This is a genomic window from Roseovarius sp. MMSF_3359, from assembly GCF_030733385.1.
Classification (GTDB): Bacteria; Pseudomonadota; Alphaproteobacteria; order Rhodobacterales; family Rhodobacteraceae; genus Roseovarius.
Genome location: NZ_JASHJC010000012.1, coordinates 54,003 through 110,295, shown reverse-complemented (window position 1 = coordinate 110,295; position 56,293 = coordinate 54,003). Strand labels below are relative to the sequence as shown.

Below are 56,293 nucleotides of genomic sequence, written 5' to 3'. Positions count from 1 at the left end.
CGCAACAGCAAGGCAATGGCTGGGCTCACGCTCCTGCGCCATGACGCTGGCGGGCATGAGCAGTAGAAGACATACAAGAGCAGCGCGGATCACAAGACACCTCCTCGCGGGAAGATAGCACGATCGCGTCTAATTGCGATGCAGCCTTAGATCGCGATTGTCTGGACAGCGGACGAATCTGCCGTTGAGCCGGTAGGTGTGAGTGTCCGGTTTGGTCGCTACGCTATCCCAACCGTGCCACCAGAAACTCCATCAACGCTCTTACGCGCCGTGGCTGGACCGCACCTGCCGGATAGACCATTTGAAGCGCGTTCGGTTCTGGTGAAAACGACTCCAGTACCTCGACAAGATCACTAGTTGCCAGATCGGCGCGGATGTCCCATTCGGACTTCCGTGCAATTCCCTGACCACCCAGGCACCACCGCCGAATGAGGCCGCCATCATTGGCAATGCGGTTCCCCAAAACCCGCTGCGTTTTCATCTGACCATCGATCACAAACGACCAGTCCTGATCTGTATTGGCTCCAAAGCGCATGATCAGGCAATTATGGTGGCTGAGATCATCGGGATGCATGGGTGTCCCGTTGCGCTTAAGGTAGTCCGGTGCGGCGCAGACAATCCGACGGTTTGTTCCGAGCCTACGCGACTTCATCGTGCTGTCGGACAATTCGCCAAAGCGCAGGGCAAGGTCGATGCCTTGCCCGACCAAATCAATATTGCCATCGCCGAGCGTTAGGTCGATTGCGATTTCCGGATGCTCTCCCATGAACTGGTCCAGCAGCGGAGCAAGCTGCGTACGGCCCAGGTCACTGGGTGCACTCATGTGGATCGTGCCGGAAATCTTTTCCACCCCCAGCTTGATCCTTGCTTCTGTTTCCTCTGTCTCTGCCAATATGCGCCGCGCGCCTGTGACCAGCTCGCGGCCCTCGTCTGTCAAACTGATTGAGCGTGTCGTTCGTGTCAACAGGCGCGCACCGTAGTGGGCTTCAAGCGCAGCAAGCCGTCCTGTGACGGTAGCGGGCGACAATCCAACCTCGCGCCCCGCAGCCGCAAGCCCTCCCTTTTCCACGATCAGCAGGAAGAGTTTGAGATTTTCGATCAGCATTGATGCCTCATTATTCGCCGATTCCGAATTATCTTTTGGGAAATTAGCCAATTATTTGGCCCAAGGATAGGCGGTAGATGATGATCAACGAAAGGAGATCATCATGCATCTCGACCACATCACCATCCGAACACGCGATTTGCCCGGGACACGGGCATTCTTGCTCAAGGTCTTTGATGAGTTGGAAGAGCATGCCCGGCCCAGGGCGATCCACCGCATTCCGGGCCACTGGCTCTACGCCGGTGACAAGCCGATCATCCATCTGATCGGGGCGCGTGGCTACGGCACGGATACCGCTGCTGAAGCCTACGACCATGTGGGCATCCATCTTGATGGCTACAGGGACTTCCGCGCCAAGCTCGAAGCTCTGGACATCCGCTATTCAACGATGGACCTCGAAGAGCTGGACGAGCGGCGGCTGTTTTTCCGCACGCCGTCCGGTCCACTCATCGAAGCCGTTTTCCATGAACCAATGCCTCAAAGAGAGGAGACGCTTCAATGACCTTTACCAAAGAAACCAAAACCATTGTGATCGGCGGCACATCTGGGATCGGAAAAGCCGTCGCAACAGCGCTGGCAAACCGCGACGGGACCGTTGAAGTGGCAAGCCGGTCCACTGGCCTCGATGTGAAAGATGAGGCCGCGATTGCAGCCTACTTTGACGCGCAAGGTCCGGTCGATCATGTCATTTTCACCGCAGGGTCGTCAGCGCCTGGTGGTGCGGTGACAGAAGTGCCGTTTGATGCCGCGAAGCAAGCCTTTGACACCAAATTCTGGGGCGCGGTCGCGGTTGCCAAAGCAGCCGCGCGTCAAATCAAACCCGGCGGCACGATCACGCTGACCTCCGGGTTTCTCGCCCGGCGCACCGTGCCCGGAACCTATGTCAAGACGGCAATGAACGCGGCTTTGGAGGCCGTGGCCAAAATTCTGGCCAAGGAACTGGCCCCAGTCCGTGTCAACATCGTCAGCCCCGGCCTGACCGATACCGAAGCCTATGCCGGTATGACGAGCGAGGCGCGTTCGGCAATGCTCAACAACACCGCGAAGTCGCTACCTGCGGGCAAGGTCGGCTCCGCCGATGATCTGGCAGCTGGCTACCTCTTCGTCATCGATAACCCCTTCGTCACCGGTGCCGTCATCGACATCGACGGTGGCGCCTTGATCAACTGAAGGAGGACCACATCATGTCCCTCAAATCGAAAATGCCGCTGCAGGTCTGGATATTGACGCTCGCAGCATTCGCCATCGGCACAGCAGAATTTGTCATTGCCGGTATTCTGACCCAAGTGTCCGAAAGCTTGAATATCTCTGAAGGTCAGGCGGGCCACCTCATCACCGCCTACGCGATGGCCATCGTCATTGGCGGGCCGATCCTGACACTCTGGCTGGCCCGCTACCGCAAGCGCGTTGTGCTGATCGGTCTGATGGCGCTCTTCGTCGTCTCGAACCTGATCACGGCCTTTGCCACCGATTACACAACACTGATGATCAGCCGGGTCATGGCTGGTCTGACACAGGGGCCATTCTACGGCATCGGAGCCGTTGTTGCGACGCGGCTGGTTGCCAAGGACATGGAAGGCCAGGCGGTCGGCCAGATGTTTGCGGGCCTGACGCTGGCCAACGTCCTGGGTGTTCCCGGTGGCGCATGGATCGGCAATATGTTCGGCTGGAACACGACCTTCATCGTCGTCGCGATGCTTGGTGCAATGGCTGCCGCTGCCATTGCTGTTGCTATCCCGCCGCAAGGTGCTGAGGAGCCGAAATCCATCCGATCGCAGATCGGCGCATTCCGCAATCCGCAGTTGCTGGCCAGTTTGTTCATCACAACGCTTGGCTGGGTCGGCTTCATGACCTTCTACGGCTACATCGCGCCTATCGCAGAACAGGTCGCAGGCTTTGAACGGTCGTCCCTGACATGGATTCTGGTGATCATCGGGCTGGGTCTCGTCTTTGGCAACACGCTGGGTGGCAAGACTGCCGACAAGAACCTCAGTGCGTCCCTGATCGGCTGGCCTGCCGCAATGATCGCCTCCCTGATCGTGGTCGGTATGGTGGCCTCGCAACCCTACCTGTTCGTTGCTGCGGCCTTCATCTTTGGCGTCGTCTCTTTCGCCAACGTCCCGCCGATGCAGATGCGCGTCATGAAGCATGGCGGTAAAGCGCCCGAGCTTGCAGCAACCGCCAATATCTCGGCCTTCAACATCGCCAACGCCCTGGGCGGCATCATCGGTGGCGCGGTTGTCGATAGCACGCTGGGGGCAGCTTACATCCCCTTCGCTGCGATCATCGTGCCCGCAATCGGTCTCGCCTTCATCATCTGGCAGGAGCGGAAACCCGCTCCCGCCGCCACCCACGCCTGAAATCGAAAGGAACCTGACATGACACTTTTCAACCCCGTAACCATCGGCAACATCGACCTGCCTAACAGGGTGGTCATGGCCCCGATGACCCGCTCACGGTCAACCCAACCAGGCGATGTGCCGAACGCCATGATGGCAGAGTATTACGCGCAACGTGCCAGCGCAGGCATGATCATCACAGAAGCCACACAGATCACACCGGAAGGCAAGGGTTACTCCTTCACGCCGGGCATCAATTCCAAGGCACAGGTTGCCGGATGGAAACTGGTGACAGAAGCGGTTCATGCCAAGGAAGGACGCATCGTCTTGCAGCTCTGGCATGTGGGCAGAATGAGCCACCCGATGTTCCACGCAGATGGCAAGCCTGTTGCGCCGTCTGCTATTGCCCCGGATGCGACCGTCTGGATCGTGGACCCCGAGACCGGCGAGGGCGGCATGGTGGAATGCCCTGTTCCGCGCGCGCTTGAAACAGATGAAATCGCCCGCGTTGTCGAGGACTACCGCCTTGCGGCCCGTAACGCCAAAGCCGCCGGATTTGATGGCGTCGAGATTCACGCAGCCAATGGATACCTCATTGACGAGTTCCTGCGCAGCACATCCAACCATCGTGATGACGCCTATGGAGGTTCTGTGGAAAACCGTATCCGTTTTGCGGTGGAAGTTGCCGAAGCGGTGACATCCGAGATGGGTGCAAACCGGACTGGCATTCGTTTCTCGCCCTTTATCACGCAACGCGGTATGGATGACGCGGACGCGCCACAGACCATCCTGACCCTGGCAAAGGAGCTGGACCGGATCGGATTGGCCTACATCCATCTGGCCGAAGCCGATTGGGACGATGCGCCGGAAACGCCGGAATGGTTCCGCAAGGAATTGCGCAAGGCCTATTCGGGGTCGGTCATCGTCGCAGGTGGCTACACACCGGACAAGGCCAACGCAGTTATCGAGAACGGTTACGTCGATGCTGTGGCCTTTGGACGCCCATTCATCGCCAACCCTGATCTGCCACGTCGATTTGCGGAGGACTTGTCGCTGTCCGGCTTCGATGGTGACACGCTGTTCGGTGGCGATGCGGCAGGCTATACGACCTATGAGGCTGCAGCATGACCGCCCCGCTGACAGATCGCGAGATCACTGAAGGTCGGGCAAATGACCGGATCGGCACTGCGCTTGTCGCTGAGACAGACGGAATGCGTATCTGGCACCTCCGGGTGCCGCCCGGCGAAACCCATCCACCCCATCGTCATGACCGCCCCTACTTCTGGACAGTTCTGACCGATGGCACGGCCCGATCCCGCTTCGATGACGGTCGTGTGGTCGATGTGACCTACACCAACGGCCAGACGCAGCATTTCCCCGATCTGTCGCCTGACGATGCCTTTGTCCACGACCTGACCAACACCGGCGAGACGGAGCTCGTTTTCGTCACCGTCGAATTTTCACAGGGCGACCCGTCTGCCGAATGACGGCCGAGGTAAGCCCACTACGCGAAAGGGAAAATACTATGAAAGCCGTTGGATTTACTCACTACCTCACAGTCGAGGACGTCGATGCGTTTCTCGATCTGGAGATAGAAAAACCCAAACCTGAAGGCCGTGACATACTTGTCAACGTCAAGGCAGTTGCCGTGAACCCGGTCGATGTGAAAGTGCGCGCACCCAAAGACAAGGTGGAAGAGACACCGCGCATTATCGGCTATGACGCATCCGGCGTGGTCGAAGCTGTCGGTCCGGACGTGACCCTCTTCATGCCGGGCGATGAGGTGTACTATGCGGGCGACATCACCCGCTCGGGCACCAATGCCGAGTTCCATCTTGTCGATGAGCGGATCGTCGGTCGTAAGCCTGCATCTCTGTCGCACGCCGAAGCCGCCGCCCTCCCTCTAACGACAATCACAGCTTACGAGGCGTTTTTTGATCGTCTGGGCATAGATCGCGACGGAGCGGATGCCGGACAATCAATCCTTATCATCGGTGCAGGTGGTGGTGTCGGCTCCATCGGTATCCAGCTTGCCAAGCTGGCCGGTTTGACGGTGATTGCCACCGCATCCCGCTCCGAGACTTCGGATTGGGTGAAATCGCTTGGCGCGGATCATGTCGTCAACCACCGCGAAGATATGGTTGCGCAGGTGCACGCTATTGGCATCAAGCACGTCGATTATATCGCGATCTTCAACGACATGCGCCACTGGAACACGGCGGTTGAACTGATCCGCCCGCAAGGCGGCATTGTCAGTATCGACGACACCGATCTGCCCATGCCAATGGGCGGAATGAAGACCAAGGCCGCGAGCTTTCATTGGGAATTCATGTTTGCCCGCTCAATGCACCAGACGCCGGACATGATCGAGCAGCACCGCCTGCTGTCTTACGTGGCCGATCAAATTGATGCGGGAAACATCAAGACGACCGTCTCCGAGGTTCTATCTCCGATCAGTGCCGCCAAGATGCGTGAAGCGCACAGGCTGGTCGAGACTGGTCAAGCCAAGGGTAAGATCGTCGTTGAAGAATTTTAACCATTGTCACGGAGCGGCGTCAGACCGTTCCGTACAACCAGATTTTAGTAAGCAGCCCTTCATGCATCTTGCAGCATCGGTAGGTTCGGGCTCTAGCCAGACATTGGACGTCGCTGGTCGGTTGTGTCAGGTTGTCGATCGACAGTTCCAACAAAGGTTCGAAGGGATGAAGAACTTGCTCATAGTTTCTTTAGTGAGTTGTATTGCCTGGTTCGGTTCGGCCATCATTAGATTGGAAAATGAGCATTATGCCCTCTCAATTGGCATGTGCCAAACCGACAAGGGCGTCGCCGATCCAGTTTGTTTGGCTGATGTTGAAACCAGGACCAGTTTTCTCTGGCATCTAGCTTATGGGTTACGTGTGCTTTGATCCAAGATTCCTTTAAAAAAGGTGCAGATTGATGAAAACCCCAATTGCATTAACCATATTTCTAACTGGCATGCATCCTGCATTCTCTCAAACTGATGAATATACAGCTGATCTTTCTCAGTTATCGAACGATCTACAAAGCAATCAGTTAACTCAGTTTGGGTACTGGGTTGAGCAGAAAAATGTGATGGGCGAATGGGAAAAGATGATTTTCATTTTCGGGTTTGCCGATCCCGGCGATGAGGCGGCGTGTCTTCGATTAGTTGAATTGGCTGTAAGCGATAGCCCAGCAGTCGAATGGCGCTGTAAACCAATAGATTGATACTTCCAAGAATGGTGCAAACGGCGGCTGAGTGGGACTCTTCAGAAATTGAGCGTCGGGCGCTACCCCGCGGCGCGATGCGCACTGCTTCCGGGCAAGAGTGCGTGACCGCTTCGGGCTCAAGGCGGTCATTCCGCCTTGCAGCACCGGCGCCCTACCCCGCGTCGGTCTTGCCACGGCGGTCCATGCGCAAAGCGGCGTAGAGCACATGAGTGCGCCACCGGCCGTTGATCTGCAGATAGCTCTGCGCCACACCTTCATATTTGAACCCGCATTTTTCGAGCAGCGCGCGCGAAGGTTTGTTCTCGGGCAGGCATGCCGCCTCGACACGGCTCAGGTCCAGCCGTTCGAAGGCGTAATGCACGACGCTTTTGATCGCTTCCTGCATGTAGCCCTGCCGCGCATAAGGCTCCCCGATCCAATAGCCCAACGTCCCGGCCTGCGCCGGACCGCGGCGGATATTGTCGAGGGTGATCGCGCCCAGGAGGTTCTGATCCTCGCGACGGATCAGGAAGAGCGGCACCGCCGAGCCGTTGCCGATCGACCGCTGCGCCCAGTAGACCCGGTTTGTGAACCCCTTGCGTGCCAGGTGATCCGACGCCCAGATCGGCTCCCACGGGATCAGGAAATCGGCGGATTGGCCCCGAAGGCTGCTCCACGCACGGAAATCGCTCAGAATCGGTTGGCGCAGTGTCATGCGCTCGGTCTCGATCTTGAGCTTCCGGCGTGGCAGGAACATCAGGCGGCGCGCCTTTCCTGCAACGCATCCAGTGTTGGCGCCCCCTCTACCGGCCCGTAAAGCGCCATGGCGGCGGGGGCGCGGCTGGCCAGGTGTTCCGCAAGCGTACGGACATCGGCGAGGGTCACCGCGTCGATATTGGCCACGACCTCGTCAAGGCCCGGCACCCGGCCCCAGATCTGCAACATCCGGCTCAGGCGTTCCGCGCGGTTCGACGGGCTCTCCAGCCCCATCAGCAGCCCCGCCTTCATCTGCGCGCGGGCACGGTCCACTTCGACCGCGGTCATGTCATCCGCCGCGCGTTTCATCTCATCGACAGTGATCTGCGCCAGATCAGCCATCTGCCCGGCAGAGGTACCCGCATAGATCGTCGTCATGCCCGTATCGGCATAGGCCCCGGCCTGCGCATAGATCGTATAGCACAGCCCGCGTTTTTCGCGCACTTCCTGAAACAGGCGCGAGGACATCGACCCGCCCAGGGCACTGGCATAGATCTGCGCGGTATAGATCGCCGGATCGGTGTAGTTCGGGCTCTCGAAAGCCAGCGCGAAATGCGCCTGTTCAAGCTGCTTGAGGGTGCGGCTTTCGCCCCCGGCAAACCGCGCCTCGGCGGCGTGAATGGTGGGGGTCGCGGCCATATCGCCAAAAAGCGCCTCGGCGGATTTGACCAGGGCCGCGTGATCCACCGCGCCCGCGGCCGACAGGATCATCTGACCGGGCCGGTAATATTGCCCCACAAACCGTTGCAGGTCGGACCGGGAAAACGCCCGCACCCGCTCTTCGGGGCCAAGGATGGTGCGGCCCAGCGGATGATCGGGATAGGCCTTCTCCTGCAGCCAGTCGAAGATGATGTCGTCGGGCGTATCAAGCGCCTGTCCAATTTCCTGCAGGATCACACCGCGCTCGATCTCGATCTCACCCTCGTCAAAGACCGGGTTGCGCAGGATATCGGCAACCACGTCCAGCGCCAGTGGCACATCATCCTGCAACACGCGTGCGTAATAGGCCGTCACCTCGCGCGAGGTGTAGGCGTTGATATAGCCGCCCACATCCTCGATGGCCTCGGCGATCTGCAACGCGGAACGCCGCTCCGTCCCCTTGAAGGCCATATGTTCGAGGAAATGCGCGATGCCGTTCTGACTGGCCTCTTCGTGGCGCGCACCGGCCAGAACCCAAATGCCGATCGAGGCCGATTGCAGCCCCGGCATATGTTCGGTGACGATGCGAAATCCGTTTGAAAGCGTCGTGAGGTTTACGGTCAATTCCCGGTCCGGTCCCTTATGAGTGTCTCGATGGCCCCCAGGTCATTCGCGACCCGGGTGATCCGTTCTGACCGCTCATACAGGTCCGACATGGCGGGGGGCAAGGGGGGATGCACACCGCTCGCCCCTTCCACCGCGTCCGGAAACTTGGCCGGATGGGCCGTGGCCAGCGTGATCATCGGCGTCCCGGCCACGCGATGTTCATCGGCAACCTTGACCCCGATCGCGCCATGCGGACAGAGCAATTCGCCGGTGGTCGCATGGGCCGCGCGGATCGTGGCGCGGGTTTCATCCTCGCTGCACCGGTCACTGTCGAAACTTTCGCGCAACGCTTGCAACGCGCCTTGCGAGACGCTGAATGCGCCCTCTTTCAACTCCTCCATCAACTGGCTGATGGCCGCGCCATCGCGCCCATAGGCCTCGAAGAGTGCGCGTTCGAAATTGGAGCTGACCTGGATATCCATCGACGGGCTGATCGAGGGGATCACGCCATCGGGTTTGTATTCAGACGTGCTCAGGCAGCGATGCAAGATGTCGTTCTGGTTCGTCGCCACCACCAGCCGGTCGATGGGCAGACCCATCCGTTTGGCGATGTAGCCCGCGAAGATATCACCGAAATTGCCGGTGGGGACGGTGAAGCTGACCTTGCGCTGCGGCGCGCCGAGGCTGACCGCGGAAGTGAAGTAATAGACCACCTGCGCCAGCACCCGCGCCCAGTTGATCGAGTTGACGCCCGCCAGGCCAACGGCATCGCGGAACTCGAAATCGTTGAACATGTCTTTGACCTTGGCCTGGCAATCGTCGAAATGCCCGTCCAATGCGATGGCATGCACATTGTCCTCGGAGGGTGTCGACATCTGCCGCCGCTGTACCTCGGAGACGCGGCCATGGGGGTAGAGGATGAACACATCCACCGCTTCAAGCCCGCGAAACGCTTCGATCGCCGCCGAGCCGGTATCGCCACTTGTTGCGCCGACGATGCAGACCCGTTTGCCGGAACGTTTGAGCGACGCCTCGAAGAGCTGCCCGATAAGCTGCATCGCGAAGTCCTTGAACGCGAGCGTCGGCCCGTGGAAGAGCTCCAGCAGGAAGTGGCCGCTATCCAATTGCACCAGCGGTGCGCGGGCGGCATGGCCGAACCCCTCATAGGCCCGCGCGATGATGCCGCGAAACTCGTCATCGGTGAACGTGTCGCCGATGTAAGGCTTCATGATCCGAAACGCCGCCTCTTCGTAGGACACGCCTTCGAGTGCCGCGATCTCATCATGAGACAGTGTCGGGATCGTTTCCGGCAGATAGAGCCCGCCATCGCGCGCCAGCCCGGTCAGCATCGCCTCTTCGAAACTCAGGACCGGGGCCTGACCCCTTGTCGATACATATCTCACGTCTCGTCGCCTTTCGGTTTTCTGGTCGTGCGCCAGAGGAAATATCCGGTCATCACCAGCCAGATCGCGGCCAGGGAAAACCATGTGATTGCGTAGCTCAAGTGATCGTTGGGAATGGCGGTCGTGTCCACGGGCAACGGCGTCACCGGAAGGTCCGTTTTCGACGTTTCGCGCACAACAAGCAGCAAAGGCTCGGCCCCGAGCATCCCGGCCATCTCGTCAATGTCCCGCGCAAACCAGGTGTTGCCGGTCACATCATTCTCCGGGGTGGAGCTGTTGCGGTCATCCGGCCAGTTCAGATTGCCCGTCAGGGTGACCGTCTCATTGGTAAAGGCGGGGATGGTTTCATCGACCTTGATGAAACCAAGATCAACGAGGATCGTGCGCGCATCGGTGCTCAGCGTCGTGATGAGGCGATAGCCCGCGCCGATCTGCTTGCGGCTCACGAGAACGCGCAAAGGCGGTTGGCCCAGCATGCCGGTGACAGTCACCGGCAGGTATTGATCGGCGGCAGGGTCCGGAGACGCGGGCAATGCCACCGGCTCCGCGGCGATGCGCGCTTCGATATCCGCAAGCACCCCCTCTTTCCACGCAAGCCGCTGCACCTGCCAGATGCCAAGCGAGATGAGGATGGCCGCGCCGGTCAGCCCAAAGATCAGAGGTATCAGAATGCGGCGCATCATGTGGTCCCGAAGAATGCTCTGCGTCACCTATATCAAGCGGAGGCGGGGGGGCAAGGCAGGGTGCCTCAGGTATCGGTGCGCATCTCGTCCCAGCCGAGGCCAGCATAGCCGATCAGCCAGTTGAGCGCGTAGTGCCGCTCGTAGACAATCCCCGGATGGATACCCGCCGGGACCGGTTCGCCATTTACCCGCGCCTCGACCGCCGCCCAGTTCATCCGGTAGACCAAATCGGTCATATCAAGCACCGCCGCCTGTGGCCGCAGTTGCGCCTTGCGCCGCAACCCGTCCGGCCCAAGGTCGCGCAGGAGTGTGCCCATTTCGTAGACATCGACGATCTGATCCGGCGGCATCAGGGCATCGTAGAAGCCCAGCGCCCAGAGAAGCGTGTGAACCCCCTCATAGCGCCAGCTCATCTCAACGCGCATCTGTTCGGACGGGTTGGGGTCGTTGATGAAAGCGCGCTCCGCCAGGGTAAAAAGAGCGCCCGCATCATATTGGTCGATCAGTGTGTCGATCAGGGCCTGATCCCCGGTTTCCCCTTTGACCGCCGCAATCATCAGGGCAAGCGCCCGCTCCGCCACCTCCTTTTTGGTGCGTCGCAGGCTGCGGTCTTCGTCCACGATCACAGGCAGGCTGTCCAGCACGGGGATGCCCTTCGCCCGCAAGAGCTCGACAGAGCGTGCCTTGCGCGCCAATTGTTCCGCATTCGGGCTGCGGTCCAATTCTTCGATCAGCGCCTTTCGGTCGAGATCATCCGCACTCTGCGCGGCGGCAGGAACAGCAAGCAGCCCCATCAGAACCCCCAGCAAAAGCTGTCTCATCCAGAAACCTCTCCAAAGAAAAAAGCGCGCAGGGCATCCCGCGCGCTTTTCAATATACTTAAATCTTTCGGCGACTGATCCGTCCTCAGGCGCCCCAGATGTAGATCGCGGCGAAGAGGAAGAGCCAGACAACGTCAACGAAGTGCCAGTACCAGGCTGCCGCCTCGAACCCGATATGCTTTTCGGGGGTGAAGTGGCCGCGATAGACGCGCATCAGGCAGACGAACAAGAACACGGTGCCGATGATGACATGCGCGCCGTGGAAACCGGTCGCCATGAAGAAGGACGCACCATAGATGTTGCCCGAGAAGCCGAACGCCGCGTGGCTGTATTCGTAGGCCTGGAACACGGTGAAGAGCGCGCCAAGGGCGATCGCAATGATAAGGCCCCATTTCATGTCGTCGCGGTTATTCTCATGCACCAGCGCGTGGTGTGCCCATGTGGCGGCACAGCCCGAGCACAGAAGGATCAGCGTATTGATGAGCGGCAGGTGCCAGGGGTCAAACGTCTCGATCCCCGCAGGTGGCCACTGACCATCCTTGATGGGGCTTTCAGGTCCCATCGGGTACATCGCATGTTTGAAGAAGGTCCAGAACCAGGCCGAGAAAAACATGACCTCGGACATGATGAACATGATGAAGCCATAACGCAGACCGATCCGCACGACAGGGGTGTGATCGCCCACCTTGCTTTCGGTCACCACATCGGCCCACCAGCCATACATCACGTAGAGCACGCCAACGAGCCCCATCAGGAAAACCCAGGGCTGGTTGTTGTCGATCCGCGGCGACATCCACAGCACCGCGCCGAAGAGCATCACAAACCCGAAAAACGCACCCAGGAAGGGCCAGAGTGAGGGGTTCAGAATGTGATAGTCGTGATTTTTTTCATGTGCCATCTTGGGTTCCCTCGCAGGCGGTCTTAGTTCTTGTTTTTATCGGTTTCAGCGTCCTGCGCAAGGGCGGCGTGCTCTTCGGGCAGGTCGATTTCATAGAAAGTATAGGACAGCGTGATCGTGTGGGTGTACTTCGCGTCCCGGTCGGTGACGATCTCGGGATCGACATAGAAGGTCACGGGCATCTCGACCCGCTCACCCGGCTGCAAGACCTGCTCCTGGAAGCAGAAGCAATCGATCTTGACGAAAAAGCCACCCGCCTCATAGGGCGTGACGTTATAGCTCGATTGCCCGGCAATGGGTTTGTCGGTCGGGTTATAGGCCTCGTAGAAGGCCAACCCGGTCTCCCCGATCCGAATCTCCATCTCGCGCGCCATGGGCTTGAACTCCCACGGCATGTCGCGTTCCTTGCTGGCGTCAAAGCGGATCTTGATGGTCTTGTCGAGGACGTCGTCGGACCCCGCGGTCGCAACGCCCGGTGTCCCGCCAAAGCCGGTCACACGGCAGAACCAGTCATAGAACGGCACCGAGGCCCAGGCCAGCGCGCCCATGGTCACGGCCACCGCCACCAGCCGTGTCACCGTCTTGGTTTTGGGATCCATCGCCATCAGCTCCCCGCCTCTTCGGTTGGAACGGCGAATTCGTCGTCGGACACCTTGGCAATGGTCAGGCCAAAGACCAGCGCCACGAACCCCGCCAGCACGAGGCCCAGACCCATGTTGCGGCTAAACCGGCGCTTGTGCATCTCATGCTGTTTCGAAAGGCTCATCTTACCAGCCTCCCAGCCCGTAGCTGCCCAGCGTCGCCTGCAGCAGGATCGCGGTGAAATGGCCAAAGAGGTAGTAGAGCGAGAGTTTGAAGACCCGTTTCTCGGTCCGGTATTGATCGGCCTCGGCCATCGCCTCGTCGCGTTTCCAGATGTCGATCGCACCTTTCACGAAAAGCGCGTTCAGGATCACCGCGACACTCAGATAGACCGGCCCGCCAATGCTGGTGAACCCAGCGCCAATGGCAATCGGGGCCAGCAAGAGCGTGTAGACCAGGATATGTTTGCGCGTCGATTTGCGGCCATGGGTGACCGTCAGCATCGGCACACCGGCATCCTCGTAATCGGACTTCATGAAGAGGCACAGCGCCCAGAAATGCGGCGGCGTCCACATGAAGATCAGGGTGAACATCAGCACACTCTCAACGCTGATCCCGCCCGTTGCCACGGCCCAGCCGATCATCGGGGGGAAGGCCCCCGCGGCGCCACCGATGACGATATTCTGCGGCGTCCAGCGTTTGAGCCACATCGAGTAGATCACGACATAGAAGAAGATGGTGAAGGCCAGAAGCCCCGCCGCCACGAAATTCGACGCCAGCGCCAGCATCACGATCGACATCACCGAAAGGGTCATGCCAAAGGCAAATGCCTCGCCCTCGGTCACCTTGCCCGCCGGGATCGGTCGCCCGCGCGTGCGCTTCATCACGCGATCAATATCGGCGTCCCACCACATGTTGAGCGCGCCGGACGCACCGCCGCCCACGGCGATGAAGAGGATCGCCGCAAGACCCACGACCGGATGCACGCCGACAGGCGCGGCCAGAAGGCCCACCAATGCCGTGAACACGACAAGCGACATGACACGCGGCTTGAGCAGCGCGAAGAAATCACCGAAACCGGCATCGCCGGTCTGTGCCGTGGTGCTATTGATGCTTGCGTCGCTCATCGTCACTCCGGTGGGTAGATCCCTGCCCCGCGTCGTCTCGCAAGGCAGGTGTCAGCCTGCGTTCGGTCGGTTACTCGGCGGATGCCACGTCATAGTCCAGCGGGGTGCCGGCATATTCCTCGATCGCGCCTTCGAGCCATGCGTCATAGGCCTCCTGGCTCACGACCTTGACGGTGATCGGCATGTAGGCGTGGTCCTTGCCGCAAAGCTCGGAGCATTGGCCGAAGTAAACGCCCTCTTTCTCGGCTTTGAACCAGAGCTGCGCCAGGCGGCCCGGTACGGCGTCCTGTTTCACGCCAAACGCGGGGATGGTCCAGCTATGGATCACGTCGGCGCCTGTCACGGTCATGACAACGGTTTTGTTGATCGGCACGACAACGGCCGTATCCGTGGCCAGGAGGAATTCATCACGGGTGTAACCCGCCGCCTCAAGCTCCGCGATCACCTCATCGTTCAGAACCTTGCCTTCGCCGATCAGGAAACTTTCAAAGCCGAACTCGTGATCGGTATATTCATAGCCCCAGTACCACTGGTAGCCGGTCACCTTGATGTTGATGTCACCCTCGGGAATCTCCTGCTGCTTGAACAGCACCGGCAGGGAGAAGGCGCCAATGAAGACTAGGATCACGATCGGGATGATCGTCCAGGCGACTTCGATGGGCGAGTTGTGCGTAAAGCTCGCCGGTGTCGGGTTGGCGCGGCGGTTGAAGCGAACAATCGCATAGATCAACAGGGCCGTCACAAAGAGCGAAATCGCCGTAATGATGATAAGTACCATGTGATCCAGCCACACGATATCGCGCATCAGTTCGGTCACGGCCGGCTGAAATCCGAGGCCGCCGGTTTCCGGCTTGCCAATGATTTCAAGGTTTTCCTGCGCCGCGGCGGGAAGGGCTGTAAAGGCGGCCAGTGCGGCCAGCAGCTTTGTTGAAAATCGCATATTGCACCCTGATCGGTTGAAGCGGTTCCCGGGGGCCTGTACGGATAAATCCGACCAGTCAACGGAATCCCTTTGTTTCGTCGCCGTTAGAAACCATATTCTACGCCAACAGACAAGAATGACCATTGCGGCAAACGGACGCTTTTTTTGATTTAGATCAAAAAACTTGCCTCCGGCCCGCGCAGAAGAGGCCCCTATGAGCGAAAAAACCTTCCGCCCTTTCGAGACCGCCATTGATCGCGACGCTGCATTGGCGCAGCTTCGGACTGCGACACACGGGGCCGATGACGGGGAGCTTTTCATCGAACGGCGCCGTGCCGAGGCGCTGCATTTCGACGATGGCCGGGTTAAGACGGCCAGCTATGACGCTTCCGAAGGCTTCGGGTTGCGGGCGGTGCTGGGCGAGGTCACCGGCTATGCCCATGCCTCCGAGATTTCCGAACCAGCCCTGGCTCGCGCGGTCGCAACAGCCCGCCTGGCCGTAGGTCAGGGAGGCGGCACGCTGGCCGACGCCCCTGCCCGCACCAACAAGAGCCTCTATACCGACGCCGACCCGATCAGCGGGGCGGAATTCCCGGTCAAGCTTGATACTTTGCGGCAGATTGATGCCTTCGCCCGTGATCTTGACCCCCGCGTCGTCCAAGTCTCGGCCACCATTGCCGCGGCGCATCAGGAAGTCACCGTCCTGCGCCCCGATGGTTCCGAGGTTTCCGACACGCGCCCAATGACGCGGGTCAACGTGTCGGTCATCGTCGAGCAGGATGGCCGCCGCGAGACGGGCACCGCGGGCGGCGGGGGCCGCGTAGGCCTCGATGGGCTTCTGGACCCCACCGACTGGCAGGCCAAGGCGCGCGAGGCGCTGCGGATCGCCACCGTCAATCTCGATGCGGTCCCTGCGCCGGCGGGTGTCATGGATGTGGTGCTCGGCCCCGGCTGGCCCGGGATCCTGCTGCACGAGGCCATCGGTCACGGGCTTGAAGGTGATTTCAACCGCAAGGGCTCCAGCGCATTTGCGGGCCTCATGGGGCAAAGGATCGCGGCCAAAGGCGTGACCGTGCTGGACGATGGTACGATCCCCGACCGGCGCGGCAGCATCACCGTCGATGACGAAGGGACGCCCTCAGGCAAGAACACCTTGATCGAAGACGGCATATTGGTCGGCTACATGCAGGACCGGCAGAACGCCCGCCTGATGGGCGTCGCGCCCACCGGCAATGGCCGCCGCGAAAGCTATGCCCACGCGCCGATGCCACGGATGACCAACACCTACATGCTGGGCGGTGATGCCAATCCGGCGGACCTGGTGGCCGATCTCAAGGACGGGATCTACGCCGTGGGCTTCGGTGGCGGGCAGGTCGATATCACCAATGGCAAGTTCGTCTTCTCCTGCACCGAAGCCTATCGCGTCGAAAACGGCAAAGTCGGCGCACCGGTCAAGGGTGCCACGCTGATTGGCGATGGCGCCACCGCACTCAAGCAGATCCGGGGCCTCGGCAATGACATGGCGCTCGACCCCGGCATGGGAAATTGCGGCAAGCAGGGTCAATGGGTGCCGGTGGGCGTCGGACAACCAACGGTCATGATCGGCGGGCTTACGGTGGGCGGCTCGGCCGCATGAGTGCGGCGGCGCTGAGCGGATCATGCCACTGCGGCGCTGTGACCTTTCGCCTTGCCACCCGCCCCGCGCAGATCGTGAAATGCAATTGCTCAGCCTGCCGCCGCTATCGTGCCCTCTGGGCGCACATGCCACCGGATCAGGTCGACGTGACCGGGCAAACCGCGACCTATTCACATGGCGACAAACAGCTCGCTTTTCACTTTTGCCGCAGGTGCGGCGCCACAACCCATTGGACGCCGATCAAGCCGCAGCCAGGAGCGCCTTGGATGGCGGTCAATCTGGCCATGGCAGTGCCGGATCAGATCGCGGACATTCCCGTGCGTCATTTCGACGGGGCGGAAACCTGGCGCTTTCTGGACTGAAGCGCCCCCGGGGATAGCTGGCCCTTCGCGAGAGCAGAGAATCACCCGGGGTGATCTCTGCTCGGGACTTGTGGGTAAATCATGAATCGACAGGGCGCAGATGCGCATTCCGCCTCCCCATTAATGGCGAGGCCATGGATAACTTGGCAGTTTTCGAAATCGGCACCTTTCAAAAATGGAAGTTTTTTAGTTATATATTTCAATATTTTGGGATGAAAAATGCAGTTTCCGATCTACCCCATCACATTGATTTACTCCCCATTAACCACCCTGAATCTAAAACTGGTGTTGCAAGCAGGCGGAGTCACGATGACCGAGGATTTAGAACATCCTTCCACTCACCCCCCACTCCCACCCACCACGGAAGATGATCGGATATCGTGGCTCCGTCTATTGCGTTCCCGCCGCGTCGGGCCTTCCACATTCTACAGGCTACTCAACGAGCACGTAACGGCGCAGGCCGCGCTTGAGGCATTGCCTGATGTCGCCGCCGCGGCCGGTGTCAAAGACTATCAAACATGTCCCGAAGGCGTGGTCCTGGCCGAGATACGTGCCGCCAAGGCCGCAGGCGCGCAGATGATCTGCGCTGGCACGCCCGACTACCCCCGGGACCTCATGCAGATCTCCGATGCGCCGCCCTTCTTCTGGGCGATCGGGGATGTCTCCGTCCTTTCCCGCCCCATGGTCGCCCTTGTTGGTGCCCGCAACGCCTCGTCACTGGGGCTGCGCATGGCCCGCGCACTGGCCAGTGATCTGGGTGACAAGGGTTATGTAATTGTCTCCGGCATGGCGCGCGGCATCGACACCGCGGCGCATCAGGCTGCACTTAGCTCCGGCACCGTTGCCGTTCTGGGGGGCGGTGTCGACGTGATGTACCCCGCCGAAAACACCAACCTCGCCCATGAAATCGCCGAAAGCGGAGTGCGCCTTTCGGAACAACCGATGGGCCTCACCCCGCAGGCTCGCCATTTCCCCCGCCGAAACCGGATCATCAGCGGCATCTCCCGTGCGACCATCGTCGTGGAGGCCGCCGCCAAGTCTGGCAGCCTCATCACCGCGCGCAATGCGCTCGACCAGGGCCGCGAGGTTCTGGCGGTGCCTGGCCATCCGTTCGATGCACGGGCTGCGGGATGCAATCTTCTGATCCGTGACGGCGCGCGGCTGGTGCGGAACGCCGATGATGTGATCGAAGCCCTGCCGCAGACCGAAACCGCACCCGTACAGATCGACATGCCTCTGGAACACTCCACCGAGCCGCCCCCGCCCCGGCATTCACCGGCCCAGACCGCGAACCTCCACACCATGATCCTGGAACGCCTCGGTCCCTCCCCGATTGCCGAGGATCAGTTGATCCGCGATCTTGCCGCGCCCGCTCATAACGTGTCGCCCGTGCTGGTCGATCTAGAACTCGAAGGCAGGATCAAGCGCCAGGCCGGAGGGCTGCTTGCCCTGGCGGAGTGACAACCCGCCCCGCCCCACGCTATCGCCGCCCTCGCCATCCCGGACCAACCTGCAAATTGCCACGCCCTTGCACGGGGTGCATTGACAATACCTCTTGCCACCCCACATGTTCCGCCGCCATAAGCCTCGTCCCGAGTCGAAAGGAGTTTCCATGCCCGTTGTCGTTGTCGAATCCCCGGCCAAGGCCAAGACAATCAACAAATACCTGGGCTCGGACTACACCGTTCTGGCGTCCTACGGGCATGTGCGCGACCTGCCGCCCAAGGATGGTTCAGTCGATACCGAGAACGATTTCGACATGAAATGGGAGGTCGGCTACGACAGCCGCAAGCATGTCAAGGCCATCGCCGACGCGCTGAAGGACGACAACGCGCTTATCCTCGCCACCGACCCCGACCGTGAGGGTGAGGCGATCAGCTGGCACCTCGAAGAGGCCCTACGCAAACGCAAGGCGATCAAGAAGGACACACCGGTCAGCCGCGTGGTGTTCAACGCGATCACCAAATCCGCCGTGACCGAGGCGATGGAAAACCCCCGCCAGGTCGATGAGCCGCTGGTGCAGGCCTACCTGGCGCGGCGCGCTCTGGATTACCTTGTGGGCTTCAACCTCTCACCGGTGCTCTGGCGCAAGCTGCCCGGCGCGAAATCCGCGGGCCGGGTGCAGTCGGTCTGCCTGCGCCTCATCGTCGAGCGCGAGATGGAGATTGAAGCCTTCAACCCGCAGGAATACTGGTCGGTCAAGGCGATCCTCGGCACGCCCCGCGGGCAGGAATACGAGGCGCGCCTCACGATCCTTGCGGGCAAGAAGCTCGACAAGTTCGACATCGCCAACGCGACGCAGGCCGAACTGGCGGTGCAGGCGATCGAAAGCCGTGACCTCACGATCACCTCGGTCGAGGCCAAGCCCGCGAGCCGCAACCCCTCGGCCCCGTTCATGACCTCGACCCTGCAACAGGAGGCCAGCCGCAAGTTCGGCATGGGCGCGCGGCAGACCATGTCGGCGGCGCAACGGCTCTACGAGGCGGGCTACATTACTTATATGCGGACCGATGGCATCGACATGGCCCCCGAGGCAGTGATGGCCGCGCGCGATGCGATCAAGGACCGCTATGGCGAGGAATACGTGTCCAAATCGCCGCGCATGTACAAGAACAAGGCCAAGAACGCCCAGGAAGCGCATGAATGTATCCGCCCGACGGACATGACACGCGATGCAAACGGGATCAAAACCACCGATGCGGATCAGCGCAAGCTCTATGATCTGATCTGGAAGCGCACCCTCGCGTGCCAGATGGCCTCGGCCCGGATGGAGCGCACGACGGTCGATATCGGCAGCGCCGATGGGCAGGTGGGCCTGCGCGCCACCGGTCAGGTGGTCCTCTTTGAAGGGTTCATGAAGGTCTATGAGGAAGGTCGCGACGATGCGGTTGTCGATGATGACGACAAACGCCTGCCGCAGGTCATGGAAGGCGAGGCCGCCGACAAGCGCCGCGTCACGCCCGAGCAGCATTTCACACAGCCGCCGCCGCGCTATACCGAGGCCACATTGGTCAAGCGCATGGAAGAGCTGGGGATTGGCCGCCCCTCGACCTATGCCAGCATCGTCACCACGATCCAGGACCGCGAATATGTCCGCAAGGACAAGAACCGCCTGATCCCCGAGGATAAGGGGCGGATCGTCACGATCTTCCTGCTGAACTTCTTCCGGAAATATGTGGGATATGAGTTCACCGCCAATCTCGAAGAAGAGCTAGATGTGATCAGCGCGGGCGACGGCGACTATAAAGAGACGCTGGCCAAGTTCTGGCGCGACTTCTCCGCGGCGATTGCCGAAACGTCTGAGCTGCGCATCACCGAAGTGCTGGATGTGCTGGACGACGCCTTGGCACCCACGCTCTACCCCCCGCGCGAGGATGGCAGCGATCCGCGGATCTGCCCGCTTTGCGGCAATGGGCAGTTGCACCTCAAGACCTCCAAGTCCGGCGGCTTTGTCGGCTGCGGTAATTACCCGGAATGCCGGTATACCCGCCCCATCGGCGGCGATGCGGCCGAAGGCGGCGACCGGGTGCTGGGCGAGGATGCAGGCGATGAGATCAGCCTCCGCTCGGGCCGGTTCGGGCCATACGTGCAGCGTGGCGAGGCGACCGAAGAGAACAAGAAGCCGCCACGCGCCAGCCTGCCCAAAGGATGGTCACAGGACGATATGGACCTCGAAAAGGCGCTAACGCTCCTGAGCCTGCCACGCGAAGTTGGTCCCCACCCCGAGGATGGCGAGATGATCGAGGCCGGGATCGGACGCTACGGGCCTTTTGTGAAACACGGGCGGCTTTATGCCAATCTCAAGGAGGTCGACGAGGTCTTCACCATCGGCATGAACCGCGCCGTCGAGGAACTGGCCAAGAAGGCCGCCAGCCGTGGGGCGGGCCGTGCGGCGGCCAAGCCGCTCAAGGAGTTGGGCGAGCATCCCGAGGATGGCGGAGCGGTCAACGTGATGGATGGCCGCTACGGGCCCTATGTCAAATGGGAGAAGGTCAACGCAACCATCCCCAAAGGCGTGGAGCCAGCGGATGTGACCATGGAAATGGCCGTGGAACTCATCGCCGAGAAGGCCGCGAAGAAAGGCAAGGGCCGCAAGAAGGCCCCCGCCAAGAAAGCGACCAAGAAGAAGGCCGCCGCCAGCAAGTAGGCAGAGCCTTTACGTAGTAACACCTAAAGGGGGCGCATTCCGCCCCCTTTGAGTTGACTCTCCCCCGCCCCGAACCTCATATCCGGGGCAAAAGGGCTGGAAGAGGTTTCTGCGATGAAAAAAGTATACGGGAGCGCATCCGAGGCGCTCGACGGGCTGCTGCATGACGGCATGCTGATTGCCGCCGGGGGGTTTGGCCTCTGCGGTATTCCGGAATTGCTGATCGACGCGATCGTCGAGAGTGGTGTCAAGGACCTGACCGTGGCGTCCAATAACGCGGGTGTGGACGGGTTCGGGCTGGGCAAGCTGCTTGATACCCGGCAGATCAAGAAGATGATGTCGTCCTACGTGGGTGAGAATGCCGAATTCATGCGGCAATACCTCTCGGGTGAGCTCGAGCTGGAATTCAACCCGCAAGGCACCCTGGCGGAACGTATGCGCTCGGGCGGCTGCGGTATTCCCGGCTTTTACACCAAGACCGGCGTCGGCACCGTGATCGCCGAGGGCAAGGAACACAAGGAATTCGACGGCGAGACCTATATCCTCGAACGCGGCATCTTTGCGGATGTCAGCATCGTCAAGGCGTGGAAGGCCGACACCACCGGCAACGCGATCTTCCGCAAGACCGCCCGCAACTTCAACCCGCCCGCGGCGATGTGCGGCAAGGTCTGCATCATGGAAGTCGAAGAGATCGTGGAGCCGGGCGAACTGGACGGTGATCACATCCACCTGCCCGGCATCTATGTACATCGCCTGATCCAGGGCGAGCATGAGAAACGTATCGAACAGCGCACCGTGCGCACACGGGAGGAAGCGTAATGCCCTGGGACCGTAATCAGATGGCCGAACGGGCCGCGCAGGAACTCGAAGACGGCATGTATGTGAACCTCGGCATCGGCATTCCGACTCTGGTGGCGAACTATGTGGGTGACAAGGACATCACGCTTCAGTCCGAAAATGGCATGCTGGGCATGGGCCCCTTCCCTTTCGAGGGCGAGGAAGACCCGGACCTTATCAATGCCGGCAAGCAGACGATCACCGAGTTGCGCCGCACGTCTTACTTCGACAGCGCACAAAGTTTCGGCATGATCCGGGGCGGCAAAATCGCGGCGGCGATCCTGGGCGCGATGGAGGTCAGCGAAAAAGGCGACTTGGCCAACTGGATGATCCCCGGCAAGCTGGTCAAGGGCATGGGCGGTGCGATGGACCTAGTGGCGGGTGTCGGCCGTGTGATCGTCATCATGGACCACACCAACAAGCATGGCGACAGTAAGCTCTTGAAGGAATGCACCCTGCCGCTGACCGGCAAGGGCGTGGTTGACCGGATCATCACCAACCTCGGTGTGCTGGACGTGACCGACGGCGGGTTGAAGGTGGTCGAACTGGCCCCAGGCGTCTCGCAAGAGGATCTGGTCGCCGCGACGGAGGCCATGATCGTCTGAAGACAGACCCGTAAGAGGCAAGACCCGTACGGGCGGTGCACAGGCGCCGCCCGTTTCGGTTGGGCGTGCCATGCTTCTGATATAGAGGACAGGTTCGTTGGCGTGGAGCGGACCTTGGTCGCATTAGAGCGAAGCCGCGCATCGCCGGACCGCGGGTTGGCGATCCGACACAAGTTATGGGCACTTTATCGTAGCCAAATACCTGCACCGTCGGTTTAGGGCCCTCACATGACCAATCGCCGGCCCTCGCGGGCCGTCCGGCGATGCGCGGCGGCCTGAGGCCTTGACTCCGCGCTTTGCGTACCTGCCCGACCTCAGCGCCACCTGAGGCAAATCGTTCAGGCAAGCCTCACGTCAATTCGCCGCCAGGGTCAGCGCACAGCCATCGCTGACCAGTTCGGGCCGGGTCTTGCATAGCCCCTTGGCCACCTCGAAGGCCGCCAGCACCTTGGGCACGTAATCTCGTGTCTCGGCATAGGGCGGCACGCCCGCGTGTTTCTTCACGGCGTTTTCCCCGGCATTATATCCGGCAATCGCCATGATCGCGTCCCCATCGAACTCCCCCAGCAACCAATCGAGATAGGTAACGCCGCCCTTAATGTTCTCGGCTGACGAAAGACTGTCGGTGACGCCAAAGCGTTTCGCGGTATCGGGCATCAGTTGCATCAGCCCCTGCGCGCCCTTGCCGCTGACCGCATCAATGCGCCCGCCTGACTCCACCGAGATGATCGCCAGCACCAGGGCAGGCGACACCTTCGTGCCGATCGTTGCGGTCAGGATATTTGCGCCCTGGGCCTGAGCGATGCTCTGGATGCTTTGCAACCGCGGACCGGTCACGCCGGTACCGCCCGGCCCGTCGGATAGGCTGCTGACGGCTTTCTGAAACCGCTCCGAGGCGTCGGCGGCCACATCGGGCGACACCTTTTGCCAGAACCAGCTATAGTAACCGACGCTGTCCGGTGCCGCCTCCTCGACGGGTTCTTTCTGCGGCTTGGGCTTGGCGGCCAGGATTGCCTGCTGCTCCTCCGGGTCGATCTGAACCGTGATCCGCTTGCCAGCGCCGACCTTCGGCGGCTTGCTCATCTTGAAGGTAAAATCCGGATAAGGCGGCGGATCGCCAGCCTGCGCCGCGCCCGCAAGGGATAAAACCGCCAGAATCGACGCGAGTCGTGAGATGCCCATGGTTTTTTGCTGCTCAGCTTGTTCTTGTTGGGCCGAGTATCGCAAAAGTCCGGATTTTCCGCCAGTATTGTCTGTTTTTGGGAAACCAGAAAATGCGCGGACCACGCCGATTCTCCCTTCGATCTCAGGCGGCAAAGCAATTTCTCGTTTTTTTATTACTTTATTTTCAATAGGATAGAATACTTTCACGCAAAAAAGCGAGGCGGTGCAAAAAAGGAACTATTGCCGCCCAATTCCTGCCTGATTTGGCTGGCTATATCTGCTCATACCGCAACGGCAGCGGGCTAACGAGAGATGGCCCACCGAGTTGTTCAAGCGGTTGCGAACCTAACTAGTGATCCTTTGGAGGGACCAAACAATGATTAAGTTTTTCAAGAACTTCAACAAAGACGAAGACGGCGCCGTAACAGTTGACTGGGTTGTTCTGACAGCCGCAGTTGTTGGCCTGGGCGTTGCCGGTGTGACCACAGTTAAGAGCGGCGTTAGCACTCTGGCTGGCACCATTTCGACCGACGTTGGTGCAACCACAACCGGTACTCCGTAAGCTAAACTATAGCTTAACGACGACAAGAACATCTGGCCGCAATTGCCAAGATTGCGGCCATTTGTGTACCCAGCTTTTTGCATTGCGATTAACTTAAACGTCGCCGCCTTGAACTCTGAATTGATGCTTCATCGCGTTTGTAAAGTTGCCGAAAAGAAGATCGGATGAGTTCATGAAACCAATATATGAGAAAATCGCGAATTTCGCCCTGGGCGAAGAGGGTGCTGTCACAGTCGACTGGGTGGTTTTGACAGCAGCAGTGATCGGCCTTGCTTTGGCCGGATACCTCTCTGTGCTTGACGGTGTCGATACGCTTGCCACGACCATCGATACCGATATGGGTGCGACAACAACCGGCACGCCGTAAGGTTTGCCCGTTTTCGCCAGGAAACTAACGCATTAACCGCAATTCCTGTAATTGCGGTTTTTTGCTGGGCGGATTTTCGGGAATTTGGATCGCGGCAAACACCCACACCGATCTTGTGGCGTATTGAGAATTCACCGTTCGCTGTCGCGAAACAATCACCACGCCACCAAGTTTTCGCCACATTCGAAAGCAATATGTAACCATTGTATGCGTACCTGTCGGGTAGCGCAGAGAATAGTAACCGTGAAAGGACTTAGCCATGCGAATGGTTTTCGGACTTGTACTGATTGTGGGGCTCGGGCTGGCTGGATTTGCCGTATACATGGCCAAGAACTATATTCAGGGCTATCAGACGCAGCTTGCCAATGAACGTGCACAACGTGCGCCCAACATCGAAACAGTCGAAGTATATGTTGCCGACAAGCCGCTGAAATACGGCGAGGTTCTGCGCAAGGACAGTGTGCGCCTGACGAAATTCCCGAAGAATTCACTGCCCGAAGGCACCTACGAGACCTATGAGGCACTCTTTCCGGAAGGCGAAGACGAGCCCCGGACAGTTTTGCGCTCGATGGAAAAGAACGAGGCGGTTCTCAAGATCAAGGTGACCGGACCCGGCGAAGATGCCGGCATCACCTCGCAGCTGGAGCGCGGGATGCGCGCCTTTGCGATCAAGGTCGACGTATCAAGTGGCGTTTCGGGCTTTCTGCGCCCAGGCGACCGCGTGGATGTCTATTGGACTGGCAGCATCGGGGATCGTGGTGCCCGGACCGAAGGCAATTCAACCGGCGATGTCACCAAGCTGATCGAAACCGGTGTCCGGCTGATCGCGATTGACCAGGTGGCCGATGTCGACACGACCGAGGCGATCATCGCAAGGACCGTTACCGTCTCGGTGAAGCCGCAGCAGGTTGCGGCGCTTGCACAGGCGCAGACGACTGGTCGCCTGTCGCTGTCGCTGGTCGGTGCCGAAGATGATACAGTCGCCGATGCGATCGAAGTGGATCAGCGCAGCCTTCTGGGTCTTGCAGAAGCACCGCGCCAGGTTGTCGAGGTCGAAGAGGAAGTCTGCACGATCAAGACCCGCCGTGGCGCCGAAACTGTTGTGTCGCAGATCCCCTGCACCAACTAACAGTTCAAAAAATTCTCACGTATTGGGGCGTTGCATCAGCAGCGCCCCGTTGCATTTTGGAAACTATTGCAGGCAAGCCACAATAAAGGTGGCCCGAAACCCTTTGATTCTTGAAAAAATTTTCGAATTGCAGCACAGTGGCGGCAATCAAGGGCGTTAAGACCCGAAATCGAGGCGTGATCGGAAAGGCAGGTCACATGAAAATTCATGACTTCTTCAAAGCTGCCCTTTTGGGGCTGGCGGTGGCGTTTGGGCCATTTGCCATCACCGCAGAGGCAGAAAACATCAAGGTCGTTCGCAAAGGCGCGGCACGGGACTTGAACATCGCAATGAACAGGGCGGTTGTGGTCGAAAGCGACACGCCCTTCGCGGAACTCAGCATCGCGAACCCGTCGATTGCTGATTTTTCGACCCTATCGGATCGCACGATCTATGTGCTCGGCAAAACACCAGGGCGGACCACGCTGACACTTCTGGACGCGACAGGCCAGCTCATCACCAACGTGGACGTACATGTCACACCGGATGTGTCCGAGTTCAAGGAGCGGCTGCGTCAGATCATCCCGAACGAGAAGATCGAAGTCCGCTCGGCCAATGACGGTATCGTTCTGTCCGGCAGCGTCTCCAGCATGGCGCGCATGACCCGCGCGCTTGAACTGGCGGAACGCTATGCACCGGAGCGGGTGTCGAACCTGATGGTCGTATCTGGCCAACAGCAGGTGATGCTCAAGGTGCGGTTCGCTGAGATGCAGCGCAGCGTATCGAAGTCGCTGAGCTCCTCGATCGCCCTGCAATCGCTCGGCAACGACCTCAGCATCGGCACCGAAACAGGCACCTTCCTGGATCCGGGCAACAGCCTGGGCAACCCGTCGGTTACCGTTCCTTCGGGCACAGAAGGCTTCCTGTCGGTTGGCCTCGATATTGGCTCCACACAGCTTGCTGTTGTTCTTGAAGCCCTTGAAAATAAAGGGGTTGTTCGCACCTTGGCAGAACCGAACCTGACCGCGCTTTCCGGCCAGGAAGCCAAGTTCCTCGCCGGTGGCGAATTCCCGATCCCGGTAAGCCAGGACAACGACACGATCACCATCGAGTTCAAAGCCTTTGGTGTTGAGTTGAACTTCGTACCCCGAGTGGTCGATGACGGCGTCATCAACCTGGAAATGGCCGCGGCGGTGTCGTCGATTGACACGACCAACAGTATCGTCATCGACGGTCTGCAACTCCCGGCCTTCCGCCGCCGCGACGCATCGACAACCGTATCTATGCGTGACGGCCAGAGCTTTGCGATTGCCGGCCTGTTGCAGGATGACTTCCGCGATAACAATGCGCAGGTCCCGTGGCTGGGTGATGTTCCGGTCCTGGGCGCCCTGTTCCGCAGCGCGGATTACCAGCGGTCGCAAACAGAACTGGTCATCATCGTCACCTCCCACCTGGTGTCCCCGACGCGCGGCGAGGCATTTGCCCTGCCCACCGATCGGGTCAAACTGCCGACCGAGAAAGACCTCTTTCTTAACGGCCGTGTGGCCAAGGACGTCAGAAAAGGCACGCCCGCCGGCGAAGTCGCCAAGCAGGACTTCAGCGGCTCCTACGGCTACGTGATGGAATAATGGAAAGGCAGGGGCACATGAAACATCTTCTTCTCGCAACTGCAGGACTCCTGGCATTGGGCGCCTGTTCACAACAGGGGCAGGTCTACCGGTCCTACATCTCCGAGGCCGGATCGGTCGTGGATGGCGGCAACTTCGGCAACGCCTACATGCAGAACCATCTGGTGATGACAGGGCAGCAAAGCTACGTGGAAAACCTGTCCAACCGGTTCTCCAACGAAGTGCTGAGTACCGTGAACTTCGCTTTCAACTCGTCACAGCTCGACGCAACGGCGCAAACCACACTGCGCGAGCAAGCAAAATGGATCCGCCAGTTCCCCGAAGTGCGCTTCAAGGTCTTTGGCCACACGGATGCGGTCGGCTCGAACGCCTATAACAAGCGTCTCGGCCTGCGCCGTGCCAACGCCGTGGTCAATTACCTGGTGTCCCAGGGGGTCAGCCGCAAACGCCTGAAAGCGGTGGTATCCTTCGGTGAGACACAGCCGCTGATCGTGACCCAGGGTCGTGAGCGCCGCAACCGCCGCACCGTCACCGATGTCTCCGGTTTCGTCGCGTCGCATCCAATCGTGATGGACGGCAAATATGCCGAGGTCGTGTACCGCGAATATGTCGACAGCGCGGAACCCGCCTCGAACCTGGCCATCGTGTCGGAGAACGAAACAGTGATCGAGTCGGAATAGCCCGACGATCACGCCGAAATCTCCCTGTCCGGCTTGAGCCGGGCCACCTGAAAACCCGCCCTGAGGCGGGTTTTTTTTGTCTCCCAAAAACGCACAATTACGATCTTTTGGCCCAAATGTTGCCCAGATTTTAAGCCAATCTCTGTACAACGCGAAGTGCGTTCCCCGTGGAAAGGGGTCCGCTATGTATGGCGAAACGGCGAAAAAAAGATGGACACTCCGCCGCTCAATCGTCGCATGGCGCTTACAGGAATAGGACTTTTGGTACGATGACGAGCAGCGCAATTAAACATCCGGATCCCAGCCCCATCGTGGCATGCACGATCAGCCGGGATGTGCAGAATTTCGACCTGTTGATTGAAGATATGGAAGCGGCCCTTGGCGAGGCCTGGGGTGATCTCGGATTTTCCGAGGCATTGGCGTTTTTCAACCAGCCAGAGGCGGAAGCACTGGAGTTTGTTGCCATCGCCGTGGACGAGACCGACGAAGAAGACCTCGTGATGCTGGGTGAAGTCATCACGCTGGCCAAAGCGCGGAAAATAAAGGTGATTTTGATTGCCGAAGATGTCAGCCCGGCCGCTTTGCACCAGCTTTTGCGCCAAGGCGCGGACGAGTTTGTCCCCTACCCGCTGCCTGAAAACGAGCTCCAAGCGGCCATCGAACGCCTGCAGAAGCCCGAGCCTGCGCCGCAACCGGAACACACCCCTTTCAATGCCTCCACCCCCGACAGCGACGGTGTGGTTCTGGCCACGCACGGCATGGCCGGCGGGACCGGTTCAACGACGCTCGCAGTCAACCTCGCCTGGGAATTGGCGACCGTTTCCAAGACCGACGGACCGCGGGTTTGCCTGATTGATCTCGACCTGCAATTCGGCTCGGTCTCGACATACCTGGACCTGCCGCGCCGCGAGGCTGTCTACGAAATGTGGACTGATACCGAATCAATGGACGAGGACATCCTGAAACAGGCGCTCGTTACATTTGAAGACAAAATGTGGGTATTAACCCCGCCCCCGGACATGCTCCCGCTTGATATGATCACCCCCGAGGATGTGTCCCGCGTGATCGAGCTCGCCCGTCAGAAATTCGACTATGTCATCATCGACATGCCATCGACCCTCGTGCAGTGGACGGAGACGGTTTTGACGTCGTCGCAGATCTACTTCGCCACGCTGGAATTGGATATGCGCTCGGCACAGAACGTGCTGCGCCTGAAACGCGCGCTAAAGGCCGAAGAACTGCCGCTGGAAAAGCTGCGCTTCTGCATCAACCGCGCCCCGAAATTCACCGATCTGAATGGCAAGTCCCGCGTGAAACGCATGGGTGAAAGCCTGGAGATCGGTATCGAAGTACACTTGCCGGATGGCGGCCGCCCGGTCAGCCAAAGTGCCGATCACGGTCTGCCGCTATCGGAATCGGCGGCGAAAAACCCGCTCCGCAAGGAAATCGCCAAACTGGCCGCATCGCTTCACGAGTTGGGCAAAAGCGAAGCCGAAGCCGCGTAAAAAGGTAGAGATGAATGTTTTCACGTTACAAGAAATCCGGAACCGGCGGCGCTAAGCCGGTCGACCAGGAGGCGGAAGCCCCCAAGGAAGCGGCATCAACCAAGCCGGTTGAAGAAACCCCGAACCAAAGCTTGCGCCGCCCTGCCCCCGCAGTGGCGGCCAAAGCTGTTCCACAGGACAAGGAACGTAAACGCAAGGAGCGGATGGCGGAGATCAAGCTCGACCTGCACCGATCCCTGCTCGACAACCTCAACCTTTCCGCGCTCGACACGGCGACCGAGGCGGACCTGCGTGCGGAGATCAGTTCGATCGCGGGCGAGGTTCTCGAAGAGCAAAGCATCGTTCTCAACCGCGAAGACCGTGCCACCCTGACGCAAGAACTCTATGACGAGGTGCGCGGCCTTGGGCCGCTTGAGACACTTTTGAAGGACGACACGGTCAACGACATCCTGGTCAACGGGCCGCAGCAGATCTTCGTTGAACGCGCCGGTAAACTCGAACTCAGCGACATTACCTTCAAGGATGAGAAGCACCTGCTGCGGATCATCGACAAGATCGTCTCGGCCGTGGGGCGGCGCGTTGACGAATCCAACCCTTACGTCGACGCCCGCCTGCAAGACGGGTCGCGTTTCAACGCCATGGTCCCCCCGATTGCGGTCGATGGTAGCCTGGTTTCGATCCGGAAATTCAAAAAGGACAAGCTCGGCATTGATGATTTGGTAAAATTCGGCGCGTTTTCCGAGGAGATGGCCGCATACCTGCAGGCCGCTGTCGCGACGCGCTTGAACGTGATCGTCTCCGGCGGTACCGGCTCGGGTAAAACGACCACGCTCAATGCGCTTTCAAGCTTCATCGACAATTCCGAGCGGATCCTGACGATTGAGGACACCGCGGAACTTCAACTGCAGCAGATCCATGTCGGCCGGATGGAAAGCCGCCCGCCCAACGTCGAGGGCAAGGGTGAAGTCAGTCCTCGCGATTGTCTGAAAAACGCCCTGCGGATGCGCCCCGACCGCATCATCGTGGGTGAGACCCGCGGCGAGGAAGTGATCGACATGTTGCAGGCCATGAACACCGGCCACGATGGGTCGATGACAACGATCCACGCCAACAATCCGCGCGACGGGATCAGCCGTCTGGAAAACATGGTCGCGATGGCCGGGATCGAGATGCCGCTCAAGGCGGTCCGCTCGCAGATTTCCTCGGCCGTCAACCTGATGGTGCAGGCCAGCCGTCTGCAGGATGGCTCGCGCCGGATGACGTCGATCACCGAGATCACCGGGATGGAGGGCGACGTGATTTCGATGCAGGAGATCTTCCGCTTCCAGCGTGTCGGCCTGACATCGGACAACAAGATCATCGGCCATTTCACCGGCACCGGTGTGCGGTCGAACTTTACCGAACGTTTCCGGCTGTGGGGTTATGACCTGCCGCCCAGTATCTTTGAACCCATCGCCGCGGAGTAAGTGTTATGACCATCAGTGCGGAACCGATTATCTACGGCCTTATTTTCATTGGGGTTCTCGTCCTTGTCGAAGGACTTTACCTGACGGTTTTTGGCCGGTCGATCAGCCTCAACAACCGGGTCAACCGGCGCCTCGACATGCTGGACAAATCCGGCAATCGCGAAGAGGTGATGGAAACCCTGCGCAAGGAGATGCAGCAGCACCTCAAGGCGCGCAAAATCCCGCTCTATTCGATCCTGTCGAACAAGGCGCAAAAGGCGGCGATTGCCTTTACACCCAAGCAGCTCATTCTGCTGATGATAGGCGTCAGCGTCCTTGCGTTTCTGGGCCTTTCGGTCGGCACCTCGACGTCGCTTCCGGTTCGCGCGGTGGTGTCCGCGGCGATGGGCATCGGCGGCGTTTTCACCTGGATCAACATGAAGGCCGGCAAGCGCATGGCGCTGCTGGAAGAGCAACTCCCCGATGCGATCGAACTCATGGTACGCTCGCTCAAGGTGGGTCACCCCTTCACCTCGGCCATTCAGATCGTCGCCAGCGAAGTTGCCGATCCTTTGGGAACAGAGTTCGGCGTTCTGTCGGATGAGGCCGCTTATGGCCGTGATATTGGTGAAGCTCTCAAGGATATGGCCGAGCGGCTCGACATGCAGGACATGCGATTCCTCGCGGTCGCGGTGACCATCCAGCAGCAATCGGGTGGTAACCTCGCCGAAATCCTCGCCGGTCTGGCCAAGGTGATCCGCGCGCGCTTCCGCCTGTTCCGACGGGTCAAGGCGATCACCGCCGAGGCGAAATGGTCCGGCAAGTTCCTGTCGGGTTTCCCGATCATGGCCCTCATCGGTATCCAGCTCATCAAGCCCGACTACTACGATGAAGCCATGGAACATCCCTGGTTCATCCCCGCCTGTCTGGCCGTCGGCGCGTTCTTGGTGCTCAACCTGATCGTCATGCGTGCGCTTGTGAACATCAAGGTCTGAGGAGGAAGTTCGATGCGATTTACTGCCCAGATCATGGATATTCTGACAGGCGCCCTGGGTCCGTTCGGCCCGCTGATCGTCGTCGGTACGCTTGGCGTGCTGATGATCCTGATAACCATCCCACTGATGCTGAAAGAGCGTCAGGATCCCCTGGAAAAGCTCAAAAAAGCGTCGCGTTCCGGTGTCGTCGAAGCGCCGGAAAAGAAGAAGAAGCTCCGCACCGGTGGCCGAAACGAAAAACTCGACAAGTATGCCAGCTTCCTAGAACCGCAGGACGCCAAGGCATTCTCCCAGATCAAACTGACGCTGATGCAGGCGGGTTACCGTCACCGCGATGCTGTCCGTTTCTTCCACTTTGCGCAGATGGCGCTTGGCCTTGGTTTCCTGCTCCTGGGCGTGATCTACTTCCTGCTGTTCCAGGCTGGCAACGACACCACAACGCAGCAGATGTTGCTCTATATTCTGGGCCCCGGTGGTGTCGGCTACATGCTGCCGAAATACTGGGTCACCAAGCGGCAGCAAAAACGCCAGGAAGAAATAACGGACGGCTTCCCGGATTCCCTCGACATGATGTTGGTCTGTATCGAAGCCGGTCAGTCGATGGACCAGTCGATCATTCGCGTGGCAAACGAGATCCAGGCGTCTTACCCTGCGTTGGCGGAAGAGTATGAAATCGTTTCGCATCAGATCAAGGCGGGCCGCGACAAGCCCTCGGTCCTAAACGAAATGGCCGAACGCTGTGGTGTGCAGGACATCTCGAGCTTTGTGACCGTTCTCGTACAGTCCCAAACCTTCGGTACATCAGTCGCAGATGCGCTTCGCGTTTACGCCGGGGAAATGCGTGACAAACGTGTCATGCGCGCCGAAGAAAAGGCAAACAAGCTGCCGACCAAGATGACATTGGCGACAATGATGCTTACAGTTCCCCCACTTCTGATCATTCTGGTCGGACCGTCAATTCTGGGCATCATGAAGCTGTTCACCATGGGCGTGAACTAAGAACGAGGCAAGATGAAGCAAGCGGGGGCGCTTCTGGTTGTATTTCTGGCCCTGGCTGCGTGCAGTCAGGGTCCTTCTGCTGACAATCCCTACGCCCCCGGCCTGAAGAAAAACGGCGAAGCCGTCGACGGCTTGGTCGTGGGCAACCGCCTGATGGCGGCAGGCGAATATGACCTTGCACTCGAAGCCTTCTCGCGCGCTGCCCTGACCCACGGCATGTCCGCCGATGTGCTGGCCGGGCTCGGCACCGCCAATCTCGGCCTCGGCCGTCTTGGACAATCCGAAGAACTGCTGCGGCAGGCGCTTGAACTTGATGGAAAATCCCCGGAAATCTGGAACAATCTGGGTGTAGTCCTCATCGAACAGGGTAAAAATGCCGAAGCCGAACAATTTTTCAGGCGCGCCTATGCGCTCGACAATGGCGAAAGTGACTCAATTCGTGATAATTTGCGCTTAGCACTCGCAAAATTGGAAAATTCCGATTATGGTGAGGCACAAGAACAAGATTATAAAGTGGTACGGCGTGGTAGCGGCGAGTTCGTGATACGCAAGATACCATGATCGAGGCAGAGGCAGTAAAAGGACGCAAAAATGCGCCACCCTATTTTCCTTACTTTGTGCGTGACAAGCGCAATCGCGTTGTCGGCCTGTGAAAAGAAATCCGCTCAGGATGTCGACCGGGCGTTTCAGGACGTCAATGTCATCGACGAAAGCAACCTGAACGACGTGATGCTAACATCCGCGGACCCGAATGAAGCGGTCGCGTATTTCCAACGCGCAACCGGCGGCAATCCGGATCGTATCGACCTGCAACGCGGGCTGGCCAAATCGCTGGTGCGAGCCAAACGCAGTACCGAGGCTGTCGCGGCCTGGAAAAAGGTCACGGCGCACAAGAAGGCGACCGATGACGACCGTGTTGATCTTGCCGATGCCCTGATCCGCAACAATGAATGGAAGAAGGCCGACGAGCTTCTGGATAGTATTCCGCCGACCTTCGAAACATTCAAACGCTACCGTCTCGAGGCGATGATTGCCGACAGCAACCAGGAATGGGAAAAAGCCGACAGTTTCTATGAGATCGCCGTTGGCCTGACCACCCGCCCTGCCGGAGTCATGAACAACTGGGGCTATTCCAAGCTGACCCGCGGGGACTATCCCGCCGCCGAACGGCTGTTTTCCGACGCTATCCGGCAGGACCGCACGCTCTTTACCGCCAAGAACAACCTGATCCTGGCGCGGGGTGCGCAAGGCAATTATGCGCTGCCGGTGATCGAGACAACGCAAGTCGAGCGCGCTCAATTGCTCTATACGCTGGGGCTTTCGGCGGTCAAACGCGGCGATACGCGGATTGGCAAAGGCCTTCTGCGCGATGCGATCGACACTCATCCGCAGCACTTCGAAGCCGCGGTACGCAGCTTGCGAGCACTTGAAGACAACGTCGAAAGCTAATCGGACGGACCGCACCCATGCCGCTGCACATCACCTCCGCCGAGGCATTGTGGTTCCTGCCTTTCGTGCTCCCGATCTGTATCTGGGTGGCGATGAGCGACCTGCGCAGCATGAAGATCCGCAACAAGGCCGTCTTGGCCCTCGCCGCGATCTTCTTGGTGATCGGCCTGATCGCACTGCCCTTCCCGGAATATCCATGGCGCCTGGCGACAATGGTCATCGTCCTTTTGCTTGGCATCGTGCTGAATGCGGGCGGGCTTGTGGGTGCAGGTGATGCGAAATTCGTGGCCGCCGCCGCGCCGTTCGTCGATCCCGGAGATACATTGATCCTTGGCATGATCTTCGCCGCCAACCTTCTGGCCGCCTTCACGGCCCACCGGATCGCCAAATATACGCCCCTGCGCAACCTTGCACCCGATTGGGAAAGCTGGTCGCGCGGGAAAAAATTCCCGATGGGTTTTTCTCTGGGCAGCACATTGGCGCTTTATCTAGTTTTGGGCGTAATATACGGAAGTTAAATCATAATTTCCGATCCACGCTAGATCCTCACCCGCCAAATAAGCGCGGCTCTGCCGCATGATCTCCACAATTTCTGCACCTTTCCCCGGCATAGTTGGTCCCGTGTTCGCGCGATGTGCGGGCACGCCATTCGTGTAACCAAGTGCGGGCTAAAACAAATGAACATGCAAGTGACCCCGGGTGTGCAACCACCGCCCCCCCCTGTCAGCCTCGATGACATGCGGCTGCCCATCGTCATGATGCGCGATATCCTGATCAAGACCATGTTCCGCAAGAACATTGATCTGGTGTCGGAACTTGCACAAGCGATCGCCCTGCCTCGCGCTGTTACGCAGGAACTGGTGGATCAGGCACGCGCCCAGAAACTGCTTGAGGCGACCGGTACGCTGAACGCCAATAGCGGCAACGAAATGGGCTATCAGCTAACCGATGCCGGTAAGGCCCGCGCGCTCGATGCCCTGGCACAGTCGGAGTACTTTGGCGCCATGCCGGTCCCACTCGAGGTCTACCGCGAGCAGGTTAAGCGCCAATCGATCCGCAACATTCAAATCACCCGCGATCAACTAACCAGCGCGATGGGTCACCTGATCCTGCCCAGTGAGCTTCTCGATCATCTCGGGCCGGCCGTCGGTGCCGGGCGCTCGATCCTGATGTATGGACCGCCGGGTAACGGTAAATCCAGTATTTCCAACGGCATCCGCGATGCGATGGGCGACAAGATCTATGTCCCCCGCGCCATCGAATACTCCGGTCAGGTCATTACCGTTTACGACCCGATCGTGCATTCGAAGGCCGAAGAAGAGGTCGACGATCCGAATTCGCTGCGCCGCAAGCGCACCTTTGATGCCCGTTATGTCAAATGCGAACGCCCGACCGTTATCACCGGCGGTGAACTCAGCCTCGACATGCTCGACCTGGTCTACAACCCGACGGCGCGGACCTATCAGGCGCCGCTGCAGTTGAAATCGACCGGTGGCATCTTCATCGTGGACGACCTTGGCCGTCAGGCCGAACCGCCGCAGGCACTGGTCAACCGCTGGATCGTACCGCTGGAGGAAAGCAAGGACATCCTTGCGCTGCAATCCGGTGAGAAATTCGAAGTGCCGTTCGACACGCTGGTGATCTTCTCGACCAACTTCCACCCCAACGAGATCTTCGATAACGCGGCACTGCGCCGGATCTTCTTCAAGATCAAGATCGACGGCCCGGATCAGGCGGATTTCCTCAAGATCTTCGCGATGGTTGCGAAGAAACGGAAGATGCCCCTGGACGAAGCCGCGCTGGTGCATTTGCTCAAGGTGAAATACCCGACCATCAAAAACGTCTATGCCAACTATCAGCCGATCTTCCTCATCGACCAGATGATCTCGATCTGCGAATTCGAGGGCATTCCCTACCAGATGACCCCCGATCTGATCGACCGCGCCTGGGCGAACATGTTCGTCAAACAGGAAAAGATCGTACACTAAAGCGTGCCGTTCTTCGGCTGAGACGTCCGAGGGGGGCGGTTTCCGTGATCGAGGAGCTGGTGAGAGCCGGAGACAAGTAAGATCACGTAACGCCAAAGCTGCTTTCCTTCGACATGCCGGCATCCTACCTTGTCGGCATGTCCACCCTCCCCCCGCTCTTTCAGGATTGGTTTACCAGACGTGGCTGGTCGGCGCATCCGCATCAGCTCGACATGCTGGCGCGCGCGGAAGATCCCGCGCTCTTGCTCATCGCGCCAACGGGCGGCGGCAAGACAATGGCCGGTTTTCTGCCCACCCTGGTTGACCTCGCGGCGGGGGCGCATGACGGGTTGCATACGCTCTACATCTCGCCGCTCAAGGCTCTGGCCGCGGATATCAAACGCAATCTGCGCACGCCCGTGCAGGACATGAAGCTGCCCATTCGGATCGAAGACCGCACGGGCGATACGTCCGCAACCGCGCGGAAGCGTCAGCGCGCCGACCCACCCCATATCCTTCTGACCACGCCGGAAAGCCTCGCCTTATTAACATCTTACGAGGACGCGCCGCGCATGTTCGCGGGTCTCAAACGGGTCGTGATAGATGAAATCCACGCCTTGGCAGAATCGAAGCGCGGCGATCAGTTGATGCTGGCGCTCACCCGGCTGCAGGAGATCTGTCCGGGCCTGCGGCGTGTCGGTCTATCGGCAACCGTCGAAGATCCTGACGCGATTGCACGCTATCTGGCGCGCCACCCGGATCCCTGCGACATCCTGATTGCGGATCCCGGGCCCGATCCGGACATCGCGATGCTCCAAACCACGGAACCGCCTCCCTGGGCAGGGGGCGGCGCGGCCTATGCCATCCCCGCGGTCATGGACCAGATACGCCAACACACCACCACGCTGATCTTTCACAACACCCGCGCGCAGGCCGAGATTTTCTTTCACAATCTCTGGCTCGCCAATGCCGACGCCCTGCCCATCGGCATCCATCACGGCAGCCTCGACCGTCAGCAGCGCGAGCGCGTCGAAGCGGCCATGCAACGCGGCGAATTGCGCGCCATCGTCTGCACTGGAAGCCTCGATCTGGGCATCGACTGGGGGGACGTGGACCTGGTCATCCAGGTCGGCGCGCCCAAGAACGTCAAACGCCTGGTGCAGCGGATCGGACGCGCCAATCACCGCTACAATGCCCCCTCCAAGGCCCTTCTGGTCCCCGCCAACCGTTTCGAAGTCGTCGAATGCCACGCCGCGCTGGAGGCGGCGAAAGAACACGACCTTGACGGTGCACCGCGCGGCCCCGGCCCCCGCGACGTCCTCTGTCAACATATCCTGATCCGGGCCTGCGCGGGGCCTTTCGATGCCTCGAAGCTGTACCAACAAATCATCACCGCCGGGGCCTATGCCGGTCTGACCCGTGCCGAATTCGACGATTGCCTCGATTTCTGCGCGACCGGGGGCTATGCGCTGCGGGCCTATGACCAGTGGCAGCGCCTGCTGCAGCGGCCCGACGGGCATTGGCAATTGCGCGATCCTCGCGCGGCACGGCTGATCCGGATGAACATCGGCACAATCCAGGACAGCGACAAGCTCAAGGTCCGATTGCAACGCGCACGGGGTGGCAAACCGCTTGGAGAGGTCGAGGAAGGCTTTGCCGCGTCCCTGACCCCGGGCGATACATTCCTGATCGGCGGTCAGATCGTGCGCTATGAAAACCTGCGCGAAATGACGGTTGAGGTCAGCCGCGACCGGGGGCGCAAACCCAAGGTGGCGGTTTTTTCCGGCACGAAATTCGCCACCTCCACGCAACTCAGCCATCGCATCCTAAGGCTTTTTGCGCAGGAAGATTGGCCCGACCTACCCCAGCACACCGCCGATTGGCTGGACCTGCAAAGGCAAATGTCGGAACTGCCACAGGAAGGACGGTTGCTCATCGAGAGTTTCCCCCATGAGGGGCGCGAACATGTCTGCATATACGGCTTCGCGGGCCGCAACGCACAGCAGACACTTGGCCTGATCCTGTCGAAACGGATGGAAGAGCTGGGGCTCGATCCGCTGGGGTTCGTATCGACCGACTATGCCACGCTGATCTGGGGGTTGGAGCCGCTGACCGATGCGGCCCCCCTCTTTACCCGCGATGCGCTGCGCCAGGGGTTGGAGAGCTGGCTGACGGGCAACACCTTGATGAAACGGACATTTCGTGCGTCGGCGACCATCGCCGGGCTGATCACGCGCAACACGCCGCAGGCGCGGAAATCCGGAAGGCAGGCGACATTTTCCTCCGACATTCTCTATGACACGCTGGTCAAATACGACCCCGATCACCTGCTCCTTGACATCACCCGCGAAGAGGCAATGCGGGGGCTGATCGACTTCGGGCGGATCGAAGAGATGATTGCCCGGGTCGAGGGGCGGATCGACCTGCACCGCCTGCCCCGGGTAACGCCCCTGGCCGCGCCGCTCTTTCTGGAGGCGGGGCGGACACCGGTGGATGGTGCCGCGCAGGAAAGGCTCCTGCAGGAAGAAACCGATCGGTTGATGGAAGCGGCGGGTTTGTCGAACTAGGTCTTGTCAACACGTGCCGCTCGCGCCAAAAGAACGGACCATGAACGGATTTGATTTCGAATTTGGCGGCGCGGCGCTGACCGCTCTGGGCTCTGGGGCGCTTTACTGGGCGGCGCAGAACCTGATCTGCGTCTCCGATCTGCATCTGGGAAAATCCGAAAGGCGCGCCCGTCTGGGCGAGGCCCCGCTCCCCCCGTACGAGACGCGCGATACGCTGTCGCGGCTGGAAGCCGACCTCCGGACGACGAGCGCCACGGTGGTCATTTGCCTGGGCGACAGCTTTGATGATCCAGCGGCGGCGGACGCCCTGCCGGAAGCGGAAAAACTCTGGATCACGGCGCTGCAAGCCGGGCGTCAGTGGATCTGGATCGAGGGCAACCATGACCCCGGCCCCGTCGATCTCGGCGGCAGCCACAGGGCCGAGTACTCGTATGATCCATTGATCTTTCGTCACATCGCGGACCCGGATGAAAATCACGAGATATCAGGGCATTACCACCCAAAAACGACGCTCAACACCGGCCACCGCACGATTACCCGCCCGTCCTTCCTGATCGACGCTAACCGGATCATTCTCCCCGCTTATGGCACCTACACCGGCGGGTTGCGCAGCCATGATGCCACCCTGCAGTCGCTGATGCGGTCCGATGCGCTGGCTGTCCTGACGGGGCCGACGCCGCGGCCATTGCCGCTTCGGAGCGTGCGGGATTAAACCATGCCCGCCTCTTCGAGGTTGACACGATACTTGCGGCTCACCGGGATGCGATCCTCATTGGAAAGAACGACAAAGAGCTTGGACGAATTCTGCCGGACAACGCGCTCAATCGCGCCATGCGCCACCCAGTGAGAGCGGTGCACGCAATATCCCTCGACGGGTTCCATCTCGGCGATGGCATCGACCAGGCGCATGCGCAATGTCGTTGTCCCATGGCTCGTCACCACGTCGACCACGTGATCATTGGCGGATAGGCGCAGAATATCGCCCTGCATTTCCGGGGCCAGTCGGCGCAAAAGGCGCGGCGCTGGCAAGGGTTGCTCCGGCGGCTTTTCCGCGGGCGCCGGTTCCGCGAGGGGATCGATCGCCCGGACACCGGCCCGCGGGACCAATCTTCGCCCAATGACAACCGTCGCCGTACACATCATCACATACCCGGCAAATGTCAGCATGGGCTGCATTCCAAGCACCGCGGAAGGGCTCAACGCCCGCGTTATCACCCACACGACCGGCGCAAAGCAGAGAGTCACGAGTGCGACGGTAACAAGGTCAAGCAACACCTGTCGTTTTGTCCCAATCAGCGCCAGACTGACCGCCCGCAGCGCATACCCGAAGACCACAGCAAGGCTGACCACCAGTGTCCAGTAAGCCGCCCGCCCGGGCCAGGTCATGTTGCCATATGTGTCGAATGGCCCGGCAATCACCCCGCCCAGAATGGCCGTGATCCAGAAAAATAGCGTAAGTCGGGAAAAAACCGTCCGAAAAACCTCCCGGAAGCTAACTTCTATTCTTGAACTCAATGGCATTCGTTACTTCTGCTCACCCCTTTTACGTGTACTAACACGCTTTTTTCCCGTTAACCAACTATTCACACATCCAACAAGTCTCCTTACTATCCAATGGGATAGGCAGTGTAGGAAATGGGAAACACATCTCCAATGTCCCCGGAAAAGGCACAGCACATCCGCGAGAGTTTTGCCGCGCAGAGCATGATGGCGACCATCGGCGCAGAACTTTCGACAATCGAAGGCGGATCGGTCACGATCCGGGCGCCGATCCTGGCCGGCAGCCGACAGCAGCACGGTTTCGCCCATGCGGGACTGACCTTCAGCATCGGCGACAGCGCCGCCGGCTACGCCGCGCTGTCGGTGATGCCCGATGGTTACGAAGTGCTTACCACCGAGATGAAGATCAACCTGCTCGCTCCGGCGCAAGGTGAGCTGCTCATCGCGCGCGGCAAGGTCATCAAACCTGGGCGCCGCCTGGTGATCGTCCAAGCCGATGTCTATGCACTGAATGACGGGCGCGAGACCCACATTGCCCTGCTCACCGGCACCATGATGCCCATCGCGCCGGAATAGAGAAGCCCCGGAACACGCATCCCGGGGCCTTAGAATAACGCTTATGATGTCTTGGCCGTCAGGCAGTCAGCCCTTCGGGCTCCGAAAGGCCATTGGCCCGACAGCAGGCCGTCACCGTATTGGCCAGCAGACAGGCGATGGTCATCGGCCCAACGCCACCCGGGACCGGCGTAATCGCCCCGGCAACGTCCTTCGCGCTGGCAAAATCGACATCCCCCACCAGGACGTTCTTGCCATCCCGCTCGATCCGGTTGATGCCCACGTCGATCACTGTCGCCCCCGGCTTGATCCAGTCACCCGGGACCATCTCGGGACGCCCAACAGCGGCCACGACGATATCGGCACGGCGCACAACATCGGCCAGGTCCTTGGTGCGGCTATGGGCAATCGTCACGGTGCAGCTATCGCCCAGCAATAGTTGCGCCATCGGCTTGCCGACGATGTTCGACCGCCCGATGACAACCGCATCCAGCCCGCTCAGCGATCCATGATGGTCGCGCAACATCATCAGGCTGCCCAGCGGCGTGCAGGGCACCATAGACTTCTGCCCGGTGCCCAGCAGACCCACATTCGAAATGTGGAACCCATCGACATCCTTCTCCGGCGCGATCGAGTTGATCACCAGATCTTCGTTCAGATGCTTAGGAAGCGGCAATTGCACAAGGATACCATGGACTTCCGGGTCGTTATTCAACTGCTCTACCAGGGCCAGAAGATCCGCCTCCGACGTATCCGCATCCAGCTTGTGCTCAAAGGAGTTCATGCCGACTTCGACGGTCTGCTTGCCCTTGGAACGGACATAAACCTGGCTGGCGGGATCTTCGCCCACCAACACCACGGCAAGGCCCGGCGTGATCCCGTTTTCTTCCTTCAAACGGGTCACATGGCCCGCAACCTTCTCACGTACGCTGGCGGCAAATGCCTTGCCATCAATGATCTGCGCCGTCATTCCATCATCCTTTTACTGCACATCTCTACGGGATGGCGGGCGGGGCGATGGGCCGCAAGGCCCGAGCGTCGCCCCGCCATCCAACTCAGAACAGACCTTCGATCTGCCCGCCTTCATTGAGGTGAATATTCTCCGCCGCCGGCGTGCGCGGCAGCCCCGGCATGGTCATGATCTCACCGCAGACCACCACGACAAACCCCGCCCCAGCGCTCAGGCGCACTTCACGGATCGGCACCGAATGGCCCGTCGGTGCGCCGCGCAGGTTGGGATCGGTCGAGAAGCTATACTGCGTCTTAGCCATACAGATCGGAAGGTTGCCGTACCCCTGCTCTTCCCAGAGCTTGAGCTGATCGCGGATCTTCTTGTCGGCCAGAACTTCATCGGCACGATAGATCGACTTGGCGATCCGGTTGATCTTGTCCAGAAGCGGCATGTCATCACCATAGATCGGGGAAAACTGGCTCACGCCGCTATCGGCCACCTCGGCCACCCGCTGCGCCAGCGCCTCGGCCCCTTCGCCGCCCAACTCCCAGTGGCGGCTGACAATCGCTTCCGACCCCTGGCTTTGCGCATATTCCTGCACCGCGGCCACTTCCGCATCGGTGTCGGTCACGAAATGGTTCACCGCCACGACAACCGGTACACCGAACGATTTGAGGTTGCCGATGTGACGACCCAGGTTGGCACAACCGGCCTTGACCGCGTCCACATTCTCCTCGCCCAAATCGGCCTTGGCCACGCCACCATTCATCTTCATCGCCCGCACCGTGGCCACCAGCACCACGCAATCGGGCGCAAGACCCGCCTTGCGGCATTTGATATTCATGAACTTCTCAGCGCCCAGGTCAGCCCCGAAACCGGCCTCGGTCACCACGTAATCCGCGATCTTGAGCGCCGTCGTCGTGGCCGTGACCGAGTTACAGCCATGGGCGATGTTGGCGAAAGGTCCGCCATGCACAAAGGCCGGGTTGTTTTCCAGCGTCTGCACCAGGTTCGGCTGCATCGCATCCTTCAACAAAACGGTCATTGCGCCTTCTGCCTTGATATCACGGCAGAAAACCGGGCTGCGGTCGCGACGATAGGCCACGATCATGTCACCGAGGCGTTTTTCGAGATCGGCCAGGTCCTTCGCAAGACACAAGATCGCCATGACCTCCGAGGCCACAGTGATGTCAAACCCGCCTTCACGCGGGAAGCCGTTGGCCACACCACCCAGCGAGACGTTGATCTGCCGCAATGCGCGGTCATTCATGTCCACGACCCGGCGCCATTGCACCCGGCGCACGTCGATCTCAAGCTCATTGCCCCAGTAAATGTGGTTGTCGATCATCGCCGACAGAAGCGAGTGCGCCGAGGTGATCGCGTGAAAATCGCCAGTGAAGTGAAGGTTCATATCCTCCATCGGCACAACCTGCGCATAACCACCCCCGGCAGCGCCACCCTTCATGCCGAAGTTCGGGCCAAGCGACGCCTCCCGGATACAGATCATCGCCTTCTTGCCGATCCGGTTCAAACCATCGCCCAGACCCACGGTTGTCGTGGTCTTGCCCTCGCCCGCAGGCGTCGGGTTGATCGCGGTGACCAGGATGAGCTTGCCGGATTTGTTGCCCTGAACAGAGTTGATATAGTCCTGGCTCACCTTCGCCTTGTCATGGCCGTAAGGCAGCAGGTGCTCGGTAGGAATACCCAGCTTGTCGCCGATCTCCTGGATCGGTTTCTTCTTCGCTTCGCGTGCGATCTCGATGTCGGATTTGTAGCTCATAATTGGTCCTCGTTTGGGCAGCCGGGCTGGCGTGTCAGTCCGGGTTTACCGAGTCTTCCATCGTATACAGAATGCAAATCCGACATATCCCACCGCTCTTGCGTCGGCAACCATCGCAAATGTTTCTTTTCGGAAACACCACAGCCCTGAATTTACAGGGGCAATCCAGAACCGCGCGCCTTACTCGGCGGCCTGCGCCTGATCCTGAAAATGCGCCCAGGCGCGTTGATCCGGGATGTGCAGACGCAGCACGTCGCCAACACGCAACGGCCCTTCCCGCTCCACCCAGGCCGTGACTCCGCGACGCCCCTCGGCAGCAGGCTTGAACGCCTTGCCATGGCCGGGCCGGTCCTTTTCAATCTCCTTGCCCGGATAGATGCAGGGCCGGTTCTGCATGTCGATCACCAGCGCCGTGCCATCCGCATTCTGCAGCCGTGATGACGGCGGCACATGGCTGAAATCCGGAATGCCTTCGATCACGATCGACGCGCCCAGCCATTCCGGTGCCAAGGCCTCGACACCAATCTCTGCGGCAATGGCCGCCATTTCTTCGGCCGAGACGATTGAAAACTGCCGGACATTGCGGATCTCCGTCCCCGTCGGGTACTGATCGCGAACCCGCGTACAAGCAGGCCGCGTCAGCCCCGCATGAACCTCACCTTCCACCCCGGCATAGCTTGCATGAACGGCCTCAAGCGGCACCGAACGAATGCCCTCTCCGCCCTTCTCGACCCGTCCAAGCCAGGTAATCCTTGCGGTAAACTCCGTCGGCATCAATGCGGGCATGGCTCTCTCCTATCGGTCATCACCGAGCACCTTAGCGGCACCGGTCACGGCGTCAAATGACCAATCGTGACCTGCCCATCACGGTCCCTGATAAAGCGCGACCTCATCCACCAGGCGCCCGGGGTTTGGGTCAGCGCCCCAATGCCCGCGCGGCACCGCGCAAAACTGCATTTTGTGCGCGAGAGCACACACCGCTTTGCAACGGTTGCGCAGGTTTCAGACAGTAAGGGTGAAAAACATCCGGCGGAACGGGAAGAGGACAGAGCCATCCTTGCGCACCGGATAGGCCGCGTGCATCACCTCTTCATACCGTGCGATAATCTCGGCCTTCTCCTCGACGCTCAACGCCTCAAGGACCGGTCGCGCATAGGTACTCTCGGTAAAACGACGCACCGGATGGCTGCCTTCTTCCGCGCCAAGCCGTTGGAAATACTCGGTTTCCCAGAGGCGGAACTGCCCCATCGGCGCAAGCAACTCTTCATATTTCACTGGCGCCATGACGCCCGGGGTTCCCATCTTCTCGACGCGGTCGGGATACATCTCCTCGGCCAGCGACAACCAGACGCGATGCGACGGTGACTTGTTCTGATGCGGCATCTGCACCGCCAGCGTCCCGCCCTTGCCCAGCATCCGCGCCAGGCGTGGCAGCAATTGCTCGTGCCCGCCAACCCAATGCAACGCCGCATTGGAAAAGATCAGGCCCGGCGCAGTGCGCGGGTGCCAGTCGCGGATATCCGCCTGCTGGACATTCGTGTAACCTTTGGACTGCCGCGCCTTGGTCAGCATCGCAGGCGACGCATCGACGCCCACAACCTGTCGCCCCGCGGCCCGCGCCGACAGTGCCTCGCCCAAGGCGCCATTACCGCAACCGAGGTCGATCACATCGCCTGCGCCCATGCGCCCGACGGCATTCAGCAAATCCAATCCCGGCCGCAGCCGCAGATCGTGAAACCGGGCATAGGCGCCCGGGTTCCAGTCGGTGGATCTTGCCGTACCGCTCACGTCGAGGGCTCGGGCTCCAGCCCGCCGTCGCCGCGGCGCTTGGGCTTGGTCTTGGGAATGGCGGTCACCGAAGGTGCCGTGCCGTCATCTGCCGGGCCTTCTTCGTCATCATCGGCCTCGGGCGGTTCACCCTTGATCACGCGCACGATCTGCTCGCCGGTCAGGGTCTCGTACTCCAAAAGGCCCTTGGCCAGACGCTCCCATTCTTCCTTCTTGTCGGTCAGGATCTTGTAGGCGCGTTCATAAGCCTCGTCGATCAGGCGCTTTACCTCGTCCTCGATCAACTCCTTGGTCGCCGCCGAGATCGAGAAACCACCGGCCGCATTGCCCATGTATCCCTCATGGGCTTGTTCGTAATCGACATTGCCGACCTTGTCGGACATGCCCCAGCGGAGCACCATCGCCCGCGCCAGGCCGCTGGCCTGCTGGATATCACCCGCGGGACCGTTCGACACGTCGTCGGGGCCATATTTGATGATTTCCGCGGCCTTCCCGGCCATGGTCATCGCCAATTTCTCTTCACATTCAGATTTGTGCCAGTTCAGCCGGTCGATCTCGGGCAGGCTCACCACCATCCCCAGGGCACCACCGCGCGGAATGATCGTGGCCTTGTAAACCGGATCGCATTTCGGCAACTCAAGCCCGACAACCGCATGGCCCGCCTCGTGATAAGCGGTCTTTTCCTTCTGATCGTCGGTCAGGACCATGGACCGGCGCTCGGCCCCCATCATCACCTTGTCCTTGGCATTCTCGAAATCTTCCATGGTCACGAAACGGCGCCCCACCCGTGCGGCGGTCAGCGCCGCCTCGTTCACCAGGTTGGCCAGATCGGCGCCGGAGAACCCGGGCGTCCCGCGCGCGATGATCCGCAAATCCACATCCGGGCCAAGCGGCGTCTTGCGCGCATGTACGGCCAGGATCTTCTCGCGACCCTTGATATCGGGGTTCGGCACTGTGACCTGGCGGTCAAACCGGCCCGGACGCAGCAGCGCGGGGTCGAGCACGTCTTTGCGGTTGGTCGCCGCGATGATGATCACGCCCTCATTGGCCTCGAACCCATCCATCTCGACCAGCAACTGGTTCAATGTCTGTTCGCGCTCGTCATTGCCGCCGCCATATCCGGCACCACGGTGACGGCCCACGGCGTCGATCTCGTCAATAAAGACGATACAGGGCGCGTTTTTCTTGGCCTGCTCGAACATGTCGCGCACACGGCTTGCGCCCACACCCACAAACATCTCGACAAAATCAGAACCCGAGATTGTGAAGAAGGGCACGCCCGCCTCACCCGCGATCGCGCGCGCCAGAAGCGTCTTACCGGTACCCGGAGGGCCGACAAGCAGCGCGCCTTTGGGGATTTGCCCGCCCAGACGCGAGAATTTCTGCGGATGGCGCAGGAACTCAACGATCTCCTGCAGCTCTTCCTTGGCCTCGTCGATGCCCGCCACGTCGTCAAAGGTCACGCGACCCTGCTTTTCGGTCAGCATCTTGGCCTTGGATTTGCCAAAGCCCATGGCGCCACCTTTGCCGCCGCCCTGCATCCGGTTCATGAAGTAGATCCAGACGCCGATCAGCAGCGCAAAGGGCAACAGCGACAGAAGGAAGGTCTGGAAGCCCGATTGCTCCTGACTTTCGGCCGTCACGGGGATGCCTTTTTCGATCAGGAGAGGCGTGACCTCGGCATCCTGCGGCTTGACCGTGATGTACTCCTTGCCGTCGGAATCGCGGAACCGAATGTTTTCGCCATCAAGCGTGACCTGGCTGACATTGCCGCCTTCAAGCGCGGTGATGAATTCGGAATACTTCATCGACTTGCTTTGCAGCGTATTGCCCGACCCGCTGAACAGGTTGAACAGCGCCAGGATCAGCAGGAACAAGACAAGCCAAAAGGCGATATTTCTCGCGTTGCCCAAGGAAACTCTCCTATGAAATCGGTCAGACCCGTTTCTAACACAGGGCCTGCCTGTCTTAAATAGAGATCATCTGTGCTTCTTCAACGATAATCTGTGGCAAATCATTGCGATAATAATGAGGCAAAGAAGTCTTCTTCGTCGCGCACTAGGTCAATCTGCCATCCAGCGCCGAACGAGGCCAGCGGTGCTGCGATCAACTCGTCGCCCTGCCAGACCGCAGGCCCCGAATGCTGTGACGCTTCGGGCAGCCCGCTCGTGCGCCACTCCGGGCAATGGCGCAGACCCTCAGGGCCAAGGGCGCGGATTTCCAGCGCATCGCCGTTAACCAGCCCGGTCAGGCGCCAACGATTGTCCCAGACCTCCCCTACCGGCGCCCGCATGTTGGCAACGGCACTATATTCACGCACGACCCGCAACTGATGCGGCTCGACCATCACGCGGCAGCCCTGCAGGGTCATGCCGGTACCGCCCCGGATTGATTCCATCAAGAGGTCAATCGCGCGTCCACGCGGAGCATATTCCGCGCTTCCGATCCACATCACGATGGATTGCAACAGCCGCCTCTTGACCTCGTTCTGCAAGGTCCGGAACTCCTTGCGGGCGATCAGGAGGTCACCGGCTTCAAAGCTCACCATCTCCCGCGCAGCCAGGAAAACATACCAGTAGAGCGTCTTGCGCACCTCTTCCATGTGATGCGCGACAGTGGTCAGCGTGTTTGCCGTGATCCCCATCGGCGCCATCTCCGCCAGCAGCTTGCGCGCACGCACCCTTGCATAGGCGGTGTCGCTGTTCGTCGGATCATCGATCCAGATCACATTCCGTTCCCGCAAGACATTGCGCAATTCTTCGCGGGTCGTACGCAAGGCGGGGCGGCAGAAAATCGTGCGGCCATGACGCCGCGATGACGACATGGCCGACAACCCGTCCACCCCCGCTTCGCGGGACAGCCGCATCAGGAATGTCTCGGCCTGATCGTCGGCGGTATGGCCCAGGACAACATGCGTGATCCCCTGTGCCTGCGCCCAATCGGCCATCAACCGGTAACGGGCGCGGCGTGCCTGATCCTGCAGGTTGCCGTGGCCGTCCCACCCCTCCCACTTCAGACAGGTATGGCTGATGCCGAGCTTTTCGGCATGGGCGGCGACGGTGCGCGCCTCCTCTGCCGCTTCCGGGCGGAGCCCGTGATCCACCGTTACCGCGTGAAGCCGGGGGCCGCCATCGCGCGCCCAATCGTGCAGCACATGCATCAAACCCATCGAATCGCTGCCCCCGGACACGGCAATGCCCAGATCCGTCGGCGCGCGCGGCAGGAAATGCCCGGCGATCCGGTCCCGCAGCAACGCGATTCGGTCAGTGTTCACTGGCAGCCCAGTTGGGACATTTTCGTCTGGGCCTGCCCTGCGGCAGGGTTTTGCGGGAACCGCACACCAACTTCACCCAACGTCACACATGCCTGGTCCGTCTGGCCCAACTGCCCCAGGATATCACCGACCCGGTACAGCGCCTCGGGGGCGGCGGGGCCGGTTTCATTCGTACTGAAAAGATCGAGGTAAACCCGACCTGCCTGTTTCAGATCACCGGATTTGGCCAGCGCCTCGCCACGCAAAAGACCCGCCCGGTCGGTCAACGGACCACCAGGATAGGCCTGCTGAAAGGCTTGGAACTTCCCGGCGGCCTCCGCATAGTTGCCCGCGGTCATCGCAGCCTCGGCGGCATCGAAATCGGCTTTCTCGCTGACCGCCAGTTCGGGGCCATCGTCGCCGGATCCTTCATCCGCAGGTGCCACCCCCGCATCGGTGCCGGTATTGGTGGCCGGTGCCACACCACCAAGGGTGCTGCCGGTCTCCAATGTCGAGATATCGCAGCCGCTCTCAAGTTCGCACAGGCGAAATTCCAGATCGCCGACCCTATTGGTGCCATCGGTCACCACCCGGTCGATGCGAAACTCAAGCTCTTCGGTCTTGGAGGTCAGCCGCTGCAACTCTGCCTCGATCGCGCCCAGCCGGTCCAGCGCAGAGCCACCGACAGTGACATCGCCACTGGCGCCGGTCGTGCTCAACTCGCGCTTAAGGCGCTGAAGTTCAACGTAAAGAATGGAAAGCTCCTGGCGGATATCCGCCAGGGTTTCGTCACTCTGCGCCCATCCCCCGGCAGGAGACACCACGGCCACCAAGGCCAGAACGGCAACAAATCGGCGCATGGGGAACCTCCGCTCAGCTTACCGGCGTAACCGATACCACGGTCACCGCCCGGCGGTTCTTGGCATAACATGCCTCTTCACTGCAGATCTCGATGGGACGTTCCTTGCCGTAGCTGACCACCTTCAGGCGGTTTGGCGCCACGCCGCGGCTTACCAGGTATTCCTGCACCGCGTTCGACCGGCGCGCGCCAAGGCCGACGTTGTATTCGCGCGTGCCCTGCTCATCCGCATGACCTTCGATCACCGCGTTGAACTCGGGGTTCGCCATCAGCCATTGCGCCTGCCCGTCCAGCGTGGTTTGCGCCTCGGGCGACAGGTTCGACTGGTCCACGAGGAACAGCACCCGGTCCCCAACGGTCTGCTGGAAGTAAAGCGGCGATTTCGGGTCCTGCGCGCTGCCCGGCGCATAGGCGCCGCTGCCCGCACCGCCTGCGCCCGCGCCACCGGCACCGCCGAGACGGTCCGGGTTGCTACAGGCCGCAAGCGCGAGCCCCGCGCATAGGATTACTGTCTTGCTCAGATAGGTCATAGGTTTGCCCCGCTCTTTATGTTTCATTGCCCTGCCTCTTGTTATCACAGCCGGTCAGCCATGAGAATTGGCGTAATCACCTATTGTTGCAGTGGTGACCACGCCGGATCGCTGGCCCCGGTGCCGGTCTGCACCGGTTTCAGGTTTCGGCCACTGATATCGACGGAATAGAGGCTCGCCTTGCCGGAGGCGCCCTGGGTCTCGCGGGTGAACATGATGACCCGCCCGTTGGGCGACCATGTCGGCCCTTCATCCAGGAACGACGCCGTCAAGAGCCGCTCTTCGCTGCCATCAAGCCGCATCACACCGATGTGGAACCGCCCCTTCGACTGCTTGGTGAACGCCACCAGGTCGCCGCGCGGCGACCACACCGGCGTGCCATAACGCCCCTGCCCGAAACTGATCCGCCGTGCCTCACCCCCGCCGGATGGCATGACGTATAGCTGCGGCGATCCCGACCGGTCGCTTTCAAACACGATCTGGCTGCCATCGGGGCTGAAACTCGGCGCGGTTTCAATCGACGGTGCGCTGGTCAGGCGGTTGCTCGCGCCGGTTGCGATATTCATGCTGAAAAGATCGGTATTGCCGCCCTGGGCTTGCGAATAAACCACCGTCTGACCATCGGGGCCAAACCGCGGTGCAAAACTCATGGTGCCGGCCTGCGTCGGCAGAACCCGCCGGGTGACGCTGCCGATGTTGAGCTCATAGATGCGCGGCTCGCCGGTTTCATAGCTCGTGTAGAGGATGCGATCCCCCTTGGGCGAGAACCGCGGGGCGAGGACAATCGACGAACTGTCGGTGAGATATTTCACGTTCGCCCCGTCGTAATCCATGATCGCCAGGCGTTTGGCCCGCTGATCCTTGGGGCCGGTTTCCGCAACGAAGACCACGCGGCTGTCGAAATACCCGCCCTCGCCGGTGATCCGGCTATAGACTTGGTCGGCCACTTTGTGGGCCATGCGCCGCCAGCCGTCCTGCGTCCCTGTGAGTTGCAACCCCTGGCCCAGTTCCTGCCCGGCAAAAACATCATAGACCCGGAACTGAACAACCAGCCGCCCGTTGCCATCCACGCTCACCGCGCCGGTAATCAGTGCCTGTGCATTGATCGCCTTCCAGTCCGCATATTGCACCGGGCTGGCGAAACTGGTGATCTGGCTGATGAATGCATCCTTGGGCAGTTCCCGGAAAAGTCCCGTACCGCTCAGATCCGCCGCGATCACCCGCGAAATGTTCCGCCCAAGCTCCGCCGCCGCATCCGTGTCGGCCACGAAATCCGGCACCGCGTAGGGCAAGGGTTCGATCACACCTTCGTCGATCTCGATCCGCAGCGGTCCGGGGCTTTGCGCCACCACCGGAGTTGTCACAGATGCCGCCAATAGCGTCGCGGCCGTCAGGAGGGTCAGGAATTGTCTCATCATTTGATCCTCATTTTCTCCGGATTAAATGTCATCTCAATATCGCGCCAGTGATCGTACTTGTCGCGGGGAAGATCGAAACCTTTTGCCCCGCAGCGCAAAACCGCCCGTCTGGCAGCCTCGTAGGCCTTGCTGACCGCACCGCCCGATCCGCCCGTGGCGCTGAGTTGCTGGATCGAGGTCGGTTTTCCATCCGCATCCAGCGTCACACCCACCACGACGGTGACCTGCAAGGCATCGGTGCTCAGGCTGCCCACATTCCAGCATTGCTTGACCGCCACGCGCAGCGCGTCCTTCTCTCCGCGGGTAAGCGGTGGACCACTGGGCGTCGATGTCTCTGTTTCCGAAGCTCCGCCGCCGCCAAGCGCCTCGGCCAGTGCATCGTTCACCGCGCTCTCGTCGGTCTGCGTCTCGGTCTCAGCCGGTTCCTGCGGTTGCGCCGTTTCAACGGGCTCGGGCTCTGCCGGGCGTTCGGGCCGGGTCTGCGGACGCAGGGACTTGCTCGGCGCGGCCTGGGCCGGTTCTTCGGCCTCGGTCACGATCTCGGTCGTGGCTTCTTCGGGCGCGGTGGCGTCGGTCTCTTCGCGGGGCGTCTCGGCGGCCTCGTCCGGCACGGTCTCGGGTTGCACGATATCGTCGATCTGCGCGTCCGGCTCCGGCTGCGCCACCGGCTCGGGCGCGACGCGGTCCGCCTCGCGCGGCTGCGCTTCGGGGGCGACCTCGGGTGCGAGGACGGCCACATCTTCTGATGGCGGCGTGATCTCGGGTGGCTCATCGCTCACTTCGGCATCTGCCGGGGGCATGACTTCGGTGACCTCGGGGCGTTCGTCCGGCGGCGGCGTTGCCGCCACATCGGGTTGCGCCACCTCCGGCTGCACATCCGTGCCCGAGCCGAGATCCGGGGCGCTGTCGTCGATGTCAGGTGCCTCTGGGCTGGTGACATCCACCGCCGTTTCGGGCGCTGACTGCGGGGCCACGAGGGCTGCGTATTCGTCGCCGGAAATTGCCGTCACCTCGGTCACCTCGAATGGCAAGGGTTCGGACTTGAAGACGCCACCAAACAGCGCCCAGCCGATCAGGGCCAGATGCCCTGCCCCGGATATGATCTGACCGGTATTCATCCCGGGCCGCCGTCAGCCGCCCTGGCCGTCAAGCGTCGGACCGCCGGTATCGGTGACCAGGCCAATATCGCTGAACCCGCCGCGATTGAGCGCACCCATCACTTGCACGACATCCGCGTAAGGCACCGCCCCATCGGCGCGCAGGTAAACCCGCGCACTGTCGCGCTCCGCCGCAATGGCCTGGAGCTTGGGGACCAACTCGTCACGCACCACCTCGGTTGTCTGGATCATCACGACACCCTCGGCGGTCACCGTCACGGTCAGCGGCTCTTCCTGCTCGCCCGGCAAGGCCGCAGCGGCCGTTTTCGGCAATTCCACCGGCACGCCCACGGTCATCAGCGGGGCCGCCACCATGAAGATGATCAAGAGCACCAGCATCACATCGACAAAGGGCGTGACGTTGATCTCGGCCATCGGGCGCGAGCGCCCCCGACCGCGTCGCCTGCGCCCGCCATCGCCGGCCTTCTGAATGACACCACCACCCATGGCCTAGCTGTCCAACTGACGGCTGAGGATGGTGGCGAACTCGTCGGCAAAGGCCTCATAACTTGCGACGATGCGGTCACTATCCGCACTCAGCTTGTTGTAGAAAATCACCGCCGGGATCGCCGCCAGCAGGCCAAGTCCGGTCGCCAGAAGCGCCTCGGCAATCCCCGGTGCCACCACCGCCAGGTTGGTGTTTTGCTGCTCAGCGATCTCGATAAAGGCGTTCATGATGCCCCAGACCGTGCCGAAAAGCCCGACAAAGGGCGCCGTGGAGCCAACGGTGGCCAGGACCTGCAAGCCATGCTGCAGGCTCTCGCTCTCCTTGGCGATGGCCACATCCATGCTGCGGTCGATCCGCGCGGTCGCGCCCGCGATCAGCCCGCCATCATTGCGATGGGAGCGGCGCCATTCCATCATGCCCGCCGCAAAGATCTTTTCCGATTGTCCCGTCGGGTCCGGTCCGATCTCTTCGAAAAGCTGGTCCAGAGGCTCCCCCGACCAGAACCGGCGGTCGAAAACATCCGCCTCACGGCGCGCCTTGCGATAGGTGATCCACTTCTGGATGATGATCGACCAGGCCCAGAACGAGGCCACGATCAGCATCAACATCACGACTTTCACGATAAAGGTTGCGCGTGCGAATAGCGCCCACATGGAGAAATCAATCTCCTGTGCCATTGCCAGGGTTTCTGCTTCCATCTGCCTGCTCTTTTTTGACGGCCCGGTTTGTTCCGGCCTTATTGAGGGTCACGCTAGCCGATTTTAAAGGGGAAAGCCAATCACATCGCCAAAATGGCGGGTTTTTCCGGTGTTTAATGCAGCATCAGGCGGATATTTGCCGGAAGCCGCACAGGTTGGCCGGCCTCGCCGATGCAGACAATAGTGACAACCGCCTGAAACAGAAGCTCATCGCCGCGCATGACCGACTGCTCGACAATGAGCCGCGCCCCGGTCACAGCCTGCGTCTTCGTCTCAACCAAAAGGTCATCGTCAAACCGCGCCGGGGCGAAATACTCCGCCTCGACCCGGCGGACCGCGAAAACGATCCCGTCATCGCGCATGGCGTTCTGATCAATCCCGATCTGTCGTACCCAATCGCTGCGCCCGCGTTCGATGAACTTGAGGTAATTCGCATAATAGACGATCCCACCCATGTCGGTATCTTCGTAATAGACGCGGATAGGGAATTGATGACTCATGGGACGGACCCTAGGAAAAGTCGCATATTGAGGCAACCGTTACCAAAAGGCGTTCGCTCCGCTCACCCATTTTAGTTCGCGTTCAGGGCACGCAGCCCTCGGGGTGCCACCCCGAACCCCGCCTCCCCATCAAGCGCCACGCTCGCCCCACGCGGCCCGAGGAGGACGGCGGAGCCGGGACGACGAGATACCCTGCGTGCGCGCAAACGCACTCAATTTGACTTAGGACGATCCGCGATCAGACGGGCGCTCAGGCGCAGCGCATGGCTGGCGTCTTGCGCCACCGGCGGCATGACGGGATCATAACAGGCCCGGATCAGGTCGCCGATTTCCGGTCGCAAGATCACACCGCCCTCGTCCGGCATTGCCGCAAGCGGTGAGCGATCGCCGAAAGCCGTATCCGACCAAAGGACAATCGTCTGCACCATCTGGCTCAAAGCCAGGGTTTCCGCCGGAACACTGCTCAGGTTCTCATCCATCCGCAAAAACACGAAGCACGCGCGGATCGCACCCGCTTCGTCAAATCGGAAAATCCGGTATTGGTTCGCATCGGCGGCCTTGAGCCGCCCCACAAGCGGGCCAAGGTCCGGGACCAGCCGGTCAAGATCCGGTACCTCGGTCAACTCGTCCCAGTCCCGGAAGAAAAAGAACATCAGGTTGGCACCCAATTCCGGATCAGTCTCCGCCATGCCGACCCCGGCGAGCCCCACAACCGCCTCGACCGCCCCCTTGACCACGCTCAGGGTTGCATCATCGACACCAAACACGATCGGCACGACAGGCCGCCCCCACCGCGCAAAGAGATAGCTGCCGTCACTGCGGGTGAAATGCCTCTCTATCTCGTCTGGTGTCATGTTACCCGGCCCCCGCAGTTTCCTGCGTCCCCATATCAAACCTGTCCCTGCCGTCAAACATGGGCGCCGCTCCGCCAAGCCCGCACAAAGGCCTAAGGAATTCCGCTTTTCAGTGCTAGACTGCCCGCACATGCAGTTCCGAGTTTGATGTCTTATCAATTCCAAGGAGGTCTGTAATGAAGATAAGTGTTGTGCGCCAAGAAGATTACCGGATCAACGAAATTCCGAAATCGACCATTCTCGAAAAATCAAGCGAACATGTTCCCAATGTGGGTGATATCATCAAGGTGGGTCATACGCTGAACGGGTTCGAGGCCTTCAAGGTCGACAATCGTGTGTTCCGTTCCAAGGTGACCAAGGCCGAAGACGATACCGCCTTTCACGAGGTCGTGCTGCTGGTATCCGAGTTGGAAAAGTAAGGGCTACTTGCCAAACAGATCGCTCTGGGCCTTGCCATCCGGCACCGACAGGCCCAGATGCTGCCATCCGCGCTGCGCCAGCATGCGCCCGCGCGGGGTGCGTTGAATGAGCCCTTGTTGCAGCAAAAACGGCTCGATCACCTCTTCCAGCGCATCGCGGCTTTCCGAGAGCGCCGCGCTGATCGTCTCGATCCCGACCGGCCCGCCCTGATAGGCCTCGGCAATCAGCGTCAGATATCGCCGATCCGCCCCGTCGCATCCCAACTGATCCACACCCAGCCGGGTCAGCGCATGATCCGCCAGATCACGGGTCACGCGCCCATCACCTTCGACCAGCGCGAAATCCACCACCCGCCGCAGAAGCCGCCCGGCAATCCGGGGGGTGCCGCGCGCCCGTCGCGCAATCTCGCGCGCACCATCGGCATCGGCAGGCGCGCCCATACGCGTCGCGTTGCGACTGACGATCTC

58 protein-coding genes and 1 pseudogene (2 of these 59 only partly in view) are annotated in these 56,293 nt (G+C 60.4%); 30 read left to right on the top strand and 29 right to left on the bottom strand.

All coding sequences use genetic code 11. The features are described 5' to 3' along the window. Both RBB29_RS16900 and RBB29_RS16895 read right to left on the bottom strand, forming a co-directional pair. Positions 1–93, bottom strand: the 5' portion of a protein-coding gene (locus RBB29_RS16900) for an MBL fold metallo-hydrolase (RefSeq protein WP_371931519.1). Its footprint begins 729 nt before the window's first position; 93 of the gene's 822 nt are visible here — the first part of the coding sequence; its start codon is at positions 91–93; the stop codon falls past the left edge of the window. A gap of 130 nt (positions 94–223) precedes the next feature. Next, on the bottom strand, positions 224–1,105 hold the full coding sequence (locus RBB29_RS16895; RefSeq protein ID WP_306115489.1) for a LysR family transcriptional regulator: 882 nt from the start codon (positions 1,103–1,105) through the stop codon (positions 224–226). Between the two features lie 103 nt (positions 1,106–1,208). On the opposite strand from RBB29_RS16895, the gene RBB29_RS16890 reads away from it, so the two are divergent. From RBB29_RS16890 to RBB29_RS16860, 7 genes are all read left to right on the top strand, one after another. Then, positions 1,209–1,607, top strand: a complete 399-nt coding sequence (locus RBB29_RS16890) for a VOC family protein (protein WP_306115488.1) — start codon at positions 1,209–1,211, stop codon at positions 1,605–1,607. After that, positions 1,604–2,275 (top strand): SDR family oxidoreductase, encoded by a 672-nt coding sequence (locus tag RBB29_RS16885; RefSeq protein ID WP_306115487.1) that lies wholly within the window; start codon positions 1,604–1,606, stop codon positions 2,273–2,275. Before RBB29_RS16890 ends, RBB29_RS16885 begins: the two co-directional genes overlap by 4 nt. A gap of 14 nt (positions 2,276–2,289) precedes the next feature. After that, a complete protein-coding gene (locus RBB29_RS16880) occupies positions 2,290–3,465 on the top strand; it encodes an MFS transporter (protein WP_306115486.1) in 1,176 nt (391 codons plus the stop codon). Between the two features lie 18 nt (positions 3,466–3,483). Further along, a complete protein-coding gene (locus RBB29_RS16875; protein ID WP_306115485.1) occupies positions 3,484–4,572 on the top strand; it encodes an alkene reductase in 1,089 nt (362 codons plus the stop codon). Then, complete coding sequence (locus tag RBB29_RS16870; RefSeq protein ID WP_306115484.1) at positions 4,569–4,931, top strand: cupin domain-containing protein; 363 nt, start codon at positions 4,569–4,571, stop codon at positions 4,929–4,931. The genes RBB29_RS16875 and RBB29_RS16870 overlap by 4 nt, the downstream gene beginning before the upstream one ends. Positions 4,932–4,969: 38 nt before the next feature. Next, positions 4,970–5,980, top strand: coding sequence for a zinc-binding alcohol dehydrogenase family protein (locus RBB29_RS16865; protein WP_306115528.1), 1,011 nt, complete (start codon positions 4,970–4,972; stop codon positions 5,978–5,980). A 401-nt stretch (positions 5,981–6,381) separates the two neighbouring features. Continuing rightward, entirely contained in the window at positions 6,382–6,672 is a 291-nt protein-coding gene (locus tag RBB29_RS16860) for a hypothetical protein (RefSeq protein WP_306115482.1), read from the top strand. Positions 6,673–6,826: 154 nt separating this feature from the next. Here the strand turns inward: RBB29_RS16860 and RBB29_RS16855 are convergent, their stop codons facing one another. The 10 genes from RBB29_RS16855 to coxB form a co-directional block, all read right to left on the bottom strand. Further along, a complete protein-coding gene (locus RBB29_RS16855; RefSeq protein ID WP_306115481.1) occupies positions 6,827–7,411 on the bottom strand; it encodes a GNAT family N-acetyltransferase in 585 nt (194 codons plus the stop codon). Continuing rightward, complete coding sequence (locus RBB29_RS16850; protein WP_306115480.1) at positions 7,411–8,673, bottom strand: pitrilysin family protein; 1,263 nt, start codon at positions 8,671–8,673, stop codon at positions 7,411–7,413. Before RBB29_RS16850 ends, RBB29_RS16855 begins: the two co-directional genes overlap by 1 nt. Continuing rightward, the gene (gene thrC, locus RBB29_RS16845) at positions 8,670–10,058 is read right to left on the bottom strand and encodes a threonine synthase (protein ID WP_306115479.1); all 1,389 of its coding nucleotides are present in this window, start codon (positions 10,056–10,058) and stop codon (positions 8,670–8,672) included. Before thrC ends, RBB29_RS16850 begins: the two co-directional genes overlap by 4 nt. Further along, a complete protein-coding gene (locus tag RBB29_RS16840; protein ID WP_306115527.1) occupies positions 10,055–10,738 on the bottom strand; it encodes an SURF1 family protein in 684 nt (227 codons plus the stop codon). The genes thrC and RBB29_RS16840 overlap by 4 nt, the downstream gene beginning before the upstream one ends. 68 nt (positions 10,739–10,806) lie before the next feature. After that, a complete protein-coding gene (locus tag RBB29_RS16835; RefSeq protein ID WP_306115478.1) occupies positions 10,807–11,562 on the bottom strand; it encodes a DUF4272 domain-containing protein in 756 nt (251 codons plus the stop codon). 85 nt (positions 11,563–11,647) lie between these two features. Beyond that, on the bottom strand, positions 11,648–12,460 hold the full coding sequence (locus RBB29_RS16830) for a cytochrome c oxidase subunit 3 (protein WP_306115477.1): 813 nt from the start codon (positions 12,458–12,460) through the stop codon (positions 11,648–11,650). A 23-nt stretch (positions 12,461–12,483) separates the two neighbouring features. Beyond that, positions 12,484–13,065 carry a cytochrome c oxidase assembly protein gene (locus tag RBB29_RS16825; protein ID WP_306115476.1) on the bottom strand — a complete coding sequence of 194 codons (582 nt, stop codon included), beginning with the start codon at positions 13,063–13,065 and terminating at the stop codon, positions 12,484–12,486. Continuing rightward, on the bottom strand, positions 13,065–13,226 hold the full coding sequence (locus tag RBB29_RS16820) for a hypothetical protein (protein ID WP_306115475.1): 162 nt from the start codon (positions 13,224–13,226) through the stop codon (positions 13,065–13,067). Before RBB29_RS16820 ends, RBB29_RS16825 begins: the two co-directional genes overlap by 1 nt. Position 13,227: 1 nt before the next feature. Further along, a complete protein-coding gene (gene cyoE, locus RBB29_RS16815) occupies positions 13,228–14,169 on the bottom strand; it encodes a heme o synthase (RefSeq protein WP_306115474.1) in 942 nt (313 codons plus the stop codon). 70 nt (positions 14,170–14,239) lie between these two features. Next, a complete protein-coding gene (gene coxB, locus RBB29_RS16810) occupies positions 14,240–15,109 on the bottom strand; it encodes a cytochrome c oxidase subunit II (RefSeq protein ID WP_306115473.1) in 870 nt (289 codons plus the stop codon). 196 nt (positions 15,110–15,305) lie between these two features. On the opposite strand from coxB, the gene tldD reads away from it, so the two are divergent. The 6 genes and pseudogenes from tldD to RBB29_RS16785 all read left to right on the top strand — a co-directional run bounded on the left by tldD (position 15,306) and on the right by RBB29_RS16785 (position 22,678). Then, a complete protein-coding gene (gene tldD, locus RBB29_RS16805) occupies positions 15,306–16,727 on the top strand; it encodes a metalloprotease TldD (protein WP_306115472.1) in 1,422 nt (473 codons plus the stop codon). Continuing rightward, positions 16,655–16,972 (top strand): annotated as a pseudogene (locus RBB29_RS22315) (GFA family protein); the annotation flags it as partial. The gene tldD and the pseudogene RBB29_RS22315, both read left to right, overlap by 73 nt. A gap of 426 nt (positions 16,973–17,398) precedes the next feature. Continuing rightward, entirely contained in the window at positions 17,399–18,550 is a 1,152-nt protein-coding gene (dprA, locus tag RBB29_RS16800; protein WP_306115470.1) for a DNA-processing protein DprA, read from the top strand. A 151-nt stretch (positions 18,551–18,701) separates the two neighbouring features. Further along, entirely contained in the window at positions 18,702–21,236 is a 2,535-nt protein-coding gene (gene topA / locus RBB29_RS16795; RefSeq protein ID WP_306115469.1) for a type I DNA topoisomerase, read from the top strand. 114 nt (positions 21,237–21,350) lie between these two features. Continuing rightward, positions 21,351–22,055, top strand: coding sequence for a CoA transferase subunit A (locus tag RBB29_RS16790; protein ID WP_306115468.1), 705 nt, complete (start codon positions 21,351–21,353; stop codon positions 22,053–22,055). Next, positions 22,055–22,678: a CoA transferase subunit B gene (locus RBB29_RS16785; protein ID WP_306115467.1), complete on the top strand. Its 624-nt coding sequence runs from the start codon at positions 22,055–22,057 to the stop codon at positions 22,676–22,678. The genes RBB29_RS16790 and RBB29_RS16785 overlap by 1 nt, the downstream gene beginning before the upstream one ends. 354 nt (positions 22,679–23,032) lie before the next feature. Here RBB29_RS16785 and RBB29_RS16780 read toward each other — a convergent pair whose 3' ends face one another. Then, a complete protein-coding gene (locus RBB29_RS16780; RefSeq protein ID WP_306115466.1) occupies positions 23,033–23,860 on the bottom strand; it encodes a lytic transglycosylase domain-containing protein in 828 nt (275 codons plus the stop codon). A 358-nt stretch (positions 23,861–24,218) separates the two neighbouring features. On the opposite strand from RBB29_RS16780, the gene RBB29_RS16775 reads away from it, so the two are divergent. From RBB29_RS16775 to pdeM, 15 genes are all read left to right on the top strand, one after another. After that, positions 24,219–24,404 (top strand): Flp family type IVb pilin, encoded by a 186-nt coding sequence (locus RBB29_RS16775; protein WP_306115465.1) that lies wholly within the window; start codon positions 24,219–24,221, stop codon positions 24,402–24,404. A gap of 172 nt (positions 24,405–24,576) precedes the next feature. After that, entirely contained in the window at positions 24,577–24,771 is a 195-nt protein-coding gene (locus RBB29_RS16770) for a hypothetical protein (protein WP_306115464.1), read from the top strand. Positions 24,772–25,030: 259 nt separating this feature from the next. Further along, complete coding sequence (cpaB, locus tag RBB29_RS16765) at positions 25,031–25,900, top strand: Flp pilus assembly protein CpaB (protein WP_306115463.1); 870 nt, start codon at positions 25,031–25,033, stop codon at positions 25,898–25,900. Positions 25,901–26,097: 197 nt separating this feature from the next. Then, complete coding sequence (locus RBB29_RS16760) at positions 26,098–27,507, top strand: type II and III secretion system protein family protein (RefSeq protein WP_306115462.1); 1,410 nt, start codon at positions 26,098–26,100, stop codon at positions 27,505–27,507. A 17-nt stretch (positions 27,508–27,524) separates the two neighbouring features. Next, positions 27,525–28,187 carry an OmpA family protein gene (locus RBB29_RS16755; RefSeq protein ID WP_306115461.1) on the top strand — a complete coding sequence of 221 codons (663 nt, stop codon included), beginning with the start codon at positions 27,525–27,527 and terminating at the stop codon, positions 28,185–28,187. Between the two features lie 269 nt (positions 28,188–28,456). Next, entirely contained in the window at positions 28,457–29,692 is a 1,236-nt protein-coding gene (locus RBB29_RS16750) for an AAA family ATPase (protein ID WP_306115460.1), read from the top strand. Between the two features lie 14 nt (positions 29,693–29,706). Continuing rightward, on the top strand, positions 29,707–31,158 hold the full coding sequence (locus RBB29_RS16745) for a CpaF family protein (RefSeq protein ID WP_306115459.1): 1,452 nt from the start codon (positions 29,707–29,709) through the stop codon (positions 31,156–31,158). A 5-nt stretch (positions 31,159–31,163) separates the two neighbouring features. Then, positions 31,164–32,132, top strand: coding sequence for a type II secretion system F family protein (locus tag RBB29_RS16740; RefSeq protein WP_306115458.1), 969 nt, complete (start codon positions 31,164–31,166; stop codon positions 32,130–32,132). 12 nt (positions 32,133–32,144) lie between these two features. After that, a complete protein-coding gene (locus tag RBB29_RS16735) occupies positions 32,145–33,131 on the top strand; it encodes a type II secretion system F family protein (protein WP_306115457.1) in 987 nt (328 codons plus the stop codon). A 12-nt stretch (positions 33,132–33,143) separates the two neighbouring features. Continuing rightward, a complete protein-coding gene (locus tag RBB29_RS16730; protein ID WP_306115456.1) occupies positions 33,144–33,692 on the top strand; it encodes a tetratricopeptide repeat protein in 549 nt (182 codons plus the stop codon). Between the two features lie 30 nt (positions 33,693–33,722). Continuing rightward, the gene (locus tag RBB29_RS16725; RefSeq protein WP_306115455.1) at positions 33,723–34,580 is read left to right on the top strand and encodes a lipopolysaccharide assembly protein LapB; all 858 of its coding nucleotides are present in this window, start codon (positions 33,723–33,725) and stop codon (positions 34,578–34,580) included. A gap of 17 nt (positions 34,581–34,597) precedes the next feature. Next, complete coding sequence (locus tag RBB29_RS16720) at positions 34,598–35,098, top strand: prepilin peptidase (protein WP_306115454.1); 501 nt, start codon at positions 34,598–34,600, stop codon at positions 35,096–35,098. Between the two features lie 159 nt (positions 35,099–35,257). Continuing rightward, on the top strand, positions 35,258–36,568 hold the full coding sequence (locus RBB29_RS16715) for an ATPase (RefSeq protein ID WP_306115453.1): 1,311 nt from the start codon (positions 35,258–35,260) through the stop codon (positions 36,566–36,568). A 137-nt stretch (positions 36,569–36,705) separates the two neighbouring features. Next, positions 36,706–39,114, top strand: coding sequence for a ligase-associated DNA damage response DEXH box helicase (locus RBB29_RS16710; RefSeq protein ID WP_306115452.1), 2,409 nt, complete (start codon positions 36,706–36,708; stop codon positions 39,112–39,114). Positions 39,115–39,154: 40 nt separating this feature from the next. Further along, a complete protein-coding gene (gene pdeM / locus RBB29_RS16705; RefSeq protein ID WP_306115451.1) occupies positions 39,155–39,826 on the top strand; it encodes a ligase-associated DNA damage response endonuclease PdeM in 672 nt (223 codons plus the stop codon). Here the strand turns inward: pdeM and RBB29_RS16700 are convergent. Next, positions 39,823–40,635 carry a LytTR family DNA-binding domain-containing protein gene (locus tag RBB29_RS16700; protein ID WP_306121186.1) on the bottom strand — a complete coding sequence of 271 codons (813 nt, stop codon included), beginning with the start codon at positions 40,633–40,635 and terminating at the stop codon, positions 39,823–39,825. The genes pdeM and RBB29_RS16700 overlap by 4 nt on opposite strands. Before the next feature lie 132 nt (positions 40,636–40,767). On the opposite strand from RBB29_RS16700, the gene RBB29_RS16695 reads away from it, so the two are divergent. Beyond that, positions 40,768–41,190, top strand: coding sequence for a PaaI family thioesterase (locus tag RBB29_RS16695; protein ID WP_306115449.1), 423 nt, complete (start codon positions 40,768–40,770; stop codon positions 41,188–41,190). 58 nt (positions 41,191–41,248) lie between these two features. On the opposite strand, the gene folD is transcribed toward RBB29_RS16695, so the two are convergent. From folD to RBB29_RS16625, 14 genes are all read right to left on the bottom strand, one after another. Then, complete coding sequence (gene folD, locus RBB29_RS16690) at positions 41,249–42,139, bottom strand: bifunctional methylenetetrahydrofolate dehydrogenase/methenyltetrahydrofolate cyclohydrolase FolD (protein WP_306115448.1); 891 nt, start codon at positions 42,137–42,139, stop codon at positions 41,249–41,251. Between the two features lie 85 nt (positions 42,140–42,224). After that, positions 42,225–43,901, bottom strand: a complete 1,677-nt coding sequence (locus RBB29_RS16685) for a formate--tetrahydrofolate ligase (RefSeq protein ID WP_306115447.1) — start codon at positions 43,899–43,901, stop codon at positions 42,225–42,227. Positions 43,902–44,081: 180 nt separating this feature from the next. Then, entirely contained in the window at positions 44,082–44,687 is a 606-nt protein-coding gene (locus RBB29_RS16680) for an MOSC domain-containing protein (protein WP_306115446.1), read from the bottom strand. 216 nt (positions 44,688–44,903) lie between these two features. Then, entirely contained in the window at positions 44,904–45,584 is a 681-nt protein-coding gene (locus tag RBB29_RS16675) for a methyltransferase domain-containing protein (protein ID WP_306115526.1), read from the bottom strand. Positions 45,585–45,685: 101 nt separating this feature from the next. Beyond that, the gene (gene ftsH / locus RBB29_RS16670; RefSeq protein WP_306115445.1) at positions 45,686–47,602 is read right to left on the bottom strand and encodes an ATP-dependent zinc metalloprotease FtsH; all 1,917 of its coding nucleotides are present in this window, start codon (positions 47,600–47,602) and stop codon (positions 45,686–45,688) included. 101 nt (positions 47,603–47,703) lie between these two features. Beyond that, positions 47,704–48,963, bottom strand: a complete 1,260-nt coding sequence (gene tilS, locus RBB29_RS16665; RefSeq protein ID WP_306115444.1) for a tRNA lysidine(34) synthetase TilS — start codon at positions 48,961–48,963, stop codon at positions 47,704–47,706. Next, a complete protein-coding gene (gene ybgF, locus RBB29_RS16660; RefSeq protein WP_306115443.1) occupies positions 48,960–49,802 on the bottom strand; it encodes a tol-pal system protein YbgF in 843 nt (280 codons plus the stop codon). The genes tilS and ybgF overlap by 4 nt, the downstream gene beginning before the upstream one ends. Before the next feature lie 13 nt (positions 49,803–49,815). Further along, positions 49,816–50,331: a peptidoglycan-associated lipoprotein Pal gene (gene pal / locus RBB29_RS16655; protein WP_306115525.1), complete on the bottom strand. Its 516-nt coding sequence runs from the start codon at positions 50,329–50,331 to the stop codon at positions 49,816–49,818. An 80-nt stretch (positions 50,332–50,411) separates the two neighbouring features. After that, the gene (gene tolB, locus RBB29_RS16650; RefSeq protein WP_371931518.1) at positions 50,412–51,749 is read right to left on the bottom strand and encodes a Tol-Pal system beta propeller repeat protein TolB; all 1,338 of its coding nucleotides are present in this window, start codon (positions 51,747–51,749) and stop codon (positions 50,412–50,414) included. Further along, positions 51,746–52,867, bottom strand: a complete 1,122-nt coding sequence (locus RBB29_RS16645; protein WP_306115442.1) for an energy transducer TonB — start codon at positions 52,865–52,867, stop codon at positions 51,746–51,748. The genes tolB and RBB29_RS16645 overlap by 4 nt, the downstream gene beginning before the upstream one ends. 12 nt (positions 52,868–52,879) lie before the next feature. Next, positions 52,880–53,353 (bottom strand): protein TolR, encoded by a 474-nt coding sequence (gene tolR, locus RBB29_RS16640; RefSeq protein WP_306115441.1) that lies wholly within the window; start codon positions 53,351–53,353, stop codon positions 52,880–52,882. Positions 53,354–53,356: 3 nt separating this feature from the next. Continuing rightward, positions 53,357–54,052: a protein TolQ gene (tolQ, locus tag RBB29_RS16635; RefSeq protein ID WP_306115440.1), complete on the bottom strand. Its 696-nt coding sequence runs from the start codon at positions 54,050–54,052 to the stop codon at positions 53,357–53,359. A gap of 113 nt (positions 54,053–54,165) precedes the next feature. Then, entirely contained in the window at positions 54,166–54,552 is a 387-nt protein-coding gene (gene ybgC, locus RBB29_RS16630; RefSeq protein WP_306115439.1) for a tol-pal system-associated acyl-CoA thioesterase, read from the bottom strand. Between the two features lie 212 nt (positions 54,553–54,764). After that, entirely contained in the window at positions 54,765–55,406 is a 642-nt protein-coding gene (locus RBB29_RS16625) for a hypothetical protein (protein ID WP_306115438.1), read from the bottom strand. A 176-nt stretch (positions 55,407–55,582) separates the two neighbouring features. Between RBB29_RS16625 and RBB29_RS16620 the strand changes: the two genes are divergently transcribed. Next, positions 55,583–55,825, top strand: coding sequence for a hypothetical protein (locus tag RBB29_RS16620; RefSeq protein ID WP_306115437.1), 243 nt, complete (start codon positions 55,583–55,585; stop codon positions 55,823–55,825). A 3-nt stretch (positions 55,826–55,828) separates the two neighbouring features. On the opposite strand, the gene ruvB is transcribed toward RBB29_RS16620, so the two are convergent. Then, positions 55,829–56,293: the final stretch of a Holliday junction branch migration DNA helicase RuvB gene (gene ruvB, locus RBB29_RS16615; protein WP_306115436.1), read on the bottom strand. The gene runs 564 nt beyond the window's last position; only the last 465 of its 1,029 coding nucleotides appear in the window; the start codon falls outside the window, past its right edge; its stop codon occupies positions 55,829–55,831.

What these genes read in the sequence shown, in the direction of transcription:
- RBB29_RS16880 (WP_306115486.1), top strand. Translation starts at nt 2,290, where the DNA reads ATGTCCCTCAAATCGAAAATGCCGCTGCAGGTCTGGATATTGACGCTC.
- RBB29_RS16735 (WP_306115457.1), top strand. Translation starts at nt 32,145, where the DNA reads ATGCGATTTACTGCCCAGATCATGGATATTCTGACAGGCGCCCTGGGT.
- RBB29_RS16785 (WP_306115467.1), top strand. Translation starts at nt 22,055, where the DNA reads ATGCCCTGGGACCGTAATCAGATGGCCGAACGGGCCGCGCAGGAACTC.
- RBB29_RS16730 (WP_306115456.1), top strand. Translation starts at nt 33,144, where the DNA reads ATGAAGCAAGCGGGGGCGCTTCTGGTTGTATTTCTGGCCCTGGCTGCG.
- cyoE (WP_306115474.1), bottom strand. Translation starts at nt 14,169, where the DNA reads ATGAGCGACGCAAGCATCAATAGCACCACGGCACAGACCGGCGATGCC.
- RBB29_RS16770 (WP_306115464.1), top strand. Translation starts at nt 24,577, where the DNA reads ATGAAACCAATATATGAGAAAATCGCGAATTTCGCCCTGGGCGAAGAG.
- RBB29_RS16625 (WP_306115438.1), bottom strand. Translation starts at nt 55,406, where the DNA reads ATGACACCAGACGAGATAGAGAGGCATTTCACCCGCAGTGACGGCAGC.
- tldD (WP_306115472.1), top strand. Translation starts at nt 15,306, where the DNA reads ATGAGCGAAAAAACCTTCCGCCCTTTCGAGACCGCCATTGATCGCGAC.
- tolB (WP_371931518.1), bottom strand. Translation starts at nt 51,749, where the DNA reads ATGATGAGACAATTCCTGACCCTCCTGACGGCCGCGACGCTATTGGCG.
- RBB29_RS16750 (WP_306115460.1), top strand. Translation starts at nt 28,457, where the DNA reads ATGACGAGCAGCGCAATTAAACATCCGGATCCCAGCCCCATCGTGGCA.
- RBB29_RS16860 (WP_306115482.1), top strand. Translation starts at nt 6,382, where the DNA reads ATGAAAACCCCAATTGCATTAACCATATTTCTAACTGGCATGCATCCT.
- RBB29_RS16725 (WP_306115455.1), top strand. Translation starts at nt 33,723, where the DNA reads ATGCGCCACCCTATTTTCCTTACTTTGTGCGTGACAAGCGCAATCGCG.
- folD (WP_306115448.1), bottom strand. Translation starts at nt 42,139, where the DNA reads ATGACGGCGCAGATCATTGATGGCAAGGCATTTGCCGCCAGCGTACGT.
- RBB29_RS16855 (WP_306115481.1), bottom strand. Translation starts at nt 7,411, where the DNA reads ATGTTCCTGCCACGCCGGAAGCTCAAGATCGAGACCGAGCGCATGACA.
- ybgC (WP_306115439.1), bottom strand. Translation starts at nt 54,552, where the DNA reads ATGAGTCATCAATTCCCTATCCGCGTCTATTACGAAGATACCGACATG.
- RBB29_RS16740 (WP_306115458.1), top strand. Translation starts at nt 31,164, where the DNA reads ATGACCATCAGTGCGGAACCGATTATCTACGGCCTTATTTTCATTGGG.
- RBB29_RS16710 (WP_306115452.1), top strand. Translation starts at nt 36,706, where the DNA reads ATGTCCACCCTCCCCCCGCTCTTTCAGGATTGGTTTACCAGACGTGGC.
- ybgF (WP_306115443.1), bottom strand. Translation starts at nt 49,802, where the DNA reads ATGCGCCGATTTGTTGCCGTTCTGGCCTTGGTGGCCGTGGTGTCTCCT.
- RBB29_RS16875 (WP_306115485.1), top strand. Translation starts at nt 3,484, where the DNA reads ATGACACTTTTCAACCCCGTAACCATCGGCAACATCGACCTGCCTAAC.
- coxB (WP_306115473.1), bottom strand. Translation starts at nt 15,109, where the DNA reads ATGCGATTTTCAACAAAGCTGCTGGCCGCACTGGCCGCCTTTACAGCC.
- RBB29_RS16645 (WP_306115442.1), bottom strand. Translation starts at nt 52,867, where the DNA reads ATGAATACCGGTCAGATCATATCCGGGGCAGGGCATCTGGCCCTGATC.
- RBB29_RS16775 (WP_306115465.1), top strand. Translation starts at nt 24,219, where the DNA reads ATGATTAAGTTTTTCAAGAACTTCAACAAAGACGAAGACGGCGCCGTA.
- RBB29_RS16715 (WP_306115453.1), top strand. Translation starts at nt 35,258, where the DNA reads ATGAACATGCAAGTGACCCCGGGTGTGCAACCACCGCCCCCCCCTGTC.
- RBB29_RS16745 (WP_306115459.1), top strand. Translation starts at nt 29,707, where the DNA reads ATGTTTTCACGTTACAAGAAATCCGGAACCGGCGGCGCTAAGCCGGTC.
- tolQ (WP_306115440.1), bottom strand. Translation starts at nt 54,052, where the DNA reads ATGGAAGCAGAAACCCTGGCAATGGCACAGGAGATTGATTTCTCCATG.
- RBB29_RS16755 (WP_306115461.1), top strand. Translation starts at nt 27,525, where the DNA reads ATGAAACATCTTCTTCTCGCAACTGCAGGACTCCTGGCATTGGGCGCC.
- RBB29_RS16620 (WP_306115437.1), top strand. Translation starts at nt 55,583, where the DNA reads ATGAAGATAAGTGTTGTGCGCCAAGAAGATTACCGGATCAACGAAATT.
- RBB29_RS16885 (WP_306115487.1), top strand. Translation starts at nt 1,604, where the DNA reads ATGACCTTTACCAAAGAAACCAAAACCATTGTGATCGGCGGCACATCT.
- dprA (WP_306115470.1), top strand. Translation starts at nt 17,399, where the DNA reads ATGACCGAGGATTTAGAACATCCTTCCACTCACCCCCCACTCCCACCC.
- RBB29_RS16890 (WP_306115488.1), top strand. Translation starts at nt 1,209, where the DNA reads ATGCATCTCGACCACATCACCATCCGAACACGCGATTTGCCCGGGACA.
- pdeM (WP_306115451.1), top strand. Translation starts at nt 39,155, where the DNA reads ATGAACGGATTTGATTTCGAATTTGGCGGCGCGGCGCTGACCGCTCTG.
- RBB29_RS16720 (WP_306115454.1), top strand. Translation starts at nt 34,598, where the DNA reads ATGCCGCTGCACATCACCTCCGCCGAGGCATTGTGGTTCCTGCCTTTC.
- RBB29_RS16830 (WP_306115477.1), bottom strand. Translation starts at nt 12,460, where the DNA reads ATGGCACATGAAAAAAATCACGACTATCACATTCTGAACCCCTCACTC.
- tolR (WP_306115441.1), bottom strand. Translation starts at nt 53,353, where the DNA reads ATGGGTGGTGGTGTCATTCAGAAGGCCGGCGATGGCGGGCGCAGGCGA.
- RBB29_RS16790 (WP_306115468.1), top strand. Translation starts at nt 21,351, where the DNA reads ATGAAAAAAGTATACGGGAGCGCATCCGAGGCGCTCGACGGGCTGCTG.
- RBB29_RS16870 (WP_306115484.1), top strand. Translation starts at nt 4,569, where the DNA reads ATGACCGCCCCGCTGACAGATCGCGAGATCACTGAAGGTCGGGCAAAT.
- topA (WP_306115469.1), top strand. Translation starts at nt 18,702, where the DNA reads ATGCCCGTTGTCGTTGTCGAATCCCCGGCCAAGGCCAAGACAATCAAC.
- RBB29_RS16675 (WP_306115526.1), bottom strand. Translation starts at nt 45,584, where the DNA reads ATGGGCGCAGGCGATGTGATCGACCTCGGTTGCGGTAATGGCGCCTTG.
- RBB29_RS16700 (WP_306121186.1), bottom strand. Translation starts at nt 40,635, where the DNA reads ATGCCATTGAGTTCAAGAATAGAAGTTAGCTTCCGGGAGGTTTTTCGG.
- RBB29_RS16680 (WP_306115446.1), bottom strand. Translation starts at nt 44,687, where the DNA reads ATGCCCGCATTGATGCCGACGGAGTTTACCGCAAGGATTACCTGGCTT.
- RBB29_RS16825 (WP_306115476.1), bottom strand. Translation starts at nt 13,065, where the DNA reads ATGGCGATGGATCCCAAAACCAAGACGGTGACACGGCTGGTGGCGGTG.
- cpaB (WP_306115463.1), top strand. Translation starts at nt 25,031, where the DNA reads ATGCGAATGGTTTTCGGACTTGTACTGATTGTGGGGCTCGGGCTGGCT.
- pal (WP_306115525.1), bottom strand. Translation starts at nt 50,331, where the DNA reads ATGACCTATCTGAGCAAGACAGTAATCCTATGCGCGGGGCTCGCGCTT.
- RBB29_RS16685 (WP_306115447.1), bottom strand. Translation starts at nt 43,901, where the DNA reads ATGAGCTACAAATCCGACATCGAGATCGCACGCGAAGCGAAGAAGAAA.
- RBB29_RS16760 (WP_306115462.1), top strand. Translation starts at nt 26,098, where the DNA reads ATGAAAATTCATGACTTCTTCAAAGCTGCCCTTTTGGGGCTGGCGGTG.
- RBB29_RS16840 (WP_306115527.1), bottom strand. Translation starts at nt 10,738, where the DNA reads ATGCGCCGCATTCTGATACCTCTGATCTTTGGGCTGACCGGCGCGGCC.
- RBB29_RS16695 (WP_306115449.1), top strand. Translation starts at nt 40,768, where the DNA reads ATGTCCCCGGAAAAGGCACAGCACATCCGCGAGAGTTTTGCCGCGCAG.
- RBB29_RS16820 (WP_306115475.1), bottom strand. Translation starts at nt 13,226, where the DNA reads ATGAGCCTTTCGAAACAGCATGAGATGCACAAGCGCCGGTTTAGCCGC.
- RBB29_RS16780 (WP_306115466.1), bottom strand. Translation starts at nt 23,860, where the DNA reads ATGGGCATCTCACGACTCGCGTCGATTCTGGCGGTTTTATCCCTTGCG.
- RBB29_RS16895 (WP_306115489.1), bottom strand. Translation starts at nt 1,105, where the DNA reads ATGCTGATCGAAAATCTCAAACTCTTCCTGCTGATCGTGGAAAAGGGA.
- RBB29_RS16835 (WP_306115478.1), bottom strand. Translation starts at nt 11,562, where the DNA reads ATGAGACAGCTTTTGCTGGGGGTTCTGATGGGGCTGCTTGCTGTTCCT.
- RBB29_RS16865 (WP_306115528.1), top strand. Translation starts at nt 4,970, where the DNA reads ATGAAAGCCGTTGGATTTACTCACTACCTCACAGTCGAGGACGTCGAT.